At 59.2% G+C, this 42,216-nt stretch carries 31 protein-coding genes (1 of these 31 cut by a window edge); 19 read left to right on the top strand and 12 right to left on the bottom strand.

Annotation, left to right across the window (positions count from 1 at the left end; all coding sequences use genetic code 11):
* Positions 1-77: 77 nt before the first annotated feature.
* The 4 genes from ACODS3_RS07575 to ACODS3_RS07560 all read right to left on the bottom strand — a co-directional run bounded on the left by ACODS3_RS07575 (position 78) and on the right by ACODS3_RS07560 (position 4,648).
* Positions 78-1,340, bottom strand: a complete 1,263-nt coding sequence (locus ACODS3_RS07575; protein WP_489033927.1) for a metal-dependent hydrolase family protein — start codon at positions 1,338-1,340, stop codon at positions 78-80.
* Positions 1,337-2,647, bottom strand: a complete 1,311-nt coding sequence (locus ACODS3_RS07570) for an MFS transporter (protein WP_489033926.1) — start codon at positions 2,645-2,647, stop codon at positions 1,337-1,339. Before ACODS3_RS07570 ends, ACODS3_RS07575 begins: the two co-directional genes overlap by 4 nt.
* A gap of 186 nt (positions 2,648-2,833) precedes the next feature.
* A complete protein-coding gene (locus ACODS3_RS07565; protein WP_201000492.1) occupies positions 2,834-3,730 on the bottom strand; it encodes a LysR substrate-binding domain-containing protein in 897 nt (298 codons plus the stop codon).
* Between the two features lie 12 nt (positions 3,731-3,742).
* Positions 3,743-4,648, bottom strand: a complete 906-nt coding sequence (locus tag ACODS3_RS07560; protein WP_201017022.1) for a LysR substrate-binding domain-containing protein — start codon at positions 4,646-4,648, stop codon at positions 3,743-3,745.
* Positions 4,649-4,815: 167 nt separating this feature from the next.
* Here ACODS3_RS07560 and ydiJ point away from each other — a divergent pair, with 167 nt between their 5' ends.
* Positions 4,816-7,899 carry a D-2-hydroxyglutarate dehydrogenase YdiJ gene (gene ydiJ / locus ACODS3_RS07555; RefSeq protein WP_489033925.1) on the top strand — a complete coding sequence of 1,028 codons (3,084 nt, stop codon included), beginning with the start codon at positions 4,816-4,818 and terminating at the stop codon, positions 7,897-7,899.
* Positions 7,900-8,023: 124 nt separating this feature from the next.
* Here ydiJ and yghX read toward each other — a convergent pair whose 3' ends face one another.
* The 3 genes from yghX to ACODS3_RS07540 form a co-directional block, all read right to left on the bottom strand.
* On the bottom strand, positions 8,024-8,911 hold the full coding sequence (gene yghX, locus ACODS3_RS07550) for a YghX family hydrolase (RefSeq protein WP_201017024.1): 888 nt from the start codon (positions 8,909-8,911) through the stop codon (positions 8,024-8,026).
* Positions 8,912-9,001: 90 nt separating this feature from the next.
* Positions 9,002-11,050, bottom strand: coding sequence for a TonB-dependent receptor (locus tag ACODS3_RS07545; RefSeq protein WP_489033933.1), 2,049 nt, complete (start codon positions 11,048-11,050; stop codon positions 9,002-9,004).
* 143 nt (positions 11,051-11,193) lie between these two features.
* Entirely contained in the window at positions 11,194-11,583 is a 390-nt protein-coding gene (locus tag ACODS3_RS07540) for a DUF2946 domain-containing protein (protein ID WP_201017025.1), read from the bottom strand.
* Positions 11,584-11,787: 204 nt separating this feature from the next.
* On the opposite strand from ACODS3_RS07540, the gene ACODS3_RS07535 reads away from it, so the two are divergent.
* The 7 genes from ACODS3_RS07535 to ACODS3_RS07505 all read left to right on the top strand — a co-directional run bounded on the left by ACODS3_RS07535 (position 11,788) and on the right by ACODS3_RS07505 (position 23,287).
* The gene (locus ACODS3_RS07535) at positions 11,788-13,734 is read left to right on the top strand and encodes a LodA/GoxA family CTQ-dependent oxidase (protein WP_201017026.1); all 1,947 of its coding nucleotides are present in this window, start codon (positions 11,788-11,790) and stop codon (positions 13,732-13,734) included.
* 5 nt (positions 13,735-13,739) lie between these two features.
* Positions 13,740-14,798, top strand: a complete 1,059-nt coding sequence (locus ACODS3_RS07530; RefSeq protein ID WP_489033932.1) for an NAD(P)/FAD-dependent oxidoreductase — start codon at positions 13,740-13,742, stop codon at positions 14,796-14,798.
* Positions 14,799-14,981: 183 nt separating this feature from the next.
* Entirely contained in the window at positions 14,982-16,289 is a 1,308-nt protein-coding gene (locus ACODS3_RS07525) for an LLM class flavin-dependent oxidoreductase (RefSeq protein ID WP_489033924.1), read from the top strand.
* Between the two features lie 272 nt (positions 16,290-16,561).
* Positions 16,562-17,572: an ABC transporter substrate-binding protein gene (locus tag ACODS3_RS07520; protein ID WP_201017029.1), complete on the top strand. Its 1,011-nt coding sequence runs from the start codon at positions 16,562-16,564 to the stop codon at positions 17,570-17,572.
* A gap of 61 nt (positions 17,573-17,633) precedes the next feature.
* The gene (locus ACODS3_RS07515) at positions 17,634-19,868 is read left to right on the top strand and encodes a TonB-dependent receptor (RefSeq protein WP_489033923.1); all 2,235 of its coding nucleotides are present in this window, start codon (positions 17,634-17,636) and stop codon (positions 19,866-19,868) included.
* A 12-nt stretch (positions 19,869-19,880) separates the two neighbouring features.
* A complete protein-coding gene (locus ACODS3_RS07510) occupies positions 19,881-22,610 on the top strand; it encodes an exo-rhamnogalacturonan lyase family protein (protein WP_489033922.1) in 2,730 nt (909 codons plus the stop codon).
* 35 nt (positions 22,611-22,645) lie between these two features.
* Entirely contained in the window at positions 22,646-23,287 is a 642-nt protein-coding gene (locus ACODS3_RS07505; RefSeq protein ID WP_201017032.1) for a DUF6250 domain-containing protein, read from the top strand.
* Here ACODS3_RS07505 and ACODS3_RS07500 read toward each other — a convergent pair.
* Entirely contained in the window at positions 23,268-24,239 is a 972-nt protein-coding gene (locus ACODS3_RS07500) for a LysR family transcriptional regulator (RefSeq protein WP_489033921.1), read from the bottom strand. The two genes, ACODS3_RS07505 and ACODS3_RS07500, sit on opposite strands and share 20 nt — an antisense overlap.
* Before the next feature lie 263 nt (positions 24,240-24,502).
* On the opposite strand from ACODS3_RS07500, the gene ACODS3_RS07495 reads away from it, so the two are divergent.
* The 4 genes from ACODS3_RS07495 (at position 24,503) to ACODS3_RS07480 (ending at position 30,871) form a co-directional block, all read left to right on the top strand.
* Positions 24,503-26,062 (top strand): sugar ABC transporter ATP-binding protein, encoded by a 1,560-nt coding sequence (locus ACODS3_RS07495; protein ID WP_489033920.1) that lies wholly within the window; start codon positions 24,503-24,505, stop codon positions 26,060-26,062.
* A 19-nt stretch (positions 26,063-26,081) separates the two neighbouring features.
* A complete protein-coding gene (locus ACODS3_RS07490; protein ID WP_374063356.1) occupies positions 26,082-27,080 on the top strand; it encodes an ABC transporter permease in 999 nt (332 codons plus the stop codon).
* 27 nt (positions 27,081-27,107) lie between these two features.
* The gene (locus ACODS3_RS07485; protein ID WP_489033919.1) at positions 27,108-28,163 is read left to right on the top strand and encodes a substrate-binding domain-containing protein; all 1,056 of its coding nucleotides are present in this window, start codon (positions 27,108-27,110) and stop codon (positions 28,161-28,163) included.
* A gap of 320 nt (positions 28,164-28,483) precedes the next feature.
* A complete protein-coding gene (locus ACODS3_RS07480; protein WP_489033918.1) occupies positions 28,484-30,871 on the top strand; it encodes a TonB-dependent receptor plug domain-containing protein in 2,388 nt (795 codons plus the stop codon).
* 155 nt (positions 30,872-31,026) lie between these two features.
* Here the strand turns inward: ACODS3_RS07480 and ACODS3_RS07475 are convergent, their stop codons facing one another.
* The 3 genes from ACODS3_RS07475 to ACODS3_RS07465 all read right to left on the bottom strand — a co-directional run bounded on the left by ACODS3_RS07475 (position 31,027) and on the right by ACODS3_RS07465 (position 34,335).
* Positions 31,027-31,488: a DUF3574 domain-containing protein gene (locus ACODS3_RS07475; RefSeq protein WP_201017037.1), complete on the bottom strand. Its 462-nt coding sequence runs from the start codon at positions 31,486-31,488 to the stop codon at positions 31,027-31,029.
* A 387-nt stretch (positions 31,489-31,875) separates the two neighbouring features.
* Positions 31,876-33,006 carry a hypothetical protein gene (locus ACODS3_RS07470; RefSeq protein WP_489033917.1) on the bottom strand — a complete coding sequence of 377 codons (1,131 nt, stop codon included), beginning with the start codon at positions 33,004-33,006 and terminating at the stop codon, positions 31,876-31,878.
* A 381-nt stretch (positions 33,007-33,387) separates the two neighbouring features.
* Complete coding sequence (locus ACODS3_RS07465; RefSeq protein WP_489033916.1) at positions 33,388-34,335, bottom strand: cupin domain-containing protein; 948 nt, start codon at positions 34,333-34,335, stop codon at positions 33,388-33,390.
* A 103-nt stretch (positions 34,336-34,438) separates the two neighbouring features.
* Here ACODS3_RS07465 and ACODS3_RS07460 point away from each other — a divergent pair, with 103 nt between their 5' ends.
* The 6 genes from ACODS3_RS07460 to ACODS3_RS07435 all read left to right on the top strand — a co-directional run bounded on the left by ACODS3_RS07460 (position 34,439) and on the right by ACODS3_RS07435 (position 39,831).
* Positions 34,439-34,999 (top strand): carboxymuconolactone decarboxylase family protein, encoded by a 561-nt coding sequence (locus ACODS3_RS07460; protein WP_489033915.1) that lies wholly within the window; start codon positions 34,439-34,441, stop codon positions 34,997-34,999.
* Between the two features lie 22 nt (positions 35,000-35,021).
* On the top strand, positions 35,022-36,092 hold the full coding sequence (locus tag ACODS3_RS07455) for an acyl-CoA dehydrogenase family protein (protein ID WP_489033914.1): 1,071 nt from the start codon (positions 35,022-35,024) through the stop codon (positions 36,090-36,092).
* Positions 36,089-36,934 (top strand): ABC transporter ATP-binding protein, encoded by an 846-nt coding sequence (locus tag ACODS3_RS07450; protein ID WP_489033913.1) that lies wholly within the window; start codon positions 36,089-36,091, stop codon positions 36,932-36,934. Before ACODS3_RS07455 ends, ACODS3_RS07450 begins: the two co-directional genes overlap by 4 nt.
* Complete coding sequence (locus ACODS3_RS07445) at positions 36,900-38,099, top strand: ABC transporter substrate-binding protein (protein ID WP_489033912.1); 1,200 nt, start codon at positions 36,900-36,902, stop codon at positions 38,097-38,099. Before ACODS3_RS07450 ends, ACODS3_RS07445 begins: the two co-directional genes overlap by 35 nt.
* Positions 38,100-38,104: 5 nt before the next feature.
* Positions 38,105-38,860: an ABC transporter permease gene (locus ACODS3_RS07440; protein ID WP_201017206.1), complete on the top strand. Its 756-nt coding sequence runs from the start codon at positions 38,105-38,107 to the stop codon at positions 38,858-38,860.
* Between the two features lie 131 nt (positions 38,861-38,991).
* Positions 38,992-39,831 (top strand): transporter substrate-binding domain-containing protein, encoded by an 840-nt coding sequence (locus ACODS3_RS07435; protein ID WP_304574590.1) that lies wholly within the window; start codon positions 38,992-38,994, stop codon positions 39,829-39,831.
* A 161-nt stretch (positions 39,832-39,992) separates the two neighbouring features.
* Here ACODS3_RS07435 and ACODS3_RS07430 read toward each other — a convergent pair whose 3' ends face one another.
* On the bottom strand, positions 39,993-41,384 hold the full coding sequence (locus ACODS3_RS07430; RefSeq protein ID WP_489033911.1) for an MmgE/PrpD family protein: 1,392 nt from the start codon (positions 41,382-41,384) through the stop codon (positions 39,993-39,995).
* 200 nt (positions 41,385-41,584) lie between these two features.
* Here ACODS3_RS07430 and ACODS3_RS07425 point away from each other — a divergent pair, with 200 nt between their 5' ends.
* Positions 41,585-42,216: the 5' portion of an amino acid ABC transporter permease gene (locus ACODS3_RS07425; protein WP_201017045.1), read on the top strand. Its footprint extends 31 nt past the window's final position; 632 of the gene's 663 nt are visible here — the first part of the coding sequence; the start codon lies at positions 41,585-41,587; the stop codon falls past the right edge of the window.

The raw sequence follows: 42,216 nt of genomic DNA, 5'->3' as shown, positions 1-42,216 counted from the left end.
CCGTTCCTCGCCTGTTTTTGCCTTGCCTGACCTTCGCTCGCCGACTTTTCGTACAAAGCCTAGGCTGCGCGCGCAGGTCACTGCTCCAGCGTATTTTTCCTGATGTGACCATTCTGGAAAATCATCGCCAGACGCTCGCCTTGACCTACCAGACAATCAATATCGGTCAGCGGGTCGCCGTCCACGACCAGCAGGTCGGCCAGTGCGCCGGGTGCGATGCAGCCCAGTTCACCCTCGCGCTGAAGAATCTGTGCTGCCACGCTGGTGGCGCTGCGCAGGGCTGCAAGATTGCCCAGCAGTTCGGCCCGAATTTTCAGCTCATGGCTCTGGTACTCATGCATTTCGCCGAGCAGGTCCGAGCCGTAGCCCATGGGCACGCCCGCTTCGGCGAACAGCAGCAGGGCATTGCGTCCGGCCTGACGCACGTCTTCGATCTTGGCGACCGAGTCTGCTGGCAATCCGAAGCGTTCCCCGTACTGGGCGAGCATTTCATAGGTCACTTGAGTCGGTACTGCAAACGCACCTTTTTCTGCCATCAGGCGGGCGGTGTCGGCATCCACCAGATTGCCGTGCTCGATGGTGCGCACGCCGCATTCGATGGCCCGGCGAATGGCGCGTGCTGTGTAAGCGTGAGCCATTACATAAGTGTTGGCGGCTTCGGCCTCGTCGACGATGGCGCGTATTTCGGCTTCGCTGTATTGGGTATTGGCAATCGGGTCGGTGGGTGAGGAAACGCCCCCTGAAGCCATGATCTTTATCTGGTTCGCGCCTTGTTGCAGTTCTTCGCGAACCGCCAGGCGCACATTGTCGACCCCATCCACCACACGAGCGATAGCCCCGGCGCGGAAGCAGCAAGAGCAGGGTTCATTCAGCAGAAGTTCGCCACGGGCGCGCATGTCGCCGTGGCCGCCTGTCTGCGACAAGGCCTTGCCCGACGCAAAGATCTTTGGCCCGGGGATAAGCCCCAACTGGATGGAGCGGGCCAATGCCCAGTCGGCACCGCCGGCATCACGCACGGTGGTGAAGCCGCGTTGCAGCATGGCTGCCAGGATCGGCAGTGCGCGATACATGATGATGGCGTTGGGTTGCAGGGCATTGAAGCCCAGGTTGGCATTGGAGGCCAGAACGTGAACATGGCAGTCGATGAGGCCGGGCATCAGCGTCTTGCCACCCAGATCGATAATCCTGGCCCCGGCTTCGGCGGGTTCACCGGCAGGGCGTACAGCGACAATACGCTCGCCCTCGATCACGACTTCCTGGCCGGCAATCAATTGACCCAACTGAAGATCAAGCAAGCGACCGTTGCGCAGTATCAGGCGGGAAGAGTCAGTGTGATTCATTGAAGGGCTCCAGTCAGAGGACGATGTGATACGTGCTTCCGGTCGCGATAGAGCATCGCGCCGGTGCCGCTGATGAGTGCTGCAAACATGATGTAGAACGCGGGGGCCACGTTGCTGCCGGTCGAGGCGATCAGCCAGGTGATGGTGAACGTGGCGAAGCCGCCGAAGATCGTCACGGCGAAGTTGTAGGCCACCGACAAGCCCGTCGAGAGCACGTGGCTTGGTAGCAGCTCGCCGAAGGCGGCGAGGATCGAACCGATGTAACCCGAAATCAGCAGGCCGAGCACCACTTCAAATACCAGCAGCGAAAACAGCCCCGGCATCTGGTTGATGAAAAGAAACATCGGGTAGGCGCTGAAGAAAATGGCCACTGCCGACCCCAGGAGCCATGGCCGACGACCATAACGATCAGCAAGCGCGCCGACTATTGGCGTTGCCACGATCAACACAGCGCCGCCCATCATGCCCGCGCTGAATCCCATCCATGAAGGCAGGCCGAGCACCCGTTGGGCGTAGGAAGGAATGTAGAACAGGACGGCGTAGGTACAGACTGTCCAGAGCACGACCAGCGAGAAACTGATCAGGGTCTGGCGTGGGTAAGTGCGAAAGACTTCACGCAGGGGCGACTCGACAGGTTTGCTGGCGCTGTAGACAGGCGTCTCATCGACGCGGCTACGAATATAGAAACCCACCGGGCCGATCAGGGTGCCAATCAGAAAGGGCACCCGCCAGCCCCAGCTTTCCAGTTGTGCCTGGGTCAGGTAGCTGGACAGGACGGCACCCAGCGCGGAGCCGAGCAATACGGCCACGCCAATGCTGGCTTGAATCCAGCTGGAGTAGAAGGCTTTCTTGCCTTCGGGTGCGTGCTCGGTCAGGAATGCCGTGGCGCTGCCCATTTCACCTCCGGCCGAGAAGCCTTGCAGCAGGCGCGCCAGCACAATCAGTACCGGCGCCATCAGGCCTATCTGCGCATAGCTGGGAGTGATGGCGATGATCAGTGTGCCAAGGGCCATGAGCAGAATGGTCAGCGAAAGTGCCGCCTTGCGCCCGTGCTTGTCGCCATAGATGCCCAGCACGATGCCACCCACCGGGCGCATGAAGAAGCCGGCGCCGAAGGTTGCCAGGGCCAGAAGGTAGGAAGTCAGCTCATTGCCGGTGGGAAAGAACACCTTGGCGATGATGACGGAAAAGAAGCTGTAGACCGTGAAGTCGAACCATTCCAGGCCATTGCCGATGACCGTGGCGATAACGGCACGACGCGCCTTTTGATTGTGGGTGCGTGATGGAGAGGCGTGTTCAGTGCTCACTTTTTGACTCCTGCATGCAAGACATGCAGGAAGCAACCCTGCATTTATAAGGGGGCAGAGTTGAAAAGTTGAAACATTATTCGGATCTAATGCCCGGTTGCGTTCGAGATTAGGCTTCGGCCTGGATTTGAGAAAGCGATCATTACGCAGGTTTGCATGCGTATTGCGCATGCAAGTAACCGCGTGTCAGCTCGCAATCTCATTGGTCAGCCATTTCTCGAAGGCACGGGCGGCGCGTCTTGGAATCTTGCCGCTGGGGGTGAGCAGGTAATAGCCGCCGATGGCACCGATATCCGAGTTGCATGCAGGCACCAGGGCACCGGATTGCACATGGCGATCAATCATCGGTCGCCAGCCCAGCACAATGCCATGACCGGCGATGGCCAGATCCACGAGCACCGGGTAGAGATTCACGGTCATGCGCTGGTGGATCAGCGAAGCATCTACACCCTGGCGACCGAACCAGTCGTTCCACGACAACCACTGGCGTTGGCCGTCTTCGAGCATCAGCAGGCAATGGTCGAGCAATTGCACCGGCTCAAGCGTCTGTCCGTTCAGATAGTCCGGTGAGCAATAGGCGTTCACCGATTCGGCAAACAGCAGGCGGCTGTCCAGGCCGGGAGGTGATTGCTCGCGCAGGAAGTACAGTGCCAGATCAAACTCCGCCCGAACCAGAGAGTCCAGCCCATCGACCACGCGCAGGCGTATGTCCACTGCCGGGAATTCATCCTTGTAACGACCCAGCAAAGGGCCAAGCCACAGCGCCGCCACACCGCTGGAGCAGGCCAGCGTCAATTGCTGTTCACCGCTGTGGGTAATGACCTGAGCCGTAGCTTCGGCGCACTGAGTCAGTATCCGATGAATTTCCTCGGCATAGATTTGCCCCGCCACGGTCAGATGAATGCGCTTGTGCTCGCGACGAAACAGCGCCCGACCCAGAAAGTCTTCCAACTGCGCGACTTGTCGGCTGATTGCGCTTTGGGTCAGGTGCAGCTCGGCGGCTGCCCGGGTGAAACTGCCGTGGCGAACGGTGGCTTCAAAAGCAATCAGGTTCTGCAGTGGCGGAAGGGGTTCTATACGCACAGAGACTCCGTATTACAAACCGTCCGGGAACGGTGTCGACAGCAGCCAGTCGCGGAACACACAGAGCGCTGGCAGGTTCTGGAAACGTGTTGCGTACACCAGATAGTAATTGCGGCCACTGTCCATCGGCTCGAACAGCGTGACCAGCTCGCCGCTGTTGATTTCATCCTGCACCAGAATGCGCGGCACCAGAGCCACGCCGATACCTGCGGCCACGGCCTGAATCAGGTGCGCGGTCAGCTCGAAACTCGGACCGGGGCGCATGATGTGGTGATCGAGCTGGTTTCTGTCGAACCAGTCGGACCAGGCGTTGGGCCGCGAAACCACGCTCAGCAGCGAGTGCTGGGCAATCTGGCCTGGCGTCATGGACTCATGGCCAGCCAGTGCCGAAGGGCTGGCGATAAGCACCAGTTTTTCCGCAATCAGCGGATGGGCGATATAGCCCGGCCAATTGCCTGTGCCTGCACAGATGATCGCGTTCATGTCGCTGGCCGCAGGCATCAGGTCGGCATGCACGATGCGCGAGTGGATATGCACCACATGGCCCGGATGTCGGGCGTAAAAGTCATGCATGCGTGGCAGCAGCCACTTGGAGCCGAAGGTCGGCAGAACGGCGAGGTGCAGGGTTCCGCCTTCGGATTTGTGGGCGATGGTCTGCAGCGTTGCACTGCGGATTCGCCCAAGGGCTGCCGCCAGTTCATGCTGATACAGCGCGCCCGCCGTGGTCAGTTCGATACGTCGGCCATCACGCTTGAACAACTCGACTTCCAGTTGTGCTTCAAGGGCCTGCACCTGGCGACTGACGGCGCTTTGGGTCAGAGCCAGTTCATCGGCAGCCTTGGTGAAGCTGACATGACGCGCCGCTGCCTCAAAAGCGATAAGCAGCGACATCGAAGGCGTGAGTCTTCTCGGGTTCATTCATAAAGCTCATGGAAAAACTACAGGTTTTACATTTGCTCTCTTGGTCATCAAGCCTGAAAATCAGCGTAACCGTTGATAAAGCCTGGTTTCAGAGCGCTCTGAAGCATACGTGCTTTACCTATAAAAGTTTGCATATAAAAAGCCTCGCCTGTCAGGAAGCCACCATGATTGCCCTCTTGAAACCGACCTCCGCGCAGGTCGATCACTATGACCGTTTCCTCAATGCCCTGGCGCAGGAGGGGTTTCGAGGCGAAATCGCAAGGGATCATGGTTCGCGAACCGTTCTGGCCACCGATAACTCGATCTATCAGCGCATGCCCCAGGCCGCAGTGTTTCCTCTCGACAGTGCCGATGTCGAGACTCTGGCGCGACTGGCCGGACGTGCCGAGCACAAACAGGTCGTACTGACGCCACGGGGCGGTGGTACCGGAACCAACGGGCAATCGCTCACCGATGGCGTGGTGGTCGACCTCTCGCGGCACATGAACAGGATTCTGGAAATCAACGTCGAGGAGCGCTGGGTTCGCGTGCAGACCGGCGTGGTCAAGGACCAGCTCAACGCAGCACTCAAGCCTCACGGGCTGTTCTTCGCCCCGGAGCTGTCCACCTCCAACCGCGCAACGGTCGGCGGCATGATCAATACCGATGCCAGCGGACAGGGCAGTTGCACCTACGGCAAGACCCGCGACCACGTACTTGAGCTGTCGACAGTACTGCTCGGTGGCTCGCGCATACACAGCCTGGCCATGGGGTCCGATCAACTGGAGTCTGAGCAGGCCCGGACCGACCGGGCAGGGGACGCCTATCGCTGTGCCCGCGAAATTGCCGATACCCAGGCGCAGTTGATCAAGGACGTCTTTCCGCCGCTCAATCGCTGTCTGACCGGTTACGACCTGGCTCACCTGCGCGAGACCGACGGCCGTTTCAACCTCAATAGCGTGCTGTGCGGCTCGGAAGGTTCGCTGGGCTTTATCGTCGAAGCCAAGCTCAATGTGCTGCCTATTCCCAAGCATTCGATCCTGGTCAACGTGCGCTATGCCGGTTTCATGGATGCCTTGCGTGACGCCAAGGCACTCATGGCGCTCAAGCCGCTGTCCATCGAAACCGTGGACTCCAAGGTCTTGATGCTTGCCATGCAGGATATCGTCTGGCATGGCGTGGCCGAATACTTTCCTCAGAACCCGGATACCCCGACGCTGGGGATCAACCTGATCGAGTTCTGCGGCGACGAAGCCAGCGAAGTGGAGCAGCGCGTCCATGCCTTCGTTGAACATTTGCAGAACGACACCTCGGTGGTTCGGCTGGGGCACACGCTGGCGGTGGGTAGCGCAGCGGTCAATCGGGTCTACGCCATGCGCAAGCGTTCGGTCGGCCTGCTGGGCAACGTCAAGGGCGAGGCCAGGCCTCAGCCTTTTGTCGAAGACACCGCCGTACCGCCTGAAAACCTTGCCGATTACATTCAGGAATTCCGGGCATTGCTGGACAGCTACAACCTGCAATACGGAATGTTTGGCCATGTGGACGCTGGCGTGCTGCACGTGCGGCCGATCCTGGACATGAAAGACCCGGCGCAGGCCGCGTTGGTACGCCCGATTTCCGATGCGGTCGCGGCCCTCACCAAACGTTATGGCGGCTTGCTCTGGGGCGAACACGGCAAAGGCCTGCGTTCGCAATATGTGCCGGAATACTTCGGTGAGTTGTACCCGGCGCTTCAGGCACTCAAGGCTGCTTTCGACCCGTTCAACCAGCTCAACCCCGGCAAGATCGCGACGCCCGCGACCGTACCGGCTGCCCGGTTGACTCTGGTGGATGAAGTGAAATTGAGGGGCGATCTGGATCGCGGTATCGACGAGCGTGTCTGGCAGAGCTACGAAAGCGCCGTCCACTGTAACGGCAACGGTGCCTGCTACAACTACGACGCCGACGACGCCATGTGTCCGTCCTGGAAAGCCACCCGCAACCGCATTCATTCGCCAAAGGGCAGGGCCTCGCTGGTCCGTGAATGGCTGCGCCTGCAAGGTGAACATAATATCGATGTGCTGACCGCCAGCGCCCGTGCCCGTTCTGCCAATGTCATCAAGAGTCTGGTCAGCAAGACCGCCAACACTCTGGGCAGGCTACGCGGGCAGCAAGACTTTTCCCATGAGGTCTATGATGCCATGGCCGGTTGCCTGGCCTGTAAATCCTGCGCTGGGCAGTGCCCGGTCAAGGTCAATGTGCCGGAATTCCGCTCGCGTTTCCTGGAGCTTTACCACAGCCGCTACCTGCGTCCGATGAAGGATTACCTGATCGGCTCGCTGGAGTTCAGCATTCCGTATCTGGCTCGTTTCCCGAAAGTCTACAACGCCATAATGGCTGCCAAACCGGTTCGTTACCTGCTTGAGCATGTGGCGGGCATGGTGGACAGCCCCTTGCTGAGCCTGATGGATTTCCGCGCCGCCTGTGCCCGCTGGAATGTCGGCATCGCTACGCCGCAGCGTCTGGCTGCACTGTCTGAACAGGAACGCAAGCGTACGGTTATCCTCGTTCAGGACGCTTTCACTCGTTACTTCGAGACCCATCTGGCGGCTGACTGGCTGGAGCTTATTTCGCGTCTGGGTTATCAGGTTTACCTCGCGCCATTTGCACCAAACGGCAAGCCGCTGCAAGTGCAAGGTTTCCTGGCGGCCTTCGAGAAGGCTGCCAGTTTCAACAGCCAATCGCTGCGCAAACTTGAGGCTTATGGCATTCCGCTGGTAGGGCTTGATCCGGCCATGACGCTGGTTTACCGGCAGGAATACAGCAAGACACTGGGCAGCGAAAACGTGCCCACGGTGTTGCTGCCACAAGAGTGGCTGGCTGCTCAGCTGGAAGAGTCCGGGCAGGTTCAGTCGGGCGAAACCTATTACTTCCTGCCGCACTGCACCGAGAAAACCAACGAGCCGGGCAGCGTCGGTCTGTGGCAGAAAGCCTTTGCTCGCACCGGACTCAAGCTTGAAGTGCTGGCCAGCGGCTGCTGCGGCATGTCTGGCACCTACGGCCATGAAACCCGGAATGCCAAACACTCCGACACCATCTACAGCCAGTCCTGGCAGCCGTTGGTGGCCCGCCATAACGGCGAGGGTCGGCTGGTTGCCGATGGCTACTCCTGCCGCAGCCAGGTCAAGCGCCAGGACGGGCAAGTGGTGCAGCATCCGTTACAGATATTGCTGGCTCATGTAGGAGTAATGCCTGTCAGTCAAGAGACGGTGATTTCAAAAAACAGGTGATCCGTGGGAGGGGCCTTGGCCGCGACAGCAGTATGAAGGCGCTGAAAATGTGTTGCCTTCACACTGGTCGTCGCGGCCAAGGCCCCTCCCACAAATGGCATGTACGCCTTCTTCGCGAATGGCCTCAAACCAGATAGCGCCGAAACCATCCCACGGTCCTGTCCCAGGCCAGATTGGCGGCGGCTTCGTCGTATCGTGGTGTGGAGTCGTTGTGGAAGCCGTGGTTGGCGCCGGGATAGATATAGGTTTCGTAATTCGTGCCAGCGGCTTTCAACGCCGCTTCATAAGCGGGCCAGCCTTCGTTGATGCGCGTATCCAGCTCGCCGTAATGAATCATGATCGGAGCCTTGATTCGCACGACGTCTTCGGACTTGGGCTGGCGGCCATAGAAGGAAACCGCTGCTCCCAGCTCCGGATAAGCCACGGCTGCGGCATTGGCGACGCCTCCGCCATAGCAGAAGCCGGTGATGCCGACCTTTCCGGTGCTTGCGTCATGCTTCATCAGCCATTCGATAGCCGCGAAGAAGTCGTTCATGAGTTTTTCAGGATCGACTTTCTGTTGAAGCTCGCGGCCCTTGTCATCGTTGCCCGGATAACCGCCCACCGAGGACAGGCCGTCGGGTGCCAGCGCGATGAAACCTGCCTTGGCTACGCGCCGGGCGACATCTTCGATGTAAGGGTTGAGCCCACGGTTTTCATGGGCGACCACTATCGCAGGCAGCTTGCCGCTGGCTTTCGCCGGACGCACCAGATACCCACGTACTTGCCCATGACCCTTGGGTGAAGGGTAATTGACGTATTCGGCAATGATATCCGGGTCGGTAAATGCCACTTGTTCGGCCAGCGCATAGTTCGGGCTGAGCGAGGCCAGAAGGGCTGTGGCGGTCATGCCTCCCAGAGTGAACAGGGCGGCACGGTCAAGAAATTCTCGTCTGTTGATCTTGCCGTGTGCGTAGTAGTCGTACAGCTCAAGCAGTTCAGGGGCAAAGTCTTTGGCGGTGAGACGATCCATCTGCATGCTTCCTGTCAGATCATTGGGTTGTCTATTAAAGCAGCTTTGATGTTGAGGTGCCGTTCGTGACACCTCGACATCCGGTCAGGATCAGAACTCCAGCGTGACCCCGGTATACAAGGCACGTCCATCGCCCGGCGAGTGCAGGGAGTCGACGGCGCCGTCCGGGTCATACCAGACGTACTCGTAATAACGGTTGGTCAGGTTCTTGAGTTGCAGGTCGACACTGACCGACTCGCTTACCTTCCAGGTAGCGCCCAGGTTCATCAGCACATAGCCGCCATAGGTGCCCTGAGTGTTTTCCCGTTCCAGATAGTAGTTGGTCTGGCCGTTCATCCAGGCCGTCAGTTGCAGGGCCGGAGTCGCCTGATACGTCATGCCGGCGTTGTACACGTGATGGGGAACATGGTCGATTTCCCGGCCTTTGCTGTTGGGCAATGTAGCGCTGGGCTCAAGGATTTTCGAGTATTGCCATGAGTAAGCCATCCATATTTCCGTGCGCTCGTTCGGGTGCAGGTTCACCTGCAGGTCATAACCCCAGCGCCGGGTTTCACCGACGTTGTCCGATTCCCCGCTCGGGTCGTTGAGCCGACGGCTGACCTCGCCACTGGCTTCCTGCTGCCAGTAGGCGATCCGTCCATCAACCCAGCTGGCGGGAGTGAATTTGATCCCGGTTTCCCAGCCTTCGTTGATCGACGGTTCCAGATCGGTATCCCGTGGCGGAATCTTGTAGGCCGCAGCTCCTGTGCCGACCTGAAAGGTGCGTCCCCAGTTGGCGTAGAAACTGGCCACATCCCAGGGCGAATACACCACGCTGAGCTTGGGTTGCTTGATCAGGCCATAGTCATTGATGTCGTAATCCAGGCCGGTCATTTCATTGGTGAAGTCGCCCTGGATCTTGTCGACCCGATAGGCCGGGACAATCTTCAACGACTCGAAAGGCTTGATCTCGGCCTGGACATAAGCACCGTAGGTGTCGAAGTCGAATTGCTGGTCGCGGGTCTGGGCCTGGCGAACCCGATTCAGGGTCCGGTAGCGTTCGCTCTTGTTTTCCTGCTGCTGCATGTCCGCTCCGCCTTCCAGGGCAAAGTCGTACAGCCAGCTGACTTCCGGGCGCCAGGTCAGGGAGGTGAGGGCGCCGTACTGGGTTTCATAGGCATCCCGTTCCTGTTGCGAGGTGGTTCTCCAGTACTGGGTCCAGCGTCGGTCGTCAAAGGTGTTGATGTAGGTTTTCGCGGACCATGCCAGGGTGTCTGCAAGATCCGTATCGAAATGCAGGCTGACCTGATTCATGCGCCGCGTGCCCTTGTCCGTGGCGTTGTAGCTGTTGGTCATGGTCGGGTGGCGGCTGGCATTCTCTTCGCTCAGGTATCCGGGCTCCTGGGCTTCGGTTTCGTAATGCCGGGCAATCAGGCCGATGCGATAGCTCTCGTCGTCCGGGGTATAGAACCACTTGCCGGACATCGAGAATTTCTCGGCATCGGAATGATCGCGATAGCCCTCGGATTTCTGATAGGCGAAGAAATAGTTCTGGCTCCAGTTACTGCTCTCGAAGCCTTTGGAAAGCTGGGTTTCCTGAGTATTGAAGCTGCCGTAGCGAATCCGGGCCTTGGTGTAATTGCCGCCGGTGCGGGTCAGCATGTTGACGTTGCCCGCGATATTGTTCAAGCCGTAACGCGCATCGCTGGTGCCGCGCACGACTTCGATGCTGTCCAGTTCCATGGGGAAAATCATGTCTATGAACGGCATGTTGCCGTCGTTGCTGTTGCTCGGAATGCCATCGATCAACAGCTTCACCGCGTTGATTTCGCCTTCACCGTTAAAGCCGCGAAAGGAAATCTTGCCGGAAGTCGTGCCTTGGTTGAATTGGGTAAGGATCACGCCTGGAGCACGGCTGAACAGCTCCCAGCTGTAATTGACCGGCATCTTTTCAAGGATATCGCCACCCAGAATATCCACCGAGCTGAGCACACTGCTGGTGCTCAGCGGGCCGCTGCTGTTGCCTTGAACGGTCACGGAGCCGAGGGTCAGGGTCGAGTTCTCGACCTGGGTTTCGGCCAGAGCGGCGGATAGCGGCGTCAAGACGAATACCCCGCAGGTCAGTGCCTGACAGACCGAGCGGGACACGGGAATATGCATTGCGCGTGGCAATGTAGAAAAAACAGGCATAACAAAAACTTCCTGATGACCAAGAGACTTCAAGGGCGCGAGATGGCCGATCAGGGCATTCCCGCGCCAGACAAGAAAAACCGCGCCAGAGTCGGCGGGCAGGCAAGGCGTGGTCAGGCCAGGGGAGAGGCGCGCGGGGTCAGACTGGGCCAGCGAACCCTGGGATGCAGCGTCGGCTGCTCGGGGTTGTCCAGTGCTGTATCAGGTGTGTAGCGGGGCAGGAAGTGCCGATAGTGATCGGCTGGCAGAGCGACCAGACCCGCATGGCCACAGCAGCAATCGCCATGCTGCATGGCCGCTTTCGATGAAGCGGGTTGCAGCGTATCGATCAACTTCTGGAAGCCTGGCGGCAGGGCGGTCGAACCGCTCCCGGAACAAAACCCGCCCCATAGCAGTAAATGCGCATCCGCCGGCTGCATGGCACGGCTCATCGGCATGGCCAGCATGTTGAGCAACACGGCCAGACAAGCGATCCAGGGACTGATGCGTTTCATTGAAGCCATGGGTGGGCCCGTAGCACGAAGGCCGCCATTTAGCCGTATTTGGTGAGGGAATGTAAATGCTTCTGTGGGCGGGATTTCAGGCAGGCAGAAGGGGATGCGGGAATTGCTGTGTGGCTATTTGACATCTTGATATTTTGTCATCTAGTGTCGTGGCCTGAGAAACGTTCTCAGAATATTTCACTTCAGCAGGGAGGCTACATCGCAATGGCCACTACCATCAGTACCGCGTCGATCAAGTCAGTACGTGTGCATCCGGGGCTTGGTATTGCTCGGGTCGGCAATGCGCTGGGGCATGACGAATATGTCCTGGCCGCAGAGGTTCCGGGAGCTGTTGCGAGTAGCGCGGACGGAGAGTTTCGCGATGCGAAGGGGCATTTGCGACGTCAGGCTGTGCGCTTTCGGATCTACGCTGAGCTGACTGATGGTTCGGTCCGCGAGCTTACCCTTGCCGATGGCGTGAAGATCGACTGGACCGTGGAACTCGCCAACCTCAAGGCTGGCTGGTACGACTTCGAGAATGCCATGGACCTGCCTGCGCCATACGCCAAGAAAGCCGGTCGACGCAATCCGGCAGTCATTGGCCCTCAGCGCAAGGCGCTGGACATTCGTCCGGGCCCCAGAACCATCGGCGGTCGCAACAAGCAGGGCAAGGCCTTCCATTTCGATACGGGCGAGTTCTACAGCAAGCCGGTCTATCTGGGCGAGTTGCGCACCGACGAAGAAGGTCGGCTCATTGCGCTGGGTGGCCATGGGCATTCCGCACCGCTCAAGGCGGGTACCGCGCCTGTCACCTTTGCCAACAACGAAGACTGGCATGACGACATCTCCGATGGTCCGGTCTACGCTCGCGTGACCTTCGCCAATGGCGACACCCTGGAGGCCGAACCGGGCTTCCTGGCCGTCACACCGCCCAACTATGCACCGGGACTGTTCGGTGTCGTCACCATGGAAGACGTGGTGCGTGATCTGTACGTGCGCAACGGTCAACTGCCTGCCCACACAAGCACCGAGTTCACCCGCGACATCTGGCCGATCTTCGACCGCCTGACCAATATGCAGTGGACCAACCATGGCATTTACCTGCTCAGCGGTTCCGGCTCGCCACTGGATACCAAGAACAAGGCGGTCTTGAAGAAGCTTGCCGACCCGTCTGCAAAGAATGCCGAGTTCCGCAAGAGGGTCTTCGAGCTTTTCCGTATCCCGGATGGCGCCGGAGCGTTCACGGCTGCGCTGTTGCCGTTCTACGGCGATTACTACGGTGATTACTCCGATGCCGAAGGTGCAGGCCTGGCCGTCACGCCTTTGATGTACAAGGCACTGGAAAAATGGGTGAAGGGGGATTTCGTCTCCGACTGGAAAGGTGAACCGGTTATCCCTGCGTTCTCGTCGCTCAGTCCAAAACAGCAGACCGAAGCGCTGGATCGAGTAGGGCTGCATGAGTGCCTGGGCGGGCCGTTCCACCCCGGCATCGAGCTGACCTGGTTCATGCGTGTGTCCAGCGTCTGGAAAAGTCCGTATCGCCTGGCCGTTCTGCCCCAGGGTCATGTCGTTCGCCAGGACTACGGCAGCAAGCTGACACCGGAAATCTGCCTGAGCAAAGGTGGCCCGCTGGACGGCGTAGGTCCGGGCTCCCTGACCCGCGCACTGGGCGTGCCATGGCAGACCGACGGCGCATCCTGCCTGTCCGATGCGGAATACGAACCTGGCTCTTATCTGTCCTTCCCCAGCTACTGGGGTGCCCGCGTGCCCAACAGCGTGCTCAGCAACGAGGCCTGGCAGCGTGTCGGTTCAACGCAGTCGAGTGAACCGCAACAGCTCAAGAATTTCTCCTACCGCGAAGACTGGTTGCGCGACCTGAAAGGTTCCTACCTGGCGCGTATCAACAAGATGGTCAGCCAGTGGTGGGAGCTTGGCGTTCTGGTCAGTAAAGAGACATCGCCCGAGCTACAAAAGAAGCTGGGGCTGCCAGCCCAGGCCTGGATTGAAACCGGTCGCCCGGAAAGTGCCGTTGGCCCCAACACCAAGGTTGCCCTGCTGGCGGCCATCGAGGCTCTGGACCATCCACAACCGTTGCTCAAGGGGGCCGAACTCGACAAAGCCAAGCCACGCAAGGATGTGAAACCTCGTCGTCTGCGCAGGGACGAGATTTGACCCACGTGTACGACGTTCTGGTCGTGGGCGCCGGGCCAGCAGGTTCGGCGCTTGCCATCTGTCTGGCCCGGGCAGGGCTTGACGTATGCATGGTTGATCGCGATGACGCGAGTCAGCCACGGCCCGGTGAATGCCTGTCGCCCGAAGCGGTGCCGGCGTTGGCCGCGCTCGGGCATGCCGATTTGCTGGGCGACATATCGGCTGCCCGGCGCTGTTGCGGTGTGCAAGCGATCTGGATGACGCCTGAACGGGCTTTTCGCGATTATTTCGCCGAACGCTCATCCCATGGTTATTTCCTGGACCGTCAGGTGTTCGATTCCCGTCTGCGGGACAGGGCACAGGCTGAAGGTGTGGTGCTGGAGCGGGGCGTGCGGGTGACCGAGGCCGAGTTTGCTGCAATCACCACCCTGAGCGGCTTGCGTGGCGAGGACTGCTGGAGTGGTCAAGCCCGTTTCGTGGTCGATGCTTCGGGCAAGTCCAGCGCTATTGCGCGCCTGGGCGGTGCGGGCAGGCGTCGCTTGAGTCGTCAGGTCGCCGTTGCAGCCTGTTTGCCTGCCGGTACTTCTGAACTTGCGTCAACCGACTGGTTGTTGATCGAGGCGGACACACAGGGCTGGTGGTCCGGTGCGACTTCGGCCAGCGGCCAGCGCCATCTGGTGCGATTCTTTCCCGAAGGCGGTGAAGTCTTCCGTAGCCCGGCCGAACTTGCCCGGCAACTGGAACAGACAAAATTGATGCAGCAGTATGTTGCCGCCGGCGAACTGTCGGCGGCACCTTTGCAGGTGCTCGATGCAGGCTGTTCTGCGCTGGATTGCGTCGCAACGTCGCAATGGCTTGCGGTCGGTGAAGCGGCAATCGCTTTTGATCCCGTCACGTCACAGGGCCTTGCCCATGCATTCGGGGCGAGCCAGCCAGCGGCCAGCGCCATATTGGAATACCTGCATCACGGTCGTACGGCCAAGCTTGAACGTTATGACCAGCAGACCCGCATAACCCTGGCGCATTCCCTCAAAGGGCTCATGAGCCACTACGCGCAGTGCCATAGCCTGGCGAGTTTTGGCTGATCAGCCAGAGATAGACAAATAAAATGATTTATTTTTATCATTTGAATATTCATATATTTGAATCTTTTATTCCTGTCTGATCTATCGATACAACCGATCTTGCAGGCCACCTTCGCTCAGGAGCATCCGCGTGCAAGCAGCCATTTTGATTGCGTCCTCTTCATTCAATTTCCGAGTCACTTCATGAGCCAGACTGAGCGACAGATGCGCCTGGGCCTTTTCATTCAGGCCGCAGGTCACCACTCGGCTGGCTGGCGTTATCCGGGTGCCGAATCCGGGAGCGAAAACTTCCCGCTGATCCGCCGCCTGACCCTGGCAGCCGAAAAGGCCAAGCTGGACATGGTGTTCTTTGGCGACAAACTGGTGACCGGTCCCAAGGAACATCCCTCCATGATCGTGCGCCTGGAACCCGTGGCGCTGCTGGGCGCACTGGCGGCGATCACCGAGCGCATCGGGCTGGTGGCGACGGCATCGACCACCTATAGCGAGCCGTACACCATCGCCCGGCAGTTCGCGACCATCGATCATCTGTCTGCAGGCCGTGCCGGCTGGAACGTGGTGACCACCGGCTACGACAGCGCGGCCAACTTCACCCGTGCCACACATCCCGACCATGCTCAGCGTTATGCGGTGGCCGAGGAATTCGTCGATGTGGTGCGGGGCTTGTGGGACAGCTGGGAAGAGGGCGCCTATGTTCGCGACAGCGAAAGCGGCGTGTATCTGGACCCTGAAAAACTGCATAGCCTGGACCACAAGGGCGAGTTCTTCTCCATTGCCGGGCCACTCAACCTGACCCGTGCGCCGCAAGGTCATCCGGTACTGGTCCAGGCCGGCTCATCCGGGCCGGGCATGGCCCTCGCGGCGCGCATCGGTGAAGTGGTGTTCACCGCCCAGCAAGGTCTGGAAGAAGCCGGGCAGTTCTATCGCGACCTCAAGGCGCAAGTCGTTGCTCAAGGCCGCTCGCCGGATCATTGCCTGGTGATGCCCGGTGTCATGCCGATCCTTGGCAAGACCGCCGCCCAAGCCCAGGCGCGCTTCGATCACCTGCAAAGCTGGACCGACCAGGAAGCCGCCTTGCTGATGGTTGCGGATCGTTTGGGGCAGGACCTCTCCGGTTTCGATCTGGACCAGCCACTGCCGGACTTGCCACTGCCGCAAAACATGCAAAGCCGCGCTCGCCTGCTGCTGGACCTTTCACACCGCGACGGCCTGACCCTGCGCCAGATCTGCAACCTGGCGGCCGGAGCACGAGGTCATAAAATCGTCGTCGGCACCCCGCAACGTGTAGCGGACGAGCTGATTGCCTGGTTCGAGGGCGGAGCCGCAGATGGCTTCAATCTGATGCCCGCGCACTTCCCCGAAGGCCTGGACGACTTCATCGAAGGCGTATTGCCAATCCTGCGCAAGCACAAACTGTTTCGTGAGGAATATAGCGGGAGCACATTGCGCGAGCATCTGGGGTTGCCTGTCCCGGAGAATCGATACACATAAGCTACAAGCGGCAGGCTGTGAGCTTTTAACTTGCAGCTTGCAACTTTCCCCCATTACATCTCACCCCTTGATCCCATATCCAATGCAAATCCCGCAAATAACTTTTGCGGTTCTTACATAACCTCCAGGCACTGCATTCCTGCTTGTTTATGCTTTTCAGGAATAATCATGAGGGGTTTCGGTATTTACGAAGAGCGCTGTCGTTGTGGTTAAACGTCATCGCCTGCTGGCCAGACAGTGCCAGTGGTTTTCTACGGAGTCCGAAACCGCCCATGTCATTGCGTTCTCATTTTCTTGTTTCTCTGCTGCTAAGCCTGGGCCTGACGCTGGGGCCATTGACTGCTGTGAGTGCGGCGCAGCTCAATATTGCGGTGTCCGATATCGGGGCTGGCAGCAAGCCTGCCGGTGGCGGTCTGGTGGATGTCATTCATGCCCAGCAGCGTCTTGAGCAGGCGTTCAGCGCCGAGGGTGTCACGGTCAAATGGCACTTCTTCAAGGGTGCGGCGCCCCTGATTAACGAAGCCTTTGCCAATGGCCAGCTGGATATGGCCTATCTCGGCGATCTGGGCAGCATCGTCGGCAAGTCGGGCGGGCTCGATACGCGGGTGGTTGCCGTCGCTGCCCGTGGCGTCGCGCATTACCTGGCGGTACCGGTCGGTTCGTCGATTCATTCCCTGGCAGACCTCAAGGGCAAACGTGTCGGTCTGTTTCGCGGGACCGCCGCGCAGCTTTCGTTCATCGATGCCCTGCGCACTGCGGGGCTGACCGAAAAGGATATCAGCGTCATCAATCTGGACTTTGCTGCCGCCAGCGCGGCTTTGGCAGCCAGACAGATCGATGCGACCTGGGGCGGCATCAACATCCTGGCGCTGCGCGAGCGTGGTCAGGCTCAGGTGCCTGTCTCTACCCGGCATCTGGATGGCGCGGGTGAGTTGTCCGGCCTGGTGCTGGTATCGCAAAAGTTGCTCGACGAGCATCCGGAGTGGGTCAGCAGGATCGTTCAGGTCCAGCGTGAGGCATCGGACTGGGCCAGCGACCCGCACAACCGCGAGGCCTATATCCAGTTACTGGCCGATCAGGCGTCTTACCCGGCCAATCTGCTGAAGGCCAACCTGGAAGGTGCGCCGCCGTTATCGGTACTGCTGTCACCGGAGCTGGACAGCGGTTTTGTCGAACGCCTCAAACAGTCCATCGGCAGCGCCAGGGAGGCGCGCCTGATTCGTCGTGACATCGATGTGGATCAGTGGCTCGCGCCGCAATTTCTGCAACAGACCCGACCTTGAACCTTATCTGCCGACAGCACATCGCTGACGGCACGGCATCCATTGCTCGCTGGAACACCCCATGAAACTTGAAACTCAGCAAAAACACCTCCCTTGGGTCACCGGCATGGCACTGGTCATGGCAGTAGCGCCCGCGATGGCTGAAACCACGACCCGACTGGACACCGTACAGGTCGAGGGCGTGCGTCAGGCCGATCCCCAGCAGCCACCTTCGTCAAAGCGTGAGCTGAGTGGAAAGACCCTTGAACAACAGGGCATTTACCGGCTTGAAGACCTGCAACAAGTGGCCTCCGGCCTGGATGTGGCCACGGTGGACTCCTATGACACACGCATGACCATTCGGGGCGTGGGCGATGGCGGCGGCACCGAAATCAATATCGGCATGCCCAGCAGCGTCGGTCTGTTTCTCGACAACGTTTACCTGAGTCGACCGGGCATGATGTCCAACGACCTGCTGGATATCGAAAGCGCTGATGTGTTCAGCGGGCCGCAAGGGACGCTCAAAGGCTTCAACACCACGGGCGGGGCGGTGGATATCCATAGCCGCAAACCCACCTTCACGCCTGAAGGTTCGTTGCGCCAGTCCATCGGCCAGCGCGGCTATACCCAGACACAAGCGATGTTTTCCGGTCCCTTGGCTGAAACCCTGGCCGGGCGCATCAACCTGTCGCACACCGAAAAGGGCGGCTACATCAAGAACATCTACACCGGCCATGACCTGGGTGGCAGCAATCAGGATGGCATTCGCGGGCAGTTGCTCTGGCAGCCCGCGGACGATTTCAGCCTGCGGGTGATTGCTGACTACAACAAGGCGATCAGTGAGCCGGTGTCCGTGCTGGACAAGGCCAATACCGTCAATGGTACGGTGCCTTATCTGAACCGGACTGCATTGGTTGGTGCGACGGTGATAGGCGGGGGCTACAAGGTCAACGCCGACAGTGAAAACCAGGCGTACGTGCGCCAGGGTGGCCTGTCTGCGGAGGCAAACTGGAAGCTGGCCAACGGTTACAACCTGCGTTCGGTGTCGTCGTTCCGCTATTTCGGTTTCCAGCCCAACAATACCGATGCCCTGGACATTCCTCTGTATGCGGGCAGCGGCGCTGACGTGCGTGACCGCATCTGGTCCCAGGACATTCGTCTGGATTCACCCAAGGGCGAGCTTTTCGACTACGCCATCGGTGCCACTTACTGGGGCGAAAACCTCGACACCTTTGCCCATGACTACTATGCCGCGGGCACTCGCACTACGCAGTATTACGGCAACACGTCCAACACCGGCAAGACAGTAAAGCGCTGGGGCGAGATCAACGACACCGTGTTTTCGCTCTATGCCCAGGGCACCCTGCACGTTACCGAAAAATTCGATATCACGGCCGGGATACGCGACAGCTACAACAAGAAATCGGGCTCGTTTCGCCGGGTCAACAAGAACGATTTCGACTCTGGAGAGCTGAACCAGTACAGCCAGTTGCCTGCCGGTATGCTCAATTTCAGCTACTTCTTCATGCCCAACCTGCAAGGCTATTTCACCGTGGCCTATGGCGAGAAGGCAGGAGGCCTGAACGTCTCCTCGGGAGCTGCCAACACCGCAGGTTTCGACAGCCTGTTGATCGAGCCCGAGGAAACCCTTGGCAGCGAACTGGGGCTCAAGAGTCACTGGCTCGATAACCGGGTGATGGTGGATGCGGCCTTGTTCTGGTCGAAGGTGCGTAAATTCCAGACCACCGCCTATGACCTGGAAAGCCAGAGCAGTTACCTGATCAACGCCGGCACCATGCAATCGCGTGGCCTGGAAACCAATCTGACACTCAAGCCACTGGATGGCCTGAGCATCAACTTCAACGGCACGTTGCTGGACAACACGTATCTGGACTTCAAGGGCGGCAGATGCCCGGCGGAAGTGACGCTTGCGCCTCGTCCGCCAGCCTCCTGCGACCTGACCGGCAGCCGGGTGTTCCGCTCGCCGAAACTCACCTACAACCTGAGCAGCCGCTACGAGTGGCAGGCATTCGAGGGCCTGGAAGCCTTTGTCGCCGGGCGCTATTCGTATCGCACCTGGGCCTACGGCACCGTGGACAACTCCGAATTCACCCGCATTCCGGGCTATGGCCTGCTGAGTCTGTCCACCGGCCTGAGCGGCAAATATAACGAGGGCACCTGGAATGCTTCGTTGTGGGCCAACAACGTCACGGACAAACGCTATTACCGCTCACTGAATGCTGGCGACTATGGCTCGGCCTTTGGTGTGGTGGGTGAGCCGCGTACCTTGGGCATGACCGTTGGCTACGACTTCTAAAGGCCCTGACCGATGAGCAGATTTTTACTCGATCGCCGAAGCTTCATGCGAGCCGGTGCTGCACTGACAGGCTCCGCGCCCTTTATCGGCAGCGCTCTGGCTGCACAGCCGGCCCCCAAGGCCGAGGCCCGACTCGGTTGGCTGGGCAAGCAAACCCCGGCGTCGTTCAGCGGCGTGACCTGGGGCACGCCATGGCCCTGGGGGCAGGTTGCCGCTGGCAGCCAGTTTCAGATTCACGGCAGCGATGGATCGGCGCCGTCATTGCAAAGCTGGCCGCTGGCTTACTGGCCTGACGGCAGCCTGAAATGGACTGCCCATGCCATGGGGCCGCAGCAGGGTGTTGCAGAATATTATGATCTGCGCCCGGCCAGTGTCGTGGCACCTGAAGGACGTGCGCTGGCCAGTGAAAACGATGAGCAGATCCGCATCGACACCGGCGTGCTGCAATGTGTGATCCCGCGCCAGGGCGAAAGCGTGTTGAGCAGTGTCAGCCGTAATGGTCGCATCACCTTGCAGAGCGGACATCTGGTGCTGCAAGTGCAGGGCGACCCTGACCAGCCCGCAACGCCGACCCGTCAATATCGCAGTGAAATACAGCGTGTCGTGCTGGAACAGAATGGCCCGGTACGCGCGGAGGTGGCCTTGCACGGCACCCATCGGTTGCTGGACGGCGACGGGACTTTGCTGCCTTTCATCGTGCGTATCTATGCCTATGCCAACAGTGAAAACCTGCGCCTGATTCACACCTTGCTGATCGATATCGATGAGCAGCATGACTTCATCAAGGGCGTGGGCCTGCGTTTCGATACGCCTCTCGATCAACCCTTGCATGACCGGCATGTGCGCTTCGTCGGTGCCAACGGTGGCATCTTTGCCGAAGCAGTGCGTGGCCTGACCGGCCTGCGCCGCAATCCGGGCGATGAGGTCATGCGCGCTCAGGTCGAAGGCAGAAGCACCGGTCCTGTGGAAGGCTTTGCCCCGGAAGTTGCCAATCGACTGCACTACATTCCCGCGTTCGGCAGCTATCGCTTGCTGCAGGCGTACCCGGACGGTTTCCAGATCAGCAAGCGCACAACGTCCGGCCAGAGCTGGCTCAACAGTGCCACGGGGCAAAGGGCGGCAGGCGTGGGGTATATCGGCTCGCCTCAGGGTGGCGTGGTATTCGGCCTGCGCAATTTCTGGCAGAGCTACCCGGCGCAGCTGGATATCGAAGATGCGCAGACCGAAAGGGCGCAAGTCACTCTCTGGCTATGGGCGCCTCAGGCCGCACCGATGGACCTGCGCAGCTACCACGACGGCATGGGCCAGGACAGCTTCGTCAAACAGCGCGAAGCCCTGGAAATCACCTACGAAGATCATGAACCCGGCTTCGGCACTCCCTCGGGCGTTGCGCGGACCAGTGAGCTGGAGTTGCAGTTCGTTGCTGCCACGCCCAGTGGCGCAGTGTTGCAACAGATTGCCCAGCGCATTCAAGAGCCGCCACTGCTGCTGGCATCCCCCGAGCGCCTGCATGCAGCAGGCGTGTTCGGGCCTGACTGGGCACCGGTCAGGAAAGAGACCGGGCGCAAGCAACAGATCGAGCAGCAACTGGCGTGGTATTTCGATTTCTATCGCGACGAAGTCGAGCAGCGAAAATGGTACGGGTTCTGGGATTACGGCGATGTCATGCACACCTATGACGAGCAGCGGCATGTCTGGCGCTATGACGTGGGTGGTTTTGCCTGGGACAACTCGGAGCTGAGCACCGATCTTTGGCTCTGGTATTACTTCTTGCGCACCGGCCGCCAGGACGTGTTCCGAATGGCCGAAGCGATGACCCGCCATACCGGCGAGGTTGACGTGCATCATATCGGGCGGTTTGCGCCGCTGGGTTCGCGGCATAACGTTCAGCACTGGGGCGACAGTGCAAAACAGTTGCGCATTTCGACTGCCGCCAATCGCCGGTTCTTGTATTACCTGACCGCCGATGAGCGCATCGGTGATTTGCTCAATGAGCAAGTCGAGGCCTTGCGCACCCTGCGCGAAGTGGTGCCCGGCCGCAAGATCGGCCAGCAACGCGACCCTCGCGACGGCTATGCCAGCATCACGTTCGGTACCGATTGGGGAGCCATTGCTGCCGCCTGGCTGACTGACTGGGAGCGCAGCGGCGATCCGGCCATGGCTCGCCGCCTGCTCAACAGCATGGAGACGATTGCCGCGCAGCCCCATGGCTTTTTCACTGGGCTTGGCAACATGCAACTGGACAGCGGACGCTTCGATATCGACACCAGTGGCAAGCTGTCGGTGTCGCACCTCTCGGCAGTATTCGGTCTGGCTGAAATCTGTAGCGAGCTATTGCAGCTTTTGCCCTCGGCCAGTTTCGAGCGCGCCTGGCTGGATTACTGCCGGTTGTACAACGCCCCGGCCGCTGAGCGGAAAAAAGCCCTGGGCGCACCACTGGCCAATCTCAATCTCGCCCAGGGCCATGCACGGCTGACGGCATTCGCGGCCTATCGATTGCGTGACCGTGGCATGAAAGACCGGGCCTGGAAGGAGTTCTTCGGCGGTTCGGGCGGTATCCCGAAACCCAACCGAAGCCTGCATGTCGTGCAGCCGCCAGCCTATCTGTATCCGTTGAATGAGCCTGATCCCGTGTCGGTGATCGATGAGCATTCCGGAACATCCGCTGCGGCCAATCTATCGACCAATGCCGTGGCCCAGTGGGGCCTGACCGCTATCGCCTTGTTGGCGCTGGATAACTAGACGGTCCTTTATTCATCTGTTTCGAGACTGTATTCATGCCTCACCCGAATGCTGCACCCCTCGCGCCTGCAAGCGTGGTTGTCCAGGATGACTTCCAGACCTTCAACACTCGACTCTGGATCGCCGAAACCGAATTGCCGGAGCAATCCCGTGTCTGGGCCGAACACGGCCGCCTGATCATGGATACCCGCGCCGGAATGACCGTCTGGCTGCGCCAGCGCCTGAGCGGAGCCTACCGCATCGAATTCCTGCGTCAGGTGCTGGTGGCAGGGCAGGCCAATGATCGCCTGTCGGACATGAACGTCTTCTGGGGCGCTCATGATGGAGGGGCCAGCGAACTGATCGAGCGTGACGGCGTGCTGGAATCCTATGACTCGCTGGCGACCTGGTACGTGGGCATGGGCGGCAATAGCAACAGCACCACCCGGTTTCGTTACTACGACGGTCAGGGCAATCGTCCGTTACTGGGCGAGAAACTGGATGCTGCCCATCTGCTGGAGGCGGGGAGGATTTACCGGATTCGTATCGACGTGACCTCTTCATCGACTCGCTACTGGGTCGATGAAGAGCTGGTGTTCGAGCAAGCGCTCAATGGGCTGCCGGTTGCCGGGTATTTCGGCTTGCGGTCGGTCTGGTCGCGTCAGGCAATCAGCCGCTTCAGTGTGCAAGCCCTGTAAGGGGCAGGTCGGCGAGTTCGTCTTGCGGCGGATTCGCTTCCAGCGCCTGCATCGCCTGATCCGCCTCATGAAAGGCGTCGATCAGGTTTTGCGCCAGGAATGACAGCTTGTAGCCGGCACGGCTGACGATGCCGTAATGGGTGAAGAACTCCGGCGCCTGAGGGTCCAGCCCCGTGACGTTGAGCAACTTGAGGCCCTGACGCAAGTAAGGGTTATTACGACTGACGTTGGTGGTACCGATGGCATCGGAATGCTGGATGACACTGATCAGGCTGTAGCCGTTATCGCATTCGATGCTGGTTTGAAAGTCCGGCCGCCCGCTGAGTTCGACCAGCGCCTTGCGCAGATTGGGCGGGCGTACGGTGCCTGCCAGCGGGTAGCTGAACAATTGCTCTACGGTGACTTCATCGAACGCGGCCAGAGGATGCTCGCTGCGGCAGCAGAAACCCCAGCGGTGCTGGCTGAGCAGTTGGACCCGGTAATCCGGGTCGTGCTCGAAGTTACGGGCGTCGGCCACGAAGAACTCGCATTCCTCAGCCAGCAGTCGCTGCCCCAGGGCTTGCCAGTTATCGACATGAAAACGCAGCCGGACCTTGGGCAAGCGACGGGTGAAAAGCCCCAGTGCCTGTGGCATCAGCCAGGCTGCCGGAGCAGGGCCGCAAGCGAACGACAGCTCACCGTCCTCGTTTTCGTTGAACTGATGAACTGCATTGATCAGATCGTGGGCGTTGCCAATCATCAGTCGTGCATGTTCCAGCACGATCAGGCCTTTCTTGGTGGGTGCCAGGTTGCGGGTTCGATCGATCAGGCGGGTTCCGAAACTCTGTTCAAGTGCCTGGATACTGCGGCTGAATGCCGACTGGGACAGGCTGACCGACTCGGCGGCAAGGCCGAAGTTGCGATACTCCACCAAGGCAATGAAGTGCCGCAGTTGACGTAGATCCAGATGCATTGGCAGCAATGACTCATAGGAACAAGCGCGTGACTTTGCCGGATTTGTCGGGTTTTTAAAAAGAACTAAAAGCATGTTGCCGATCATCATCCGGCATAAGGCCAGTGATGAAAGTGCTTCTATGGATATTTCAATTGGTTATTTATCGCCGGATAACCCGTCCATTAGGCTATATGCGATTTCGTCTCTCCTGAAGACGTCGTTTATCGCAGTGTTACCCGTGCGCGGCCTGCTTTTCTCTGATTCCTTGTGTTGAGTTCTCCATGAAAGTGCCCGTAACGGTCCCTCATGATCCTCTGGTCAGTACCCGTGGGCTGGGCAAGTCATTCGGCTCAAGCCGGGTCTTGCAGGATATCGACCTGAACCTTTATCCCGGTGAGGTTGTTGCCTTGCTCGGTGCCAATGGTGCGGGCAAATCCACCCTGGTCAAAATCCTCTCCGGCAGCCATGGCCATGATGCGGGCGAGTTGCAGGTCGAGGGCAGGGCGCTTGGTTTTGCTTCCCCCCATGAAGCGCGGCGCGCCGGTATCGTTGCCGTTCACCAGCAGGTCGACGAGGCGGTGGTGCCGGGGTTCAGCGTGGCCGAGAATCTGGTCCTGGACGAGTTGTGCCAGCCCCAAGGTTCCATCTGGAGCAAGCGACGACATCTGCATGAACGGGCTGCACAGATCGCCGCAGGTCTGGATTTGCATCTGTCGCTGGACGCCGCCATCGAAAGCCTCGGCACGGCTGAACGGCAACTGGTGGTGCTGGCTCGTGCGCTGGCACTCAAGCCCCGCTTGCTGGTGCTGGATGAGCCCACCGCTTCATTGTCTTCTGCCGAAGCGGAGCGCCTGTTCGCGTTGATCGACGTGCTGCGCGGGCGCGGGGTCAGCATTCTCTACATTTCCCATCGCTTGTCAGACCTGCAGCGTATTGCCGACCGTGCGATTGTGCTGCGCGACGGACGCCTCGCTGGCGAGTTCGCGGCACCGCTGGACCTTGCCGCTGCCGTGCGGGCCATGCTCGGCAGTGAGCTGGCGCCTGTGGTTCACCAGCAGACCGAGCGCGGGCGTGAAGTGGTGCGGATGCGCGATTGTCGACTCAGTGAAGCCAGCGCGGCTTTCGATCTGAATCTGTACAAAGGCGAAGTGGTCGCCATGACTGGCCTGCTTGGGGCTGGCAAGAGTGAGATAGCCGAACTTCTCTTCGGCCTGCGTCAGCCTGTGACGGGCGTTATCGAACTGGATGGCCAGCACTGGGCTCCGTCATCGCCACGCGAGGCTATTGCGGGCGGTGTATTCATGGCCTGCGAGGACCGCGTGCGTGGCTCGTTGGTGCCGGGCTTTTCCCTGACGCGAACCCTGACCTTGCCGTTTCTGCAGCGATTCAGCCGTGGCGGTTTTATTGATGCTGGCGCAGAGCGCGAAGCGGTGCAGGAGCAAGTGCAAACTCTGGGCATCAAGTGTGCGGGCCTTGATGTGCCGATGGAGATGCTTTCTGGCGGCAATCAACAGAAAGTGGTACTGGCCCGCTGGCTGCTGGGTAATGCCCATCTGCTGATTCTCGACGAGCCGTTCCAGGGTGTGGATATCCGCGCTCGCCGGGAAATCGGTGCGCGAATTCGTGCCAGCGCCGGGCAGCGCGCCACGCTGGTGATCTGCTCCGATCCCGACGAAGCATTGGAAATCGCCGACCGGATTCTGGTGGTGCGTGACGCCAGTGTGGTGGCCGACTACCCGCGTGCCGGTCTGCAACGCGAGCAACTGGTCGCGCAAATGGCGGGCGTCGCCCCGCAACCTGACATCAACCCTCTGCATCGCCAAGGAGCCACGCTTGCCTGAGTCGACTTCTTCACATTTCCTGAAGCCACGGCCATGGGAGCCATTGCTGCGCTTCACTATTCATTACGGCCTGTTGTTGCTCCTGGCGTTGGTGGTCGTGCTGTTTTCGGTACTGGAACCTGCGTTTTTGCGGGTTGGCAACCTGTTCATCATTCTTCAGTCGGTGTCCATCGTCGCGCTGCTGGCTCTGGGTGTGACCCTGAGCATGTCGGTGGGCGGGCTCGACTTGTCCATCGGTGCGGTGGCCGCCATGAGCCTGATGTGTGCCAGCTACGTAATGGTGGTTCTGGACTGGGGGCCGCTGCCGGCGATTTTCATCAGTCTTGCCTGTGGGGCGCTGGTGGGATTGCTCAACGGATTTCTGATCGTACGCATGGGCGTTCCGGACATTCTGGCGACCTTGGGCAGCATGTTCCTGATCATCGGCCTGCAACTGATTCCTACCGGTGGCCGCTCCATTGCGGTCGGCATGACCTTGCCCAACGGCGACGAAGCTTCCGGCAGCTTCAGTGCGGCTTTTCTGGCGATTGGCCGTGCGCGGCTATGGGACACGGTGCCGGTTCCGGTGCTGGTCATGCTGGTGGTCGCGCTACTGGTCTGGGGCTTTCTTGAACTGACCCGCTTTGGCCGGGTGTTCTACGCCATTGGTGGCAACGAGCGGGCGGCGCGGCTGGCCGGTGCGCCGGTGGAAAAATACAAACTGCTGGCCTATGTGCTCTCGGCGTTGCTGGCTTCACTGGGCGGCCTGTTGCTGGCGGCCCGGCTGGGACGTGGCGATGTCAGTTCCGGTAATGGTCTGGTGCTGGATGCGCTGGGTGCGGCACTGATCGGTTTCGCCGTGCTCGGTGCCCGCAAGCCCAATGCCTTTGGCACTCTGGTGGGCGCGTTGCTGGTTGCAACATTGCTCAACGGCCTGACCATGCTCAATGCCCCTTATTACACCCAGGATTTCGTCAAGGGCGCGGTACTGGTCCTGGCGCTGATGTTTACCTTCGGCCTCGCGCAACGGGCGCGCTGAGCCTCACTGTCAGAGAAGGAACACTCGATGCATCGACTCATCACACGCGGGCTGCGACGCCTGCTCGCCGCCACGCTGGTCGCTTCACTGGCCACCGGTGCCAGCGCTGCCGGAATTGCCGGTGCGCCAGCGCCATTCGACAAGGGCGGAGTCAATATCGCGCTGGTGGGGTATCTGTTCTCGGGGGACTTCCCCGAGGCTTACCTGCGTGGCGTCGAGAAACAGTCGGAAGCGCTGGGCATCAATCTGCGCCTGTTCGATGCGCGACAACAGGCGGCGACCCAGCGTGAGATGCTGGAGCAGGCCATCGACCTGGGCGTCGATGGCATCATCGTGCAACTGGGCCTGGCCGAAACCCTCAAGGACACCGTGGCCAAGGCCGTCGCCAAAGGCATCAAGGTGGTTGCCTTCGATATCGACCTGGGCAATCCGCAAGTGACCCAGATTGAACAGGATCACCATCAACTGGCGCGTCTGGCTCTGGATCAGGCACTCAAGGACAACGGCAACGCATTCCAGGCGGGTTATCTGTTCATCGGTGGCTTTACGCCGATGGAGCGTCGCGATGAAATCTGGCGTCAGGTCAAGGCGGATAATCCCGGTATCGTCGAGAAGGCACGTTTCGGCACCCTCAATCCGCCCATCGCCAACTCGGTCGCGGATCAGGCCAGTGCGGTGCTGCGGGCCAATCCCGGTTTGCAGGTGATCTTCGCGCCCTTCGACGAGTTCGCCAAAGGGGCCAAGATCGCAGTCGATGAGGCTGGCCTGGGCAAGCAGATCAAGATCTACAGTGCCGACATTTCCACGGCCGATATCCAGATCATGAAAGAGCCCGGCAGCGCCTGGGCTGCCACGGCTGCCGTAAACCCTGAGGTGGCAGGCGCAATCAGCGTGCGCAGCCTGGCCATGCGTATTGCCGGTGAAGATCCGGGAGCCCGTGTACTGGTCCCGCCAACCCTGATTACCCGCCAGCAGTTGCTGGATCTGGATGTGAAGAATGTCCGCGACCTGGCCAAGAAAGTACCTGCGTTCGGTGAAGCAGCGGGTGTAGCGCGTTCGGCCTGGATTCCGTTGGCTAAATAAAATGAATGTCTTTCGCGAATGAATTCGCTCCCACAGAGTAGGAGCGAATTCATTCGCGAAAAAGCCCATGTAACTGTTGCTTTGCCAACAACTAATGTTGAATAAGCAACAGTGTTGAAGGCCGATATAACCTAAGTATTATTGGTTCTTTGGCATTGATTGCCGCCTCGTCTAATGTCCTGTCCTCAAAGGGTTTTATTGGCTCTTTGTGTCTTTTTTGCATTGATCTCGCTACTTGCCAGAATTTAAAAATTACAGCAGAAAACCGCCGCAACTCTTGCTTGTCGGCAGGTATTTTTGCGACTCAAAGGAGCCGTTCCATGTATTACCGTTCACGGTCACTGCTGGCTGCCGCTGTCGTGGCGGCAATGACACAAGTTCCCGCGCAAGCCGAAGAAGCGTCCCCGAGTGCGGACGAGGACACACGCCTTGGCGCCGTACTGGTGACCGGCACGCGAGGCAAGGCCCGTACTGTGCTGGATTCGCCCGTGCCGGTAGACGTATTGACCGCCGATGACCTCAAGTCCGCCGCAGCCGGTGGGGGCGAACTGGGGCAGGCGTTGCAGACGCTATTGCCGTCGTTCAGTTTTCCCCGCCAGTCCAACTCCGGCGGTGCCGACCATGTACGGGCCGCGCAACTGCGGGGCATGAGTCCCGATCAGGTGCTGGTTCTGGTCAACGGCAAGCGTCGGCATACCTCTGCGCTGGTCAACGACTCCTCGAAGATCGGTCGCGGCACCGCGCCGGTGGATTTCAACTCGATCCCCGTCAGTGCCATCAAGCGCATCGAAGTGCTGCGCGACGGGGCCGGTGCGCAATATGGTTCTGACGCCATTGCCGGGGTGATCAATATCATCCTCGACGATGCTCCCGAAGGCGGTGAAGTCTCGACCACTTATGGCGCTTTCCACACGCGCCAGGATGCCATCGGCAAGACCACGACCGATGGCCGCAACTCGCTGACGACGGCCAAGATCGGTGCCCGTCTGGGCGACGAGGGTGGTTTCATCCGTGGCGGCACCGAATACAAGGATCGCGACCCGACCAACCGCGCCGGATTCGACGGTTTTTCCGACACGCCGGGCCAGCGCAACTATGTAATGGGCGACGGCGTGGCACGGGACATCAATGCCTGGTTCAACAGCGAGCTGCCGCTGGGCAACGGCAAAGCCTATTCATTTGGTACTTACAACGAACGGCATACCACAGGTGCCGAGTTCTATCGCTATCCCGGCGATCAGCCGCAGTTTTATCCAAACGGCTATCTGCCGCAGTCACTGGGCGATAACAAGGACCTGTCGGCCACCGTAGGCTTCAAGGGCCTGATCGGCGAGCAATGGGATTTCGACAGCAGCCTTACCCATGGCCGCAACCATTTTGAATCGGCGACCCAGCGCACCCTCAACGTTGCCTTGGGGGCTGATTCGCCGACCCGTTTCGATACCGGAACCTACGAACTGCGCCAGACCACCGGCAACCTGGATTTCACCCGTGAACTGCGCCTTGCCGGCCGCCCGTTCGTGCTGGCGCTGGGCGGCGAATACCGCTACGAAAACTACCTGACCTACGCGGGCGACGAAGCTTCGTATTTCGGCACCGGAGCCGATGGTGCCAACGGCCTGCGCCCGAGCGAAGAAGTGGACCTGGACCGTAATGTCTTCGGCACCTACGCCGAATTGTCCGTCGACCTGACCGACCGGCTGTTTGTCGATGCGGCAACTCGCTGGGAGCGTTATGACGATGCGGGCAGCAAACTCACCGGCAAGTTGAGCGGGCGCTATCGCCTGACCGAGCAACTGGCCTTGCGCGGTGCCGTCTCGAACAACTTCCGGGCGCCGTCGCTGGCGCAGGTCGGCTTCCAGAACACCACCAGCAACTTCGGTACAGGCGGCACGCTGACCGATATCCGGGTGCTGTCGGTCAATGACCCGATTGCCCGCGCGCTGGGTGCCGAGGACCTGAAACCGGAAACCTCGAAGAACTTCAGCCTCGGCCTGACGGCGCAATTGAGTGAGCGTTTCGATGCGTCCTTCGATGTGTTCCGCATCGACGTCAAAGACCGCATTACCCTGTCCCAGCGCATCGGCAGCGACGCTCTGGAGCAGTACATCAACGATAACCTCGGTGTTGCCGGGGTCCATGATGTGAACTTCTTCACCAACGCCGCCGACACCCGCACCGATGGTGCCGAACTGGTCCTCAATTACCGCCAGCCATGGCTGGACGGGCAACTGGGCCTGACCACGGCTTACACCTGGAACCACACCAAAGTCACCAAGACCAAAGGCACGCCGTCACAGCTCAGCAATCTCGGGATTGGCAGCGATGCGCTGGTGGGCGTGGAAGAGCGTAACACCCTGACCGATGCTGCACCCAGGGACCGTTTTGTGCTTTCTGCCAACTGGGCCAGCCAGCACTGGGGCCTGCTTGGCCGCCTGACGCGCCAGGGCAAGACCACCCGTGTGTTCGATTTCGGGGATTCCCAGCCGGAACAGACCTATAACGCGGTCTGGCAACTGGATGCCGAGGTGCAGTACAAATTCACGCCCAGGTTCGATATTGCTCTGGGTGGCAACAACCTGACCGACAATTATCCGGAACGCTCCAACTCCGAGATCAACTACGGCGGCAACCTGCCGTATGACGTGCTGTCACCGATTGGTACCAATGGCGCGTATTACTATGCTCGGGTGACTTACGGATTCTGAGCCGCCCTACAGGGGTAATGCAAAAACTGGGGGCCAGTGTGAAAACCGTGGGAGGGGCCTTGGCCGCGACGGCCATATCAGAGTTGAGTGTATGAATGTCGTCGCGGCCAAGGCCTCTCCCACAAGTGATATGTACGTTGATACGAGGCGATCGCTTAAAAGGAAATTTCTGCCGGTTGCGACAGGCGCAACACCGAAAGGTCGCCTGTGATGCGCTTCCAGGCCAGGCGGATAGCCTCGATGTTTTCGCGGTTCTTCGCCGTATTTTCATGCAGGATCACGATTAACCTGGTGTTCAGCCGCTCTGGCTGCGTAGCCCCCTTGTCGCGCCACTGGCCATAGGCATCGAGGGCAGTGAAACCATCAGGGAAACGTGGCGTGACCTCCTTGTCGAGAAACTCCCGCCAGCGGGTCACATTGGCCTGATCCTTCTCGCTGTCCAGCAACCCCAACGAAAAATACAACTCCGTGCGCAGCCAGGTCGCTTGCGGTGGACGGCCACTGTCGCCCTGCAAGGTGGAAGTGCTCGGGTTGGTCGTATGAACGGGAAGTGTGGGGGAGGCAGTGCAACCGACCAGCAACATCAACAGGCCAGGTAGTAACAAGCGTGGCAACATCAGGGATTCCTGTAGTGGCATCAATAAAGAGGCTCACTATAAGAAGCGGGAGTAATGGTTAGAAATAATAAAAAACCTGTTTCCTGAATCAAAAAGAATAAGCGAACCAGACTACCTCCCGATTACCAGCGCTGCGCCAGGGACACCGCAATACTTGAAAGGAGCGTAGTGTTTTTCTGCCACGGCAGCGGCGGCAACAAGGACCTATGGCGTAAGCAATGGCAAGTGCTGGTTCCATCTGGTGGCCTGGCACAGGCTCGGACATGGCGTCAGCGACAAACCAAGGCAACCCGAAGCCTGCGCCTGGAACGAACGGCACCTGCCTGACCCTCAGCGTACTGGCAAAACTTCAGCAGACCGGCACCTTTGCCGCACACCATCGCCGTTTCATGCGTTTCTGGAGTAGATATTGAGTAATTTATCTTTGTCGGTGGGTTCAAACTCATCAAGTTTTATGGCTGCAAGATCAGGAGAGAGGACTTTATTGGCCAATTGATACGCATTGTCGGCGCTTGCAATGGAGGTGAAACGGTAGAACGTGTAGTAAAAGTTATGCCAGCTGTAGCTCAGCGTTTCAGTTTCCAATGCCGCTACGTCGATACCTTTGTCAGCCCATTTGGTTATCACCTTAGCGTTATAAACCGTTTGCTTATAACCCTTTTCAGGCACGCCGACTATCAACTGTCCCTTATTGTTTTTCAGGATGGCGGCTGCCGGTACTTCTCCCTTGATCAGTATTTCACGGGTTCGAATAACATCCAGCATAGCCAACTGCCGCTCATCATCCAGAGTGGTGCTGCCTTTGGCCTTGGTATGTGCCTTGCCTGCGTCGATTACTTTAGGCAAGTCTACGATATCGCCCTGCCAGATTGCGAACGCACCGGCTGCGGCAGGCGAGTGAAGGTCGTAGATGTCTTTGGCAGGAACGAAGGCAAGATCAATGATGACGGAGCCGAAAACACTTCTGAACTCCTTTCCCTTCGTTGAAAATACCGATTTGTTGGTGGTGGTAGCAGATATATATCGCTTGCGCCAGCCGCGTGTATGGCTGATCAGGGTTTTGAGTTCATTCTGTATTCCACGTTGACCCTGATAGTGTTTGTTTTCGTCGCTGGTGAAGTCTTGATTATGAACTGCCTTCATAACCTGCTTTGACTTATCAGCGCTCGACAGGTTCTCCGAGTCAGATTGGTTGATGCCTCTTACCAGGTAACGCCGGACAAAGAAGACTTTGCCGTTCTTCTCGAAACGCACATACTCTCTTGAACCCAGGTCCTGCCGACAATAGACAGCATTTTTGGCCTCTGCTGGCTGGTGCTCTAGTTTTACGAATCCGTCGCTATCGATAAATATCGTACCCACTAATTCCTTATCGGTTGTCCAGGCCTTTTCACCTTTTAATTCAAGTGCAATGTCATGAGTGTTATTTTCATTGACTGGCAGGCATTTGATATTTGCCTTGAGCCGGGACATGTCGTTACGAACACGTTCGTCTACTTCGCTCAAAGCAGTAGCCATGCATTGCTCCAGACGCTCTTTCAGTTGTTGCGGGCTATGCACACCGTTACTGACTCTGGATGAGTGATGCAGGAAAAGGCTTGAAATAATTTGCTCCGATCAATACGTCCATTAGCGTTCAGTGTACGTAAACGTTCAATTTCCTGATGCAAGGTTTGTTCGTACTGTCTCGCGTTTGTTTTCTTGTCCTCGCTCAGACTATTCAGTGTAACGCTCACTCCTGCCCTGAGAAAACTAAAAAGGGAGCCGGTCGACGAGGGGAGATACATGTTTTTAGAAATCAGATATTGAAATTTTATCGGCATGTCTTACTTCTCCACTAGTTTTCCGATACTGTGCATCGTCTTTCCTGAGACCAGCGCCATACAATAACTACTCTGTTCATCCCAAGCCAGATTTCCAACAAAGAACTATCCCCTCAACCCCCTCATGCTGCCTGCGATAAGCCCCCGGCTGCACGCCAATCGCCTTATTGAACGCTCGGGTAAACGCCGCAGTCGATTGATACCCCACCGCAGTCGCCACTTGTTCAACCGTCCTGTTCGCCTTGAGGAACTGACAAGCATGGCGCATGCGCAGGGCGAGGAGTACCTGACCCGGTGACTGGCCGGCCAGTTCGTTGAAGCGTTTGAAAAAGGCCGAGCGTGACAGGCCGGTGCAGGCGGCCATGCTTTCCAGGCCCCAGGGTTGTTCCGGGTGTTCGATCATTTTTGCCAGCAGGCCTGCAAACGCCGGGTTTCTGGCCAGGGCAACCATGCCGCCCAGTGCCGGGTTGTCGGCAACGTGCTGGCGCAGTACGTACAGAAACAGCAGGTGGCTGAGGCGTTCGAGGATTGACGAGGAGGGTGCCGGTAGCCGCTGGCACTCCTGCAGGATCAACTGGAACAGGCTGCGAGCGGCATCGGAGGACGGTTCGTCGGCGCGCAGTATCAGCCAGTCGGGCAGGGCTTCGATCAGCAGTGACGACAGGCCCGATTGAAAGTGGAAAAAACCACAGACCAGCCCGACGCCATCGGTTGCAGTGCTGTTCAGTGCCTGCATCTCGATGCGCGGCTGGCTGCGGGCATCTTCAGGCTGTGCTTCATTCGACAGCCGATAATCCAGGTCGCGCAGCAGAAATACCGCATCGCCGGTATCGAGCCGTTTCGGCTGTTCATGCCCTTCGATATGCAGCCAGCAATTGCCCTGAACCACCAGATGGAAACTGGTCCGTGCCATGCCATGGGTGCTGGCATGCCAGCCGCCGCAGTAGCGGCCCACGTGGAACAGGTTGGCATCCAGTTCCAGGCTTTCTAATAACCAATCGATAACAGGACTTGATGAAATCATCTAAGGGAAACACTCAGGAGCAAGTAATTGCGACTTTAGAATATGGATCGGAATTCTTATAACCAACAGACTTGGACCCATCTTGTATCAAGGAGTCCACTCCATGTCTCGTGTCACTGTTCACTCCGTGCAAAGCGCTCCCGAAGCGGCCAGGCCTTTTCTGGAAAAAGCCCAGGCGACCTCCGGGTACATTCCCAATCTGCTGGGGGTGCTGGCCAATGCACCTGCGGCGCTGGAAACCTACCTCACCGTTTCGGGGCTCAACGCCAAGGCTGAGCTAAGTCTGGCCGAAAGGGAAGTCGTACAACTGATTGCCGCCACTACCCATGAATGCAGTTTCTGTGTGGCAGGTCATACCGCGGTGGCCCTCAACAAGGCTAAATTGCCGAAGGAGGTCGTCGATGCCCTGCGTGAGCGCGGCGAGTTGCCTGAGGAAAAGCTCGAAATACTGGCTGACTTTACCCGCGCCGTCATTGCGACTCGCGGTAATGTCAGCGACAGCACTTACGAAGTATTTCTGGCCGCCGGTTACAGTCAGGGCCACGCGCTGGAAGTGATTCTGGGCGTCAGCCTGGCGACCTTGTGCAACTTTGCCAATGTATTTGCCAGAACACCGCTCAACCCTGAGCTGGCCCAGTACCAGTGGCAAGGTCCTGAACATTAATACGTGGCACGGGAGAAACATCATGCTCGACTCCGAATCAGGCCGATGGCTGGACACACATGCCAATGCGCTTGACCTTGGCAGCCTGGACCCGGAACAGGTGCTGGCGCAACTGGTGGCCGGAGATGTGCTGGGTGTTGGGATTGATGCGGCTCAAGGCGGCAGAGGAGGTGACCTGAGCGATGCCGTTGAAGCCGTTGCAGAAGTCGCCGGTCACTCATTGGCCGCCGCATTTGTGCTCTGGGGCCAGCGGGCTTTTATCGAGTATCTGCTGCACAGTCCCAATGCGGGATTGCGTCAGCGTCTGTTGCCGGATTTGCTCAGTGGTGGTCTGGCGGGAGCTACCGGTCTTTCCAATGCCATGAAGTTTCTGTCGGGCATCGAGACGCTGCAGGTCAGTGCTCATGAACAGGACGGCAACTGGCAACTGAACGGCCGCCTGCACTGGGTCACCAACCTGCGCAAAAGCGGGTTTGTGGTGGCTGCTGCCATTGAGCATGAGCAGGGTAGCAAGCCCTTTATTCTGGCGATTCCGCAATCTGTCAGCGGTTTGCACCGCACGGACGATCTGCAATTGATGGGGCTGCAATCGACCAACACTGCGGCCCTGGATTTCAAGGACGTCCAGTTGAGCAACGACTGGCTGCTGCATGAAGATGCGCGGCAATTTCTGCCAGCGGTGCGGCCGGCGTTTCTGGGTTTGCAATGCGGGATGTCGATTGGTCTGGCCCGACGGGCCTTCAAGGAAGTCGACAGTCATCTGCAAGGCTCGCGTTCTGTGCTGCGTGGCGAGCTGGACGAATACCGTCTCCAGCTGGAAAGCGCCGTGAATGACCTCAAGCGTGGTTTGCTCGATGGACGTTTTCTGACTCAACCCGCCGCGCTGTTTCGCTTGCGCATTGCCTTGGCCGAGTCTGCCGCCAATGCGGTGCAACTGGAGCTTCAGGCCAGTGGCGGCAAAGCTTTCCTTTGTGAATACGGCAGCGCTTTTGCGCGGCGTTGGCGTGAGTCGGCCTTTTTGCCGATTGTCACGCCCAGCCTGGTGCAATTGCGGGCCGAGCTGCGCCGGCAGGCCGAGGAAAACGCCGCATGAGTCGACTTCTGTTGCAGGCATCGGCCATCGTTCTGGGCTACGAGCGGGACAATGGCTGGCAAAACGTGCTTGAGAACTTCGATCTGCAACTGTCCAAGGGCGAGATCGTTTCCATTCTTGGTCCGAGCGGGGTCGGCAAGTCGAGCCTGTTGCGTGTGCTGGCCGGTTTGCAGGCACCTCGCGAAGGCACGGTGAGCCTGCTTGGCGAGCCGCTGCAAGGTCCTCATCCGCGAGTGGCAGTGGCTTTCCAGGACCCGAGCCTGTTGCCGTGGCTGACTCTGGAAAAGAACGTCGCCTTCGGCCTGGACTTTGTTCGTCAGCCGCAACTGACAGACAGCGAGCGTCAGGGGCGCATCGATCAGGCCATTGGTGAAGTCGGCCTGGAGCATGCTCGCAGTTATTACCCGGCGCAGCTTTCCGGTGGCATGGCGCAACGTACTGCACTGGCGCGCTGCCTGGCACGTCAGCCGCAAGTGTTGCTGCTGGACGAGCCCTTCGGGGCGCTGGATGAAGTCACCCGTGCCGACATGCAACAACTGTTGCTCAAGGTCATCGCCCGGCATGGCACCGCGGCGTTGCTGATTACCCATGACATAGATGAAGCGCTGCTGCTTTCCGACCGAATCCTGCTACTGGGCAACACCCCGGCGCGGGTTCTCGGCGAGTGGCGCATCGAACTGCCTCAGCCTCGTGCCGAGCTGGTGGATGAACTGGGCGCTCTGCGTATCGATATTCTCAAAACCCTTCGGCGGGCGAGCCGCAATCAGCAACGTAACCCTCAATCGCTGGATTTGCCGGAGAATGGCCATGTGCCTGGACGATTTCACTCACACACGTCGTGACTTTCTGAAACTCAGCGCCATGCTGACCGCAGCCGGTGCCTTGCCGTTGCTCAACAGCCTGGAGGCGAGGGCGGCTGCCGAGCCGGATGCGCCCGTTCGCATCGGTTACTTGCCGATTACCGACGCCACGCCGTTGCTGGTGGCTCACAACAATGGCCTGTTCGAGGCCCAGGGCATCAAGGCCGAACGTCCCGTGCTGCTGCGCAGTTGGGCGCAGGTGATCGAGGCCTTCATTTCCGGTCAGGTCAACGTCATTCACCTGTTATCGCCAATGACCGTCTGGGCACGTTATGGCAGCAAGGTCCCGGCCAAGGTGGTTGCCTGGAACCATGTGGGTGGCTCAGGCCTGACCGTTGCGCCGCAGATCAACGATGTCCGGCAACTGGGCGGGCAGACCGTGGCCATTCCGTTCTGGTACTCGGTGCATAACGTGGTGTTGCAGAGCCTGCTGCGTGACAACGGTCTGGTGCCGGTGAGCAAGGCGGCCACTGCCACGCTGGCTGCCAACGAAGTGAACCTGATTGTGCTGCCACCTTCCGATATGCCGCCAGCCCTGGCGAGCAAGCGGATTGCCGGATACATCGTCGCCGAACCGTTCAATGCCCTTGCCGAAGACCTCAAGGTCGGGCGCATCCAGCGCTTTACCGGCGATCTTTGGCGCAATCACGCCTGCTGCGTGGTGTTCATGCACGAGCATGATTTGAACAACCGGCCCGAGTGGTCGCAGAAAGTGGTCAACGCCATCGTTCAGGCCCAGGCCTGGACCCGGGATAACCGTGCCGAAGCGGCCAAGCTGCTTTCCAAGGACGGCACCAACCGCTACACGCCCCATGCGCAATCGGTACTGGACCGGGTGCTTGCGCCACAGGCCAGCGAGCGACAGGGTTATCTGGCCAGCGGTGCCATCCAGCATACGCAGTGGGACGAACATCGCATCGACTTCCAGCCTTATCCGTTCCCTAGCTATACGGAAGAACTGGTGCGTCGTCTCAAGGACACTTTGATCGAGGGCGACAAGGGTTTTCTCGCCAATCTCGATCCAAAGTTTGCGGCGCGGGACCTGGTGGACGACCGTTTTGTACGCAACAGCATCGAGGCCAGTGGCGGCCTGAAAACCTTCGGGCTGGCGAATAACTTCGAGCGTACCGAGGAGTTCGGCTTTTGAGCGAGGTGAAACGTTCAACCACCGGGCATGCGCTTTTAGGCCTGTCCGGTCTGTTATGCCTGCTTGCACTCTGGTGGCTGGGCATCAGCGTCTTTGGTGAAGCAGGCGGGCTGTCAGAGCGCTTTTCGCCGGAGTCGACTTTTGCCAGCCTGTGGGAACTGCTCGGGCGGGCTGAGCTGTACGAACACATAGGGGTGAGCCTCAAGCGGATTTTCGTCGGGCTGTTGCTGGCGCTGCTGATTGGTGTCCCGCTGGGCTTGCTGATTGGCGGCTCCCGGACGTTGGAGGCAGCAACCAATCCGGCGTTCCAGTTACTGCGCATGATTTCGCCGCTTTCGTGGATGCCAGTGGTGGTGATGCTGATGGGCGTTGGCGACCAGCCGATCTACTTCCTGCTGACCTTTGCCGCCGTCTGGCCGATCCTGCTCAATACCGTGGCAGGCGTACGACAGCTTGATCCACGCTGGCTGCAACTTAGCCGCAGCCTGAGCGCCACGCGATGGGAAACCCTGCGCAGGATCATCATTCCGGGCATCCTCGGTCACGTGCTGACCGGCACCCGATTGTCCATCGGCATCCTGTGGATCGTGCTGGTGCCTTGCGAAATGCTTGGTGTCAGCGCCGGGTTGGGTTACTTCATCCTCGATACCCGTGATCGACTGGCGTACTCGGAGTTGATGGCCATGGTGCTGTTGATCGGTGTGCTGGGGTTCATGCTGGATGCGGCTGCGAGGGGGCTGCATCGGCGGTGGGCGCATTGACCAAGGAATGATGTGTTTTATGCAAAAAAGAAATTAAAACCTGATTATTAATTCTTTTGAGCGAGCTTCCTTAGTTGACATGATCTGCAAGCCCACACGGGTCAATGCCATCGTCAACAGGATCACCCTCAATGAAGTCTCCAGGTTTCTACGCGCACGTCCTTGCCGCTGCGCTGCTATCGATTGTTTCCTTTGCCCAGGCTGCCGAGTCAGGTTCTACCTGGAAGCAGATTCACGATTCAGGCGAGCTGCGCATTGGCGTTGCTCAGGGCGAGCCTTGGTTTTTCAAGGACCCGGCTACCGAACAATGGAATGGCATCGGTTACAACGTGGGTAAGGAAATCGCCAAGGATCTGGGCGTGAAGCTGGTGACCGTAGAAACCACCTGGGGCAATTCCGTTGCAGCGCTTCAGGCCGGGCAGATCGACCTGATGCTGGTACTGGACCCGACTGAAGAACGTCGCAAGGCTGTGGACTTTCCCGAGCAGCCGTTCTTCTGGTACGCGCAGGGTGTGCTGCTGCGCGATGGTCTGACGGCCACCACCTGGGAAGATCTGGACCGTGACGATGTGCGCATCGGCGTGACTCAGGGCAGCAGCCCGGATCTGATTCTCAGCAAGAAATTCAAGAAAGCCCATCTGGAGCGCTACACCAATATGGATGAAGGTGTCGCGGCGTTCTATGCGGGGCGTGTCGATGGTCTTTCGTATTTCCACCCGGCGCTGGCGCTGCAACAGGCGAAGGTGCGCAAGGGCACCTTGATTTTGCCAACGCCTATCGTGTCGGTAAGCACCAGTGGTGCGGTGCGCTACGAGGATGACAAGACCTTCCGCGATTTCGTCGGCAAGGAATTCGCCAGGCTGTACGAAAGCGGTGCGACCCAGAAGTACTACGAGGACGCCCTGCGCTTGCGCGGCGTTGACCCAAGCAAAGTGCCACCGGTGGTCAAGGAGCACTGGGTCGGCAATTGAGCCTATAAAAGTAATGCCAGTCAGTTAACACAATCCGTGGGAGAGGCCTTGGCCGCGACAGCATGTTGAAGACGCTGAAAATGTGTTGCCTGTCAGCAGGTCGTCGCGGCCAAGGCCCCTCCCACAATTGATATGTATGCCTTAACTGATCGCCATCAAGTCTATAAAAGACCTTGCAGCAAAGCCCCGACATCCTCGCAATCCTCCAGCGCCAATAGCCCGGCCAGGACAGATTCCACTGTCTCGGCGGGGCTGCTCAGTGCAGCGTACTGGCGAAACTTGCTCAGCACTTGAGCTGTGCCGAGTGGGCGCTGCCGACAGCCCAACGGGTAATCCAGCCGGTTTCCGATCCGCATCTGTTGGCCAAGATGCACGTGTACCTGGCCAGCAGGGCGACGTGTTTCGCTCATCAGCTTGTCCAGCACAGGGTCCACTTCGGCAACCACTCGATCCGCGAGGCTTTGCACGTGCGGGTCATTGCGCGTCGCGTGGGTATGCCAGTCATATCTGGCAATACCCAGCGCCAGACAGGCCAGGGTATGGGGCAGGCTGAACTGGCTATCGACTTCGGTTGCCGGTCGCTTGTCCATGAAATCACGCGCCTGAGTCGTGCCGGTAAGCACATGTATCCGGGTGATGGCTGACGCCTCGAAAGGTTGCGTCTGCTGCAAGTGCTCGAAGGACTCCAGCGCCGTATGTATCCAGCGACAGGCGAGGTAGTGCTTGAGGCTGGCATTGGCAGCAAGCCAGTCACTGCCCAGTTCTGTTGTCAGTAATCGAGCATCAAAGCGGTCCGAGCCGAGCATGCGCCACAGCCCCTGATCACCATCAAGCACGGCTTTGGCTCCCACCCAATCCTGCTGATGCAGGCGCACGGCTCGCACACCCGCTTCTGCGGCCGGCGCGGTGAAATCCTTGAAGGACACCAGCGGGCGGCTATCCCAGTTGTACTTGCGCAGGCTTGGCAGCGGCGTCAGGGTTCCCGCCAGCCCCATGGCATTTTCCAGCCCGGCAGCGTCAAGCTGTATCAGCTTGCCGTAGGCCACCGCAGCGCCCAGCGCCTGATGCTGGCAGACGCCGTATACCTGGCGAAAACGCTCGATCCCCGGCTGCTGGGCGACGATTACCCGCGTGTTGATTTCATAGGCAGCAATCAATGCTTCCAGCAGTTCACGACCCGACACCTTGCGCTGCCAGATGCCGCTTAGCACAGCGGCCACGAGACTGGCACCCGGATGCCCCATGCCGCGGCCATCGATTTCCAGGCCGTCGTCATGGTCGAGTGCATTGATTGCCATGCCGTTATAGAGCGCCGCACCCACGGGGGCCAGACGCAACGAGCTGCCCAGCAGCGCGCAGGGACCGGGCGCATATTCTTCGGCGCAGTGTTTCTCGAAGGCTTTCGCCAGTTCGCTGCGGGTCGAGGCCAGGCCGCATGCCAGAGCGTCGATCAAATGCAGCTTGATCTGCTCGCGCAATGTGTCGGGAACGCTGTCCAGCTTCAGGTCGAAAGCGAACTGCGCAAGGGTGCGAGTCATCGATACGTCAGCCATGAAAATCTCGGCGCACAAAACAGCGAAGGCTACCGGTTAAAGGTCTTTGTGGCAGAAGCACCTCAAGATCAAAAAGGCATAAGCAAAGAGATAACGGTTACTTTTGGTCAGGGTTATCCGCCGCTTATCATGCGCGGCCTCTCATCCATGGGAGCGCTGCGATTCAGATCTGAAGGGGCATCCCCAGGAGAGGAGCACCGGTGTACACCTGGAATTTTTCGGCGATATGGCCATACACCGGCTTGCTCGTCGACGGGCTGCTTGGCACCTTGCATATCGCCCTGGTATCGCTGTTCTTTGGTGTCCTTGCAGGCGCGTTCATGGCCGTGCTGCGCATGTCGTCCAGCCGGTTACTGCGCTACCCGGCGATGGCCTTTATCGGTTTCTATCGCAATACACCTGCGATCGTGCATTTCTTCTGGTTCTTCTATGCCTTGCCGGTGCTGGCGCCGGTCAGCCTGTCGCCGTTCATGGCCGCGGTTCTGGCACTGTCGATTCAATCCAGTGCGTTCTACGCCGAAGTGCTGCGCGGCGGCATTGCGTCCATGGAGCGCGGGCAGTGGGAAGGTGCCAGGGCACTGGGCATGACTCAGGCCCGCATTCTGCGTCGCATCATTCTTCCCCAGGCCTTGCGGCGCATGCTCGCGCCGTTTCTGGAGCGCAGCTTCGAGCTGGTCAAGACCACCGCGCTGGCGTCTTCGCTGGCCTATGCCGAGCTGCTGTACCAGGCCATGCAGATCAATACTCAAACCTTTCGACCTCTGGAGGTCTACAGCGTGATCGCCGTGATGTATTTCAGCGTGCTGTTTGTTGCCAGCCTGGCCAGCCAGCG

It is taken from the genome of Pseudomonas sp. FG43 (genome assembly GCF_057809175.1).
This window is presented reverse-complemented; position numbering and strand designations above follow the sequence as displayed.

Excerpts from the sequence above, each read along its gene's own strand:
- ACODS3_RS07575 (WP_489033927.1), bottom strand. The coding sequence starts at position 1,340 with ATGAATCACACTGACTCTTCCCGCCTGATACTGCGCAACGGTCGCTTG.
- ACODS3_RS07560 (WP_201017022.1), bottom strand. The coding sequence starts at position 4,648 with ATGAACCCGAGAAGACTCACGCCTTCGATGTCGCTGCTTATCGCTTTT.
- ydiJ (WP_489033925.1), top strand. The coding sequence starts at position 4,816 with ATGATTGCCCTCTTGAAACCGACCTCCGCGCAGGTCGATCACTATGAC.
- yghX (WP_201017024.1), bottom strand. The coding sequence starts at position 8,911 with ATGGATCGTCTCACCGCCAAAGACTTTGCCCCTGAACTGCTTGAGCTG.
- ACODS3_RS07545 (WP_489033933.1), bottom strand. The coding sequence starts at position 11,050 with ATGCATATTCCCGTGTCCCGCTCGGTCTGTCAGGCACTGACCTGCGGG.
- ACODS3_RS07540 (WP_201017025.1), bottom strand. The coding sequence starts at position 11,583 with ATGGCTTCAATGAAACGCATCAGTCCCTGGATCGCTTGTCTGGCCGTG.
- ACODS3_RS07535 (WP_201017026.1), top strand. The coding sequence starts at position 11,788 with ATGGCCACTACCATCAGTACCGCGTCGATCAAGTCAGTACGTGTGCAT.
- ACODS3_RS07525 (WP_489033924.1), top strand. The coding sequence starts at position 14,982 with ATGAGCCAGACTGAGCGACAGATGCGCCTGGGCCTTTTCATTCAGGCC.
- ACODS3_RS07520 (WP_201017029.1), top strand. The coding sequence starts at position 16,562 with ATGTCATTGCGTTCTCATTTTCTTGTTTCTCTGCTGCTAAGCCTGGGC.
- ACODS3_RS07515 (WP_489033923.1), top strand. The coding sequence starts at position 17,634 with ATGAAACTTGAAACTCAGCAAAAACACCTCCCTTGGGTCACCGGCATG.
- ACODS3_RS07510 (WP_489033922.1), top strand. The coding sequence starts at position 19,881 with ATGAGCAGATTTTTACTCGATCGCCGAAGCTTCATGCGAGCCGGTGCT.
- ACODS3_RS07505 (WP_201017032.1), top strand. The coding sequence starts at position 22,646 with ATGCCTCACCCGAATGCTGCACCCCTCGCGCCTGCAAGCGTGGTTGTC.
- ACODS3_RS07500 (WP_489033921.1), bottom strand. The coding sequence starts at position 24,239 with ATGCATCTGGATCTACGTCAACTGCGGCACTTCATTGCCTTGGTGGAG.
- ACODS3_RS07495 (WP_489033920.1), top strand. The coding sequence starts at position 24,503 with ATGAAAGTGCCCGTAACGGTCCCTCATGATCCTCTGGTCAGTACCCGT.
- ACODS3_RS07485 (WP_489033919.1), top strand. The coding sequence starts at position 27,108 with ATGCATCGACTCATCACACGCGGGCTGCGACGCCTGCTCGCCGCCACG.
- ACODS3_RS07480 (WP_489033918.1), top strand. The coding sequence starts at position 28,484 with ATGTATTACCGTTCACGGTCACTGCTGGCTGCCGCTGTCGTGGCGGCA.
- ACODS3_RS07475 (WP_201017037.1), bottom strand. The coding sequence starts at position 31,488 with ATGTTGCCACGCTTGTTACTACCTGGCCTGTTGATGTTGCTGGTCGGT.
- ACODS3_RS07470 (WP_489033917.1), bottom strand. The coding sequence starts at position 33,006 with ATGGCTACTGCTTTGAGCGAAGTAGACGAACGTGTTCGTAACGACATG.
- ACODS3_RS07465 (WP_489033916.1), bottom strand. The coding sequence starts at position 34,335 with ATGATTTCATCAAGTCCTGTTATCGATTGGTTATTAGAAAGCCTGGAA.
- ACODS3_RS07460 (WP_489033915.1), top strand. The coding sequence starts at position 34,439 with ATGTCTCGTGTCACTGTTCACTCCGTGCAAAGCGCTCCCGAAGCGGCC.
- ACODS3_RS07455 (WP_489033914.1), top strand. The coding sequence starts at position 35,022 with ATGCTCGACTCCGAATCAGGCCGATGGCTGGACACACATGCCAATGCG.
- ACODS3_RS07450 (WP_489033913.1), top strand. The coding sequence starts at position 36,089 with ATGAGTCGACTTCTGTTGCAGGCATCGGCCATCGTTCTGGGCTACGAG.
- ACODS3_RS07445 (WP_489033912.1), top strand. The coding sequence starts at position 36,900 with ATGTGCCTGGACGATTTCACTCACACACGTCGTGACTTTCTGAAACTC.
- ACODS3_RS07435 (WP_304574590.1), top strand. The coding sequence starts at position 38,992 with ATGAAGTCTCCAGGTTTCTACGCGCACGTCCTTGCCGCTGCGCTGCTA.
- ACODS3_RS07430 (WP_489033911.1), bottom strand. The coding sequence starts at position 41,384 with ATGGCTGACGTATCGATGACTCGCACCCTTGCGCAGTTCGCTTTCGAC.